The organism is Arthrobacter sp. 05L417 (assembly GCF_056397865.1).
The window spans coordinates 1-57,255 of sequence record NZ_JBFTOG010000011.1; the positions used below are offsets into that span (position 1 = coordinate 1).

Annotated in this window: 50 protein-coding genes and 3 pseudogenes; 26 read left to right on the forward strand and 27 right to left on the reverse strand. The window is 63.4% G+C overall.

Going from position 1 to position 57,255, the window contains the following annotated elements; all coding sequences use genetic code 11:
* Window positions 1-298 precede the first annotated feature (298 nt).
* Complete coding sequence (locus AC1DJW_RS10600) at window positions 299-1,762, forward strand: aromatic amino acid ammonia-lyase (RefSeq protein WP_476901381.1); 1,464 nt, start codon at window positions 299-301, stop codon at window positions 1,760-1,762.
* Window positions 1,763-1,871: 109 nt separating this feature from the next.
* Window positions 1,872-2,750, forward strand: a complete 879-nt coding sequence (locus tag AC1DJW_RS10605) for a hypothetical protein (protein WP_476901382.1) — start codon at window positions 1,872-1,874, stop codon at window positions 2,748-2,750.
* A 277-nt stretch (window positions 2,751-3,027) separates the two neighbouring features.
* Here AC1DJW_RS10605 and AC1DJW_RS10610 read toward each other — a convergent pair whose 3' ends face one another.
* The 3 genes from AC1DJW_RS10610 to AC1DJW_RS10620 form a co-directional block, all read right to left on the reverse strand.
* Window positions 3,028-3,966 (reverse strand): serine hydrolase, encoded by a 939-nt coding sequence (locus tag AC1DJW_RS10610; RefSeq protein WP_390280201.1) that lies wholly within the window; start codon window positions 3,964-3,966, stop codon window positions 3,028-3,030.
* Window positions 3,967-4,139: 173 nt separating this feature from the next.
* Window positions 4,140-4,445 (reverse strand): putative quinol monooxygenase, encoded by a 306-nt coding sequence (locus tag AC1DJW_RS10615; protein WP_476901383.1) that lies wholly within the window; start codon window positions 4,443-4,445, stop codon window positions 4,140-4,142.
* Between the two features lie 28 nt (window positions 4,446-4,473).
* Window positions 4,474-5,211, reverse strand: a complete 738-nt coding sequence (locus tag AC1DJW_RS10620; RefSeq protein WP_476901384.1) for a glutamine amidotransferase — start codon at window positions 5,209-5,211, stop codon at window positions 4,474-4,476.
* Between the two features lie 385 nt (window positions 5,212-5,596).
* On the opposite strand from AC1DJW_RS10620, the gene AC1DJW_RS10625 reads away from it, so the two are divergent.
* From AC1DJW_RS10625 to AC1DJW_RS10640, 4 genes are all read left to right on the forward strand, one after another.
* Entirely contained in the window at window positions 5,597-6,991 is a 1,395-nt protein-coding gene (locus AC1DJW_RS10625) for an ammonium transporter (protein ID WP_284752994.1), read from the forward strand.
* Between the two features lie 47 nt (window positions 6,992-7,038).
* Window positions 7,039-7,362, forward strand: coding sequence for a DUF6221 family protein (locus AC1DJW_RS10630; RefSeq protein ID WP_284752993.1), 324 nt, complete (start codon window positions 7,039-7,041; stop codon window positions 7,360-7,362).
* Window positions 7,363-7,498: 136 nt separating this feature from the next.
* Window positions 7,499-7,750 carry a helix-turn-helix transcriptional regulator gene (locus AC1DJW_RS10635; protein ID WP_476901385.1) on the forward strand — a complete coding sequence of 84 codons (252 nt, stop codon included), beginning with the start codon at window positions 7,499-7,501 and terminating at the stop codon, window positions 7,748-7,750.
* Complete coding sequence (locus AC1DJW_RS10640; RefSeq protein ID WP_476901386.1) at window positions 7,750-8,946, forward strand: type II toxin-antitoxin system HipA family toxin; 1,197 nt, start codon at window positions 7,750-7,752, stop codon at window positions 8,944-8,946. Before AC1DJW_RS10635 ends, AC1DJW_RS10640 begins: the two co-directional genes overlap by 1 nt.
* A gap of 22 nt (window positions 8,947-8,968) precedes the next feature.
* On the opposite strand, the gene AC1DJW_RS10645 is transcribed toward AC1DJW_RS10640, so the two are convergent.
* Entirely contained in the window at window positions 8,969-9,865 is an 897-nt protein-coding gene (locus AC1DJW_RS10645) for a LysR family transcriptional regulator (RefSeq protein WP_284752991.1), read from the reverse strand.
* A gap of 112 nt (window positions 9,866-9,977) precedes the next feature.
* On the opposite strand from AC1DJW_RS10645, the gene AC1DJW_RS10650 reads away from it, so the two are divergent.
* Window positions 9,978-10,799 carry an alpha/beta fold hydrolase gene (locus AC1DJW_RS10650; protein ID WP_476901387.1) on the forward strand — a complete coding sequence of 274 codons (822 nt, stop codon included), beginning with the start codon at window positions 9,978-9,980 and terminating at the stop codon, window positions 10,797-10,799.
* Window positions 10,800-10,843: 44 nt separating this feature from the next.
* Here AC1DJW_RS10650 and AC1DJW_RS10655 read toward each other — a convergent pair whose 3' ends face one another.
* Entirely contained in the window at window positions 10,844-12,334 is a 1,491-nt protein-coding gene (locus AC1DJW_RS10655) for a lysozyme (RefSeq protein ID WP_476901388.1), read from the reverse strand.
* A 347-nt stretch (window positions 12,335-12,681) separates the two neighbouring features.
* On the opposite strand from AC1DJW_RS10655, the gene AC1DJW_RS10660 reads away from it, so the two are divergent.
* The 3 genes and pseudogenes from AC1DJW_RS10660 (at window position 12,682) to AC1DJW_RS10670 (ending at window position 15,637) form a co-directional block, all read left to right on the forward strand.
* Entirely contained in the window at window positions 12,682-12,963 is a 282-nt protein-coding gene (locus tag AC1DJW_RS10660; RefSeq protein ID WP_284752988.1) for a DUF3311 domain-containing protein, read from the forward strand.
* Window positions 12,960-14,657, forward strand: coding sequence for a monocarboxylate uptake permease MctP (gene mctP, locus AC1DJW_RS10665; protein ID WP_476901389.1), 1,698 nt, complete (start codon window positions 12,960-12,962; stop codon window positions 14,655-14,657). The genes AC1DJW_RS10660 and mctP overlap by 4 nt, the downstream gene beginning before the upstream one ends.
* A 64-nt stretch (window positions 14,658-14,721) precedes the next feature.
* Window positions 14,722-15,637, forward strand: a pseudogene (locus tag AC1DJW_RS10670) (IS5 family transposase).
* A gap of 69 nt (window positions 15,638-15,706) precedes the next feature.
* On the opposite strand, the gene AC1DJW_RS10675 reads toward AC1DJW_RS10670, so the two are convergent.
* From AC1DJW_RS10675 to AC1DJW_RS10685, 3 genes are read right to left on the reverse strand one after another with little or no spacing between them, the layout of a single operon-like run.
* The gene (locus AC1DJW_RS10675) at window positions 15,707-16,000 is read right to left on the reverse strand and encodes a hypothetical protein (RefSeq protein WP_476901390.1); all 294 of its coding nucleotides are present in this window, start codon (window positions 15,998-16,000) and stop codon (window positions 15,707-15,709) included.
* Between the two features lie 55 nt (window positions 16,001-16,055).
* Window positions 16,056-17,018 carry a homocysteine S-methyltransferase gene (gene mmuM / locus AC1DJW_RS10680; protein ID WP_476901391.1) on the reverse strand — a complete coding sequence of 321 codons (963 nt, stop codon included), beginning with the start codon at window positions 17,016-17,018 and terminating at the stop codon, window positions 16,056-16,058.
* 37 nt (window positions 17,019-17,055) lie between these two features.
* Window positions 17,056-18,573: an HNH endonuclease gene (locus AC1DJW_RS10685; RefSeq protein WP_476901392.1), complete on the reverse strand. Its 1,518-nt coding sequence runs from the start codon at window positions 18,571-18,573 to the stop codon at window positions 17,056-17,058.
* A gap of 140 nt (window positions 18,574-18,713) precedes the next feature.
* Here AC1DJW_RS10685 and AC1DJW_RS10690 point away from each other — a divergent pair, with 140 nt between their 5' ends.
* The 5 genes from AC1DJW_RS10690 to AC1DJW_RS10710 all read left to right on the forward strand — a co-directional run bounded on the left by AC1DJW_RS10690 (window position 18,714) and on the right by AC1DJW_RS10710 (window position 24,497).
* Window positions 18,714-19,622 carry a LysR family transcriptional regulator gene (locus AC1DJW_RS10690; protein WP_390280181.1) on the forward strand — a complete coding sequence of 303 codons (909 nt, stop codon included), beginning with the start codon at window positions 18,714-18,716 and terminating at the stop codon, window positions 19,620-19,622.
* Window positions 19,623-19,736: 114 nt separating this feature from the next.
* Entirely contained in the window at window positions 19,737-20,834 is a 1,098-nt protein-coding gene (locus tag AC1DJW_RS10695; protein WP_284752983.1) for a tartrate dehydrogenase, read from the forward strand.
* A 104-nt stretch (window positions 20,835-20,938) separates the two neighbouring features.
* Complete coding sequence (dctA, locus tag AC1DJW_RS10700; RefSeq protein WP_476901393.1) at window positions 20,939-22,333, forward strand: C4-dicarboxylate transporter DctA; 1,395 nt, start codon at window positions 20,939-20,941, stop codon at window positions 22,331-22,333.
* A 1-nt stretch (window position 22,334) separates the two neighbouring features.
* Complete coding sequence (locus AC1DJW_RS10705; RefSeq protein ID WP_476901394.1) at window positions 22,335-23,462, forward strand: glycerate kinase; 1,128 nt, start codon at window positions 22,335-22,337, stop codon at window positions 23,460-23,462.
* A 138-nt stretch (window positions 23,463-23,600) separates the two neighbouring features.
* A complete protein-coding gene (locus AC1DJW_RS10710) occupies window positions 23,601-24,497 on the forward strand; it encodes an NmrA family NAD(P)-binding protein (RefSeq protein WP_476901395.1) in 897 nt (298 codons plus the stop codon).
* 6 nt (window positions 24,498-24,503) lie between these two features.
* On the opposite strand, the gene AC1DJW_RS10715 is transcribed toward AC1DJW_RS10710, so the two are convergent.
* The 8 genes and pseudogenes from AC1DJW_RS10715 to AC1DJW_RS10750 all read right to left on the reverse strand — a co-directional run bounded on the left by AC1DJW_RS10715 (window position 24,504) and on the right by AC1DJW_RS10750 (window position 31,109).
* A complete protein-coding gene (locus tag AC1DJW_RS10715) occupies window positions 24,504-25,226 on the reverse strand; it encodes an ABC transporter permease (RefSeq protein ID WP_476901396.1) in 723 nt (240 codons plus the stop codon).
* 5 nt (window positions 25,227-25,231) lie between these two features.
* Window positions 25,232-25,717 (reverse strand): hypothetical protein, encoded by a 486-nt coding sequence (locus AC1DJW_RS10720; RefSeq protein WP_476901397.1) that lies wholly within the window; start codon window positions 25,715-25,717, stop codon window positions 25,232-25,234.
* A 157-nt stretch (window positions 25,718-25,874) separates the two neighbouring features.
* A pseudogene (locus AC1DJW_RS10725) lies at window positions 25,875-26,366 on the reverse strand (ABC transporter ATP-binding protein); the annotation flags it as partial.
* Entirely contained in the window at window positions 26,363-27,184 is an 822-nt protein-coding gene (locus tag AC1DJW_RS10730; protein ID WP_476901398.1) for a hypothetical protein, read from the reverse strand. The pseudogene AC1DJW_RS10725 and the gene AC1DJW_RS10730, both read right to left, overlap by 4 nt.
* A gap of 385 nt (window positions 27,185-27,569) precedes the next feature.
* A complete protein-coding gene (locus AC1DJW_RS10735; RefSeq protein WP_476901399.1) occupies window positions 27,570-28,175 on the reverse strand; it encodes an ABC transporter ATP-binding protein in 606 nt (201 codons plus the stop codon).
* Between the two features lie 41 nt (window positions 28,176-28,216).
* A complete protein-coding gene (locus AC1DJW_RS10740) occupies window positions 28,217-29,734 on the reverse strand; it encodes a hypothetical protein (protein WP_476901400.1) in 1,518 nt (505 codons plus the stop codon).
* A gap of 8 nt (window positions 29,735-29,742) precedes the next feature.
* Entirely contained in the window at window positions 29,743-30,075 is a 333-nt protein-coding gene (locus AC1DJW_RS10745; RefSeq protein ID WP_476901401.1) for a hypothetical protein, read from the reverse strand.
* Window positions 30,076-30,413: 338 nt separating this feature from the next.
* Window positions 30,414-31,109 (reverse strand): hypothetical protein, encoded by a 696-nt coding sequence (locus AC1DJW_RS10750; protein ID WP_476901402.1) that lies wholly within the window; start codon window positions 31,107-31,109, stop codon window positions 30,414-30,416.
* Window positions 31,110-31,847: 738 nt separating this feature from the next.
* On the opposite strand from AC1DJW_RS10750, the gene AC1DJW_RS10755 reads away from it, so the two are divergent.
* From AC1DJW_RS10755 to bcp, 7 genes are all read left to right on the forward strand, one after another.
* On the forward strand, window positions 31,848-32,651 hold the full coding sequence (locus tag AC1DJW_RS10755) for a hydroxypyruvate isomerase family protein (RefSeq protein WP_476901403.1): 804 nt from the start codon (window positions 31,848-31,850) through the stop codon (window positions 32,649-32,651).
* A 120-nt stretch (window positions 32,652-32,771) separates the two neighbouring features.
* On the forward strand, window positions 32,772-33,650 hold the full coding sequence (locus tag AC1DJW_RS10760) for a 2-hydroxy-3-oxopropionate reductase (RefSeq protein WP_284752972.1): 879 nt from the start codon (window positions 32,772-32,774) through the stop codon (window positions 33,648-33,650).
* 146 nt (window positions 33,651-33,796) lie between these two features.
* Window positions 33,797-35,575: a glyoxylate carboligase gene (gene gcl, locus AC1DJW_RS10765; protein ID WP_476901404.1), complete on the forward strand. Its 1,779-nt coding sequence runs from the start codon at window positions 33,797-33,799 to the stop codon at window positions 35,573-35,575.
* Between the two features lie 22 nt (window positions 35,576-35,597).
* Window positions 35,598-36,836 carry a glycerate kinase gene (locus AC1DJW_RS10770; protein ID WP_476901405.1) on the forward strand — a complete coding sequence of 413 codons (1,239 nt, stop codon included), beginning with the start codon at window positions 35,598-35,600 and terminating at the stop codon, window positions 36,834-36,836.
* Window positions 36,829-38,190, forward strand: coding sequence for an allantoinase AllB (gene allB / locus AC1DJW_RS10775; protein ID WP_390280154.1), 1,362 nt, complete (start codon window positions 36,829-36,831; stop codon window positions 38,188-38,190). Before AC1DJW_RS10770 ends, allB begins: the two co-directional genes overlap by 8 nt.
* 9 nt (window positions 38,191-38,199) lie before the next feature.
* Window positions 38,200-38,919: a winged helix-turn-helix domain-containing protein gene (locus tag AC1DJW_RS10780; RefSeq protein WP_284752968.1), complete on the forward strand. Its 720-nt coding sequence runs from the start codon at window positions 38,200-38,202 to the stop codon at window positions 38,917-38,919.
* 67 nt (window positions 38,920-38,986) lie between these two features.
* Window positions 38,987-39,454 carry a thioredoxin-dependent thiol peroxidase gene (bcp, locus tag AC1DJW_RS10785; protein ID WP_078107485.1) on the forward strand — a complete coding sequence of 156 codons (468 nt, stop codon included), beginning with the start codon at window positions 38,987-38,989 and terminating at the stop codon, window positions 39,452-39,454.
* 385 nt (window positions 39,455-39,839) lie between these two features.
* On the opposite strand, the gene AC1DJW_RS10790 is transcribed toward bcp, so the two are convergent.
* The 5 genes from AC1DJW_RS10790 to AC1DJW_RS10810 form a co-directional block, all read right to left on the reverse strand.
* Window positions 39,840-41,459 carry a zinc-binding metallopeptidase family protein gene (locus AC1DJW_RS10790; RefSeq protein WP_476901406.1) on the reverse strand — a complete coding sequence of 540 codons (1,620 nt, stop codon included), beginning with the start codon at window positions 41,457-41,459 and terminating at the stop codon, window positions 39,840-39,842.
* 196 nt (window positions 41,460-41,655) lie between these two features.
* Window positions 41,656-43,254 (reverse strand): thiamine pyrophosphate-binding protein, encoded by a 1,599-nt coding sequence (locus AC1DJW_RS10795; protein ID WP_476901407.1) that lies wholly within the window; start codon window positions 43,252-43,254, stop codon window positions 41,656-41,658.
* A 23-nt stretch (window positions 43,255-43,277) separates the two neighbouring features.
* A complete protein-coding gene (locus AC1DJW_RS10800; protein WP_390280145.1) occupies window positions 43,278-44,036 on the reverse strand; it encodes an amino acid ABC transporter ATP-binding protein in 759 nt (252 codons plus the stop codon).
* A 5-nt stretch (window positions 44,037-44,041) separates the two neighbouring features.
* Window positions 44,042-44,938, reverse strand: a complete 897-nt coding sequence (locus tag AC1DJW_RS10805; RefSeq protein WP_459342100.1) for an amino acid ABC transporter permease — start codon at window positions 44,936-44,938, stop codon at window positions 44,042-44,044.
* Window positions 44,935-45,894 carry an ABC transporter substrate-binding protein gene (locus AC1DJW_RS10810; RefSeq protein ID WP_476901408.1) on the reverse strand — a complete coding sequence of 320 codons (960 nt, stop codon included), beginning with the start codon at window positions 45,892-45,894 and terminating at the stop codon, window positions 44,935-44,937. Before AC1DJW_RS10810 ends, AC1DJW_RS10805 begins: the two co-directional genes overlap by 4 nt.
* Before the next feature lie 171 nt (window positions 45,895-46,065).
* Between AC1DJW_RS10810 and AC1DJW_RS10815 the strand changes: the two genes are divergently transcribed.
* Genes AC1DJW_RS10815 through AC1DJW_RS10825 form a run of 3 tightly spaced genes read left to right on the forward strand, consistent with a single transcriptional unit; the run spans window position 46,066 to window position 49,372 of the window.
* Complete coding sequence (locus tag AC1DJW_RS10815; protein WP_284752962.1) at window positions 46,066-46,746, forward strand: TetR/AcrR family transcriptional regulator; 681 nt, start codon at window positions 46,066-46,068, stop codon at window positions 46,744-46,746.
* Between the two features lie 36 nt (window positions 46,747-46,782).
* Window positions 46,783-48,102: a M20/M25/M40 family metallo-hydrolase gene (locus AC1DJW_RS10820; protein ID WP_476901409.1), complete on the forward strand. Its 1,320-nt coding sequence runs from the start codon at window positions 46,783-46,785 to the stop codon at window positions 48,100-48,102.
* Window positions 48,103-48,160: 58 nt separating this feature from the next.
* Complete coding sequence (locus tag AC1DJW_RS10825) at window positions 48,161-49,372, forward strand: aminotransferase-like domain-containing protein (protein ID WP_476901410.1); 1,212 nt, start codon at window positions 48,161-48,163, stop codon at window positions 49,370-49,372.
* Window positions 49,373-49,538: 166 nt separating this feature from the next.
* Here the strand turns inward: AC1DJW_RS10825 and AC1DJW_RS10830 are convergent, their stop codons facing one another.
* The 5 genes from AC1DJW_RS10830 to AC1DJW_RS10850 form a co-directional block, all read right to left on the reverse strand.
* Complete coding sequence (locus AC1DJW_RS10830) at window positions 49,539-51,212, reverse strand: amidohydrolase (protein ID WP_476901411.1); 1,674 nt, start codon at window positions 51,210-51,212, stop codon at window positions 49,539-49,541.
* 43 nt (window positions 51,213-51,255) lie between these two features.
* Window positions 51,256-52,254, reverse strand: a complete 999-nt coding sequence (locus AC1DJW_RS10835) for a C-terminal binding protein (protein ID WP_476901412.1) — start codon at window positions 52,252-52,254, stop codon at window positions 51,256-51,258.
* Window positions 52,244-53,050: an amino acid ABC transporter ATP-binding protein gene (locus tag AC1DJW_RS10840; RefSeq protein WP_390280133.1), complete on the reverse strand. Its 807-nt coding sequence runs from the start codon at window positions 53,048-53,050 to the stop codon at window positions 52,244-52,246. The genes AC1DJW_RS10835 and AC1DJW_RS10840 overlap by 11 nt, the downstream gene beginning before the upstream one ends.
* On the reverse strand, window positions 53,047-53,781 hold the full coding sequence (locus AC1DJW_RS10845; protein ID WP_390280131.1) for an amino acid ABC transporter permease: 735 nt from the start codon (window positions 53,779-53,781) through the stop codon (window positions 53,047-53,049). The genes AC1DJW_RS10840 and AC1DJW_RS10845 overlap by 4 nt, the downstream gene beginning before the upstream one ends.
* 63 nt (window positions 53,782-53,844) lie before the next feature.
* Window positions 53,845-54,693: a transporter substrate-binding domain-containing protein gene (locus tag AC1DJW_RS10850; protein WP_459342095.1), complete on the reverse strand. Its 849-nt coding sequence runs from the start codon at window positions 54,691-54,693 to the stop codon at window positions 53,845-53,847.
* Window positions 54,694-54,990: 297 nt separating this feature from the next.
* On the opposite strand from AC1DJW_RS10850, the gene AC1DJW_RS10855 reads away from it, so the two are divergent.
* Entirely contained in the window at window positions 54,991-55,917 is a 927-nt protein-coding gene (locus AC1DJW_RS10855) for an Lrp/AsnC family transcriptional regulator (RefSeq protein WP_476901447.1), read from the forward strand.
* A gap of 49 nt (window positions 55,918-55,966) precedes the next feature.
* Here the strand turns inward: AC1DJW_RS10855 and AC1DJW_RS10860 are convergent.
* Window positions 55,967-57,097, reverse strand: a pseudogene (locus AC1DJW_RS10860) (pyridoxal-phosphate-dependent aminotransferase family protein).
* Window positions 57,098-57,255 lie beyond the last annotated feature (158 nt).

Below are 57,255 nucleotides of genomic sequence, written 5' to 3' on the forward strand. Positions count from 1 at the left end.
GGCTACGACCGCGCCATCGAAGTCGCCCACGAACGCGGCGTCCGCATCCCCATGGACCCCCTAGCCTCGCAAGCTCGGCCAGGGAACCCTGTCCACGGGGCCCCAAGCATGACGGAAACCAACTAACCAGACCCCACACCCCCAACTAGTCCCCACCGCCACCCTCGCCTCGCAAGCTCGGCCAGGGAACCCTGGCGGCGTGGGCCCACGCATTTGTTGTCGTTATGGGACCCCAAAACGACAACAACTGCGAGCCAGTTGGGAACGTCAACTGCACATCTGAGGAAGGATCACTTCCATGATCGAAATCGACGGCAAACGGCTGCACCTGAGCGACATCGCGGCCGTGGCGGGTGGCGGGACAAAGGTGACGCTGGCGCCGTCGGCCGTTGAACGGATGGCTGCATCCCAACGGTCCGCTCGTGCGACGGCGCTGTCCCGTCCCGTCTACGGGCGGTCCACCGGCGTCGGGGCCAACCGCTCGGTGGCGCTGGATGCCGGGGACAAGGACCTCAACGTTCACGGCTTGAACCTCCTGCGCAGCCACGCCGTCGACGCCGGACGGGTCCTTGACCGGGAAACCGTCAGGGCGATGCTTGTCATCAGGCTCTCCCAGCTTGCTGCGGGATCGTCCGGCATCAACCCGTCCGTGGCCGACGCAGTTGTGGACATGCTCAACGCCGACGCTTTGCCCGAGGTGCGCGAATTCGGCGGAATCGGCACCGCGGACCTGCCCGCGTTGGCGGGAACGGCGCTCACCCTCCTCGGCGAGCGCCCCACGATGGACGGCAGGCGGGTCCCCGCACCGCTGGAAACGTGGGCCACCGAAGATGCGCTTCCATTCATCAGCTCCAGCGCGCTCACGATCGCCCAGGCAGCACTCGCCCACCAAAGGCTCTCCACACTCGTGGAAAACCTGACCACGGTGAGTGCCCTGTCGTTCGCGGCAATGTCCGGGAATCCCGAGGCATTGAGCCCTGAAGTCGCCCGGGCAGCTGATTCGCCTGCAGTCACCGAGATGGCCGGGGTGCTTCGCGGCCTCGTGGAAGGAAGCGGTGAACCGGCGAGGATCCAGGACCCCTACTGCCTGCGCACCCTGCCGCAGGCCCTCGGCTCAGTGGTGGAGGAGCTGGATGCGCTCGGCACTCTTTTGGAGCGTTTGGTGGTGGCCGGTCATGAAAACCCGCTGGTGTACGGTTCCGCGGAGGATGGCAGCAATGGAGTAGCCCATCACGGCCTGTTCCAGATGACCAGCCTCGCCCGCCGCGTGGATGCCCTGCAATTGGCCATCGGCGCCGCGTGCGCAACGAACCTTCGGAGGATCAGCCTGTTGTGCGATCCTGCGTACACCGGGCTCCACCGATTCCTTGCGGGCGACGACGCTGGCCAGTCCGGCGTCATGATGCTGGAATACGTGGCGGCGGCAGCGGTGGGCCGAATCCGAGCCAATGCACAGCCCGTGAGCCTGCAAACGGTGGTCCTCTCGCTGGGCGCCGAGGAAGATGCCAGTTTCGCGAGCGTGGCCAGCTCCCACATGGATTCCACCGTGCGGGCTCTTTCAACGGTGGTTGGCATCGAACTCCTTTGCGCGTCGCGGGCGCTCAGACTGCAGGGCAGGACATGGGAAGAATTCGCGAGTCCACGGTTCCGAAAGGCCTTCGACGCCGGGCTTTCGTTGCCCGCCGACGTCCAGGACCGGGATCTGCGGCCCGATGTCGACGCCGCGGTCCACCTGACCGTGCTTCCCGAATTCGGGCGCTAAGCTTGCTTAGCTATGGACTGCCGCCCCGGACGGGCGTAGCTTAATATCCAAACACCGCACTGGGGAGGTGGAGTGTTTGGCCGGGTCTCTGGGGCGCCATGGCTTATCCGTGGTACGCCCTGTCCTTCTTGCCGTTTTCGGCGCATTGGCATGGTCGCTTTGGCTCGCAGGTCCTTCGCAAGCCACAAACGTCCTGCCGGCGATCCCGGCCGTGCCCGCAGTTTCCACAGTTACGACCGTTCCGCTGTCGTCGGTTTCGCTGTCCCCGGCCCCCTTGCCCGATCCGATCGGGCCCGTGGCTCATGGCCTGTCGTCCGTCATTCCAAGTCCGACGCAGGTGACTGCCCTTCCCGGAACCGTGTTCAACCAGCTGTCGGGCTCTACGGTGGCTCCTCTTGTCACCGGGCTCACCGATCCCACGAGTTCCTTGGTTGATACGGCGGTCGGCACAATTCCGGCATTGCCCGGGCTGCCTTCGGTACCGCAACTGCCTTCAGTGCCGGCCTTGCCGCCGTTGCCGCCATTGCCTGGTGTCCTGGACCCTCCGGGAAGAGGCCTTCCAATCGGCGCAGTCCCGGCCGTTCCGTTGAGGGCTCTGGCCGAAGCCGGCGAACTCGCGGCGGCTGATCCCACATCCCTCCGTACCGGCACGCTTTCGCCGGCCGCCGGACGCGGAACAGCAACGAGCCCAAGCATCCCCGGATTCCTTCTGGCCGATCTTGTTGTCCTGCCCCCGGCAATGCTCGCGACGACGGAAATGTCGCCGGTTCCGGGAGGCCCTCCGCCCGGCAAACAGGTCCCTCCGGCCGCGCCCCAACAAGAGTCTGGCTCGACGCCGGAATCGCAGGGCGGCTCGGCCGCCTACGGCGCGGCAGACCTCCCGGAACAGCGTGCACTGGCACCGCCCTTCCACACCGCCCCCGTCCCCGATGGCGGGCAAGCCCCCGCAGCCGAACCTGCATTCGACCCGGGGTCAACTCCCGATTGAACAGGTCGCCCCTGCCTCATGGCAGGCACGACCACCTGCGCTAAACAGCGCAAGACCAAGTTTCAGTCAGGAGAAGACCATGCAAGACGCAATCTGTGCCACGAAGACATCAACCGGCCGAATCATCGGCAATTGGCCGGATCCTATGTAGAAGGGAGGTATCTATAGCAAGCATCGCGACAGGCGCTCAGCGCCCAAAGGGAACAACGACGCCGGCCGTACAGTCAGTCTGACTGCACGGCCGGCGTCGTTGTTCTGAAGGTATGGCCAAGTCCTTCTAGAACAGGCCGCCTACCACAGCCTGGGTGAGCTGGTGGAAGATGTCGGTGCGGGCGGGGATATCACTCTCGTCCTGGCCCTTGGTGTAGACCACGAACGCGTAGGAGTTGGTCCCGTTGGTGAGGATGCTGGCGTCGTGGAGTTCGTCGTCGAGCAGTCCGTACTTATGGAAAACAGTGATTCCGGCCGGCACTGCGGCGGGGATGAGTGATTCGTAGTTGGTGTTCTGCATGTAGGACAACAACTGCGCTGTGTCCTGTTGGTCCAAGAGCTTCCCGTTATAGAGGCCAGCCATGATGCTGGCCATTTCGCCTGGAGTCAGGGTGTTGTTCTCCGGGTCATAGCTGATCCCGATCGACGTGGCGTAAGCCTGCAACTCCGGGTGGCCTATGGTGTCCATGATCAAGGACCACGAATCGTTGTCGCTATCCTGGATCATTTCCTTGATTTGGAACCCGGAGGTGTAGTCCCCCAAGGGATCGTCGAGGGACGCTGCGCCTGTTTCGACGAGGTGGTAGTACGCAACAGCCGACAGGACCTTGGCAGTGCTTGCTGCCTCGAACGGCTCCTGAACCCCGTATTGGTGCGTCGATCCATCAGACAGATCAATCAGTGCGACGCCGATCTGGTACCCGTTGTTGGCGTCGATGATCGCATTGATTTGGGCATCAAGCGCGGGGGTCACAGTTCCTGCCGCCGTCGGGGCTGGTGCGGCGGCCACGGGGGTAGCAGGGGCCACCGGGGTAGCAGCGGTAGCCGGGGTGGGAGCGGCAGCCGCCGTCGTCGGGGTTGCCGCCGTCGTTGGCTCGGCCGCCGCCGGGCCATCCGCGGGAGCCGTCGGGGCCGAGACGAAATCGGAAGCGGAGCGGGCGTGCGCAGCTGAATAGACCGTGGCCGTCAGGGTCAGGGCCAGAATGGCCGCGAAGGCTGTCAGCAAGGCCGATCGACGTCGGCGGGGACTCCAGCGGTTCCACCGACTTCTCTTTCGTCCGGACCCTTGGCCGGGACGACGGGGCTCTTGCTCTTCCATAATGAAGCAACCGTAGCTACTGCAGCTATGTAAGAGCTATGAAAATTCTGTCCGTCAGCAACGTGTCGCCTGGGTGAATATCAGGCGACGCGGATCGGTGAGCCCAATACTGTGAAGCGGGTGCCGCCCATCTCTCCGGACAGCATCGGCATTGCCTCAGCTATGGCGGCCCGGACGGTGTCCAGCTGCAGCGATCCTTGGTGCGCTTCAGCCGATTCCCACAGCTCGCAGACAAAGACGGTGTCCGGTGATTCTTCGTTGACGCCCACCTCGTAGAGCAAGCAGCCCGCGCCCCGGAGCTCCGGTTTCGGTCTGAGCAGGATAGCGACGACGGCGTCGCGTTGGCCGGGTTTCGTGCCGAGACTTCCCACGTTTGCAAAGGTCATGCGCCCATTGTGCTTCATCCCTCCGACGTTATTGAGGAATGGAGTATCGGCGGACAAAGTTCTTGAGGATCTTCATCGGTTCGGTCGCCCTGAACTTGCGGGCATCCGCCATCAGCTGTTCCGCGGCATCTGGCGGGAAGTATCCTGCGTAGCGGTAAGTGTCGATCCGGGTGACGAGCCCCTCGGCGTCGAGCTCCGGATGGAACTGTGTGGCGTAAAGGTTCCTCTTGACCCGGAACATCTGTACCGGGCAAGCGGCCGAACCGGCGAGTAGCACCGCGTTCCCAGGCAGGACCGTGCAGGCTTCCTTATGGCCCGTAAAGGCGACAAAGCGCTCGGACATGCCTTGAAGGAGCGGGTCTTGGAGGCCCTCCGCTGTGAGTTTGATGGTTACCCCGCCGAGTCCTTCACCGTAGGTACGGTCGATAACCGCCCCCTGGTGAAGCCCCAGGGTTCCGACCCCATAGCAGGCCCCCAGAAAGGGAAAGTCGGCGGCAACAATCCTGTCCAGCAGCTGCGCGAGTTCCTTCTCCACCCGTTTCTGTACCAGGCTCTTGTGCTCTGGTGGATCGCTCGAAGTGAAGGGGCTGCCACCCACAATCACGCCTGAATAGTCGGAGAGCTCGAACGGCGGGAGAGGCGCCGCCTCCATTCGGATGCGTTGCAGCTGCTCGGGAGCGAGCCCTCCAAAACGAAGATACGCCTGGTACTCTTCCTCGGCGGCGGCGTCTTCGGCACGAGACGCGAGCAGGAGAAACGGCTTCACAGGCTAAGTGTGCGCGCGGTGGCCGTGACGCGCCAGCGTTCGGCTGAAACATCCCTTTTGGGGGCGGTGAGTCGCCGTTCACGTGGAAGAAATGTCCGTCTTTCCGTCCGCGTGGAAGGTTTTCACCTTCTTCCGCCCTGTATTCCGCGGAATCACGGGGATCCTGGGTGCCCGCTCCGGGCGGCCTCGCGACCGTGCGGAGGCGGAGTTAACATTCCCGAAACACTCCCGTCATGCGTTCTTCACGCCAAGCCAAGTTATGTAACGTCCCCGCAATTTTTCCTCGCATTGCTTGAAACACGGGACCGGAAATATTGGGCGGGGGAAGAACGGGGCGACGCTGCGGCGGCCCTGCTACGGCATTCCGATCAGAAGGGAAGCGCACGTGAATATCACTGCGGAAAACGTTTGGGTGATGGTGTCGGCGGCACTTGCACTGCTCATGACCCCGGCACTCGGCCTCTTCTACAGTGGCATGACCCGGGCCAAGGCCTCCCTCAACATGATCATGATGAGCTTCATCTCCGCCGGCATCGTAGGCGCCGTGTGGATCCTGTGGGGCTACTCGATGATCAGCGGGAAGAGTGTCCTGGGGATATTCGGCAATCCGTTCAGCAGCTTCGGCTCGGCGGACCTGGTCGGTTCCACCGATCTCATCAAGCTCGGCTTCAGCGCTACCTTCGCTATCGTCACCGTGGCCCTGATCAGCGGCGCCATTGCCGATCGCGCCAAATTCACTTCCTGGGTCATCTTCGTCCCCATCTGGATCACCCTCGTGTACTGCCCCTTGGCTTTCATGGTCTGGGGCGGCGGACTCTTGAGCCCCGGCGGAGCCATCAGTTCGGTCTTCGGCCAGGTGATCGACTTCGCCGGTGGCACAGTGGTGGAAATCAGCTCCGGCGCCGCCGCGTTTGTCCTGGCATTGATTCTGGGCAAGCGCCACGGCTTTGGAAAAGACCCGAACCACCGCCCGCACAACCTCCCCTTCATCATGCTTGGCGCCGGCCTCCTGTGGTTCGGCTGGTTCGGCTTCAACGCCGGCGCGGCCACGACGTCGGCGCAGGCCGGCTTGATCTGGGTCAACACCCTTGTTGCCCCAGCGGGGGCCATGCTCAGCTGGTTGGTCACCGAGAAGATCCGGCACGGCCACCCCACATCCTTGGGTGCCGCATCCGGCGTCGTTGCCGGCCTCGTGGCTATTACTCCGGCCTGTGCCAACGTGGCTCCCGCCGCAGCCCTTGGCCTGGGACTGGTAGCTGGAGCTGCCTGCGCCGTGTTTGTCGACCTGAAACACAAGTTCGGCTTCGACGACTCCCTCGACGTCGTGGGCGTCCACCTCGGTGGCGGGCTTGTCGGAACGCTCGCCCTCGGATTCATCGCGCTGCCGGTGAACGGCAAGGGTGGAGGATTGTTCTACGGCGGCGGACTCCAGCAGCTCGTGGCGCAGATCGTCGCCATACTTGTCACCCTTGCAGTGTCCGGAATCATGACGGCAATCATTGGCCTTGTCATCCACAAGACCGTTGGTTTCCGGGTCAGCCACGAGGCGGAGCTCGCCGGGGTGGACTTGTCCGAGCACGCCGAGACGGCCTACGAATTCGGTGGCATGTCCCGGAGCCACTTCAACGCCCTCCCGCACGCCGCTGTCCTCCCCCACGTCAACATCCCGGTTGCCGCTGCGCCCGTCCCGGCTTCAGCCCGAGCCGCGGCCGCCGCTTCGGCCCCCGGGGCCACAGCCGCCGTCGAGCGCCAGCGCGAAAAGCAAGCGGACCCCGCTTAGCGGTAGCAGGCATTTCCGCGGCCGCGGGGGGCGCGTACGCTCAATTTGTGGATATCGTCGATTTCCTCTCTGACCGCCTGAATGAGGATGAGGCTGCGGCGCGGAAACTGCTGGGCGACCGTTCCGTCTCCGAAGCGGGCAAATGGTACGAGCGACGCCTTCTCCTGGAATGCGAATCCAAGAGAAGGCTGCTCAGCATCGTGGAATCCGCACGGCAGACGGCCCTGGCCACGATGGTTCGCGGCACGCTTGGGGATACCCCGCAGTGGATCCCGGAATCGATCGAATGGACCACGAAATCGTTGAATGCCCTCGCGCTGCCCTACTCGGACCATCCGGACTTCGAGCCGGAATGGCTCGCGGGGACGTAGCTGGTTGGCGTTTCCGCGATCCAATCTTCATGTAGAAATCGGCAGGATCTTGCCGAAACGGCGCTTTTGCGGTCCCATAGCAGCCTAAATCATCACTTTCGGCAGCATCTTGCCGATTTTGGCATGTTGGTTCAGAATGAATCTAAGAAATAGCCAAATCGGCAACATCGTGCCGGATCATCGGAGACTCTTGGAAGACCTAGCGGCCATTGCGGCCACCATACGGAATGCACGCAAAGAGGCCGGAATCACGCAAGCAGACCTTGCCGACCTTGCCGGGACCTCCGAAAGGACCGTGCGGGCGATTGAGACGGCCACCGGAAATCCTTCGCTAGGGGCCGTCGTGGCAGTAGCGAACGCCGTAGGCCTGCACATGGCGGCGGGCTAATGGTCGAGGACTTTCAGGAGTTGAAGTTCGTCCGTGCAGCGGACGTTCACAAAGGCGGTGTCCTGGCGGGCCGGCTTGCCCGCACTGACCAGGGCGGGGTCAGTTTTTCCTACGTGGCGGAGTACCTGGCTTCCGGCCGGCCCGCCGTTGCCAGTTCCTTGCCCTTGACGGAGATTTCCGTGGAGACTCCCGCCGGTGCTCTTCCGCCGTTCTTCGCCGGCCTGCTCCCCGAGGGGCACCGGCTTAGCGTGCTCAGGGACGCCACCAAAACCAGCCTAGACGACGAACTCACCCTCCTGCTCGCAGTCGGAGCCGATGCCCCCGGGGACGTCCAAGTGGTCCCTGCCGGCGAAATTCCAGTGGAACCGGCACCCCTGGCCGACACGTCCAGGCCCGAGGAACTGGACTTCGCAGCACTTGCCAGCGCAGTGGACCGCCATGCCATCCCCGGCATCCAAGACAAGGCAAGCGCCTCCATGCTGACCACGCCGCTGTCACTCAGAGGTCAACGGTACCTACTCAAACTCGACCCGCCCAACCATGCACACTTGCTAGCGAATGAAGCGGTGCATCTCTCCGCCGCCAAGGACCTCAAGATCCCTGTAGCGAAGAGCCGCATCATCACCGACATGCACGGGTTGCCTGGGTTGCTAGTGGAACGCTTCGACCGTGTCCGGGACAAGGACCACATCTGGGTGCGCTTGCCCATGGAGGACGGAGCCCAGGTCATGGGCCTGCCACCGGCTTCCAAGTATTCGGTGACATCGGAGGACGTCTCTGCTGCGCTGGCCGGGCGGTGCAAAGCCCCACTCGTGGCGAGCCGCAATCTGTACCTGCAGTTTGTCTTTGCTTGGCTGACCGGGAACGGCGACCTCCATGCCAAGAATCTATCGATCCTCGGGGGCCGGCAGGGAGGATTCGTCATGGCTCCGATATACGACATTCCATGCACCTTGCTGTACGGAGACGACTCGCTCGCGTTGCCGGTGTCCGGGAAAACCAAAAACCTCAAGGCGAAGCACTGGGCCGATTTTGCCGCGGCCCTCGGCTTGCCACAACGCGCTGCCACCACGGTCAATGCATTGGCCCTGTCAGCTTCTGGAAAGGTCAAGTTGGAGGACCTACCGTTCACCGGGTCGCCGCTCCGAGGTGCCCTGCGGGAATTACGGTTCCGGCGAGGTGAGCTGGAGGGCTGACTGGCGCCTCGGGAGGCATTGCCTACGCTGGCTTAGCCACGTGCAACCTAGCATGGGCCACCAGCTGAGTGGTCAGGGGCGAGGCGTCGTTCCGAAGCCAGACCAATACCGTGGGCACAGGATAGGACACTCCGGCAAACGGGCGCCACACGACGCCGGGCGGATCACCGGGCACCACCTGATGCGGCGTTTTGAACGACACACCAAGCCCGGCAGCCACCAGGCTCATGCTGGTTGCAATACTTGGCGACCAGCGGTGTGGGCCAGGGATCATGCCGCCGTCCATCATCAAACCCAGTACATGCTCGCGAACGTCGGGGTCGCCGTCGCGCTGCAACCAGATCAATGCCTGGCCGTTTAGATCCGTGGGACTGATCGCCGTCAAGCTTGCCAGCGGGCTACCCGACGGAACAGCCACACCCATTGGTTCCGTCTCCAAGGTCAGCACCCCTAGGCGTTCATCTCGGGGTGGCACTGCATGAATGAAGACCGCATCAAATTCCCCGTCAAGAAGTTTCAAGACCCCTTCCCTCGCCGCCGCGGCTTTGATGTCTACTTCCGGCCCGGCCCCGTCCGTACCAAGACCGCTGAGCAGGGCTGCAAGCAGCGGGTATGCCACCCCTACGGCTACGCCCAGTTTGAGCGCGCCGCGCTGAGGACTGCGGATCTCTTCCATTGCTGTCAACGCGGCATCGTGAGCTTGAATGATGTGCTCCGCTTCCTCTTGAAGGCGGCGGCCGGCATCTGTGAGCGAAACGTGGTTGTGTGTTCGGTCGAGGAGCCTAAGCCCGAGCGATTTTTCCAAAGCCTTGAGTTCCTGGCTCAGCGCGGGCTGGGCGATGTGGAGCCTGACGGCGGCTTTGCCGAAGTGCAGTTCCTCGGCCAACACAAGGAATCGCCGGAGTTGGCGGATCTCCATGTCCCATCATAAAAATTTGTGATCGTCCGAGTCCATAGCCGTCTTGGACGCCGGAGGTCATCCGGTCGTCCAATGAAAGGGAAGGATAACAGCGATCGGAAGGGTGAAGACGATGAGCACCATTGAAGGGACAGCCTTGGTAGAGACCAACGGCACCACAATTCACGTTGAGGTATCAGGCCACGGGTCTCCAGTCCTCTTGGTTCCCGGCGCCGCCGGTGACGCCCGGCAGTACTCCGATCTGGCCCGGCTATTGGCCGAAAACCATAAGGTCATCTCCCATGACCGTCGGAACAATGCTCGCAGCCCCCGGCAAGAGGATTGGGAGAAGACCTCGGTTGAGCAGCACGCCGCCGACGTTGTTGCCCTACTGGAAACGCTCGGGACCGAGCCATGCGTTGTGTTTGGAAACAGCACCGGGGCACTGATAACGCTGGCTGCCGTCCTGAAGGCTCCCAAGCTCTTTTCCGGGGCAGTCCTGCACGAACCAGCCCTCATGGGCGTTCTGGCCAACCCCAATGACGCCATGGCCACAGTGCAACCTGTTATTGCAGCCGGCATGGAAGACGGAGGGCTCGCCGGCGGAGCCGAGGCCTTCATCAGGTTCGCGGCAGGGGATGCCGCTGCCCTCCTGCCGCCAGACTTCTTCGAAGCACTCCGGAACAACGCCAGGGTCCTGCTTGAAGGGGAGTTCGGTGCCTTTGCGTCTTGGCGGCCCGAACCGGCAGCCTTGGCAGAACTGACCGTGCCACTGGCCGTGCTCAGTGCCGAGCAGACAGCACCTTTCTTCGTAGAAGCCGCCGAGTGGATAGCTTCCCATGCCGGCATCAGTCGCCGGACTGTGCCTGGCGGACACATGGGCTTCCTAGACCACACGCCGGAGCTGGCCAAGGCGATCGATGAGATGTTTTCGGCAGCTACTCAAAACGGCTAGGAGGGTGGCCGCCTCCGCTGTTTCGCTCACAGAAAGCCTCGCGCTTAGTGCGTCGTCCCGAACTTTGTGTTGTACCGGTACATGAACGCCGCCATCGCATCCCGATTGACAGCTAGATACGGACGATAGGTCTTGCTTCCATCGGACTCGGTCCAACCCGTGCTGATGCCGCTGTTTGCGAGCCAGGTGATCTGCTTGTAGAACGGGTTGTCAGTAGCGACGTCGGTGAATGGTGAAGTCGCCGGCGCTGTGAAGGCCGGGCTACCCGCGAGGCGGTACATGAAAGCTGCCATGGCGTCACGGTTGACCGCGAGATATGGCCGGTAGGTTTTGCTTCCGTTGGCTTCCGTCCAGCCGGTACTGATGCCGTTGTGTGCGAGCCAGGTGATCTGCTTGTAGAACGGATTGTTCGTGGCAACGTCCGTGAATGGCGATGTCGCCGGAGGGGTGAACGCCGGGCTGCCCATCAGGCGGTACATGAAGGCGGCCATTGCGTCCCGGGCTACCGCCGTCAGGGGGTTGTAGTTCCTGGACCCGTCGGTTTCGGTCCACCCAGTGGAGATGCCACGGGACCCGAGCCAGTTGATTTCAGTCGTGAACGGATCACCGGAAATATCCGAGAAGATGGGGCCCGGGTTGGTAGCGAAGTCGGTCAGCTGGGTGAGTGTGCCGTTGAAGACGTCCTGGTCGCCGGGAAAGATGCCTGAATCGGAGTTCTGCCACAAGGTGTAGTCCGGCCAACTGGCCGGTAGCGGTCCGGGGTCAGTCGCCCAGGACGAGAGATGCAGGGGGTGGTTCCCGAATCCGGCCGCGCCTCCGGTACAGTCAGTCCACCAACTGGTGGAAGTGTAAATGGCCGGCAGGCGCCCGGTCCGGGAGAGGATGGTCGTGGCGAAATCGGAGATCCAATTCACCATCTCACCCTGGCTCAATCCGTAGCATTCGCTTCCATAGGGATTGGGTTCCAAGTCCAGCAAGGCAGGGAGGGTCTTCCCGTCCGGGGTCCAGGCCGCGCCGCTCTGCAGAAAGTAGCTGGCTTGGTCCGCTCCGGACGACGAAGGGTCCGGCAGCGCGAAATGGTATGCGCCGTGCAGGAGTCCGGCGTTTGCGGATCCCGCATATTGGGTTGCGAAGTACGGGTTGGCGTAGCCAGTTCCCTCGCTCGCCTTGACATAGGCGAACTTGGCGCCACTCGTGGCCGCGGTGTGCCAATCCACATCGCCTTGGTGGCTGCTGACATCCATTCCCGGCACGCCGGAAGCTACCGAAGCGGGCGCTACGGCCTGGGCAGACATCCGCATTGGCGCGGTGGGCTCATGACTGCGGATCGTTGAACCCATCGCGTGGTCATTCGAGGTACTTGACGTCGCGGACGGGGATGGAGATGGGGTAGTCGTCGCGGAAGCGGCGCCAGCTCCAGGCGCGCCGAGAACGATGCCCGCCACGAGAAGAGCTACATACCCGGCCATGCCCTTCCGGATACCGCGCCGAACGGGATTCTGCCGCTTGGGAGCGCGCGGGATCGACGCGTTCATTTGGAATTTCCTTCCGTTTTGGCAACGGAAGAGACCCGCGCCTGCCAATAAACGCCCGCAGGAGCGGACGTCACGGATACTATCAGCTCAAATCAAAACGAATGACAAACAGGCGGGATCCGCCGTGCGGGTCCTGCCCCTCTCAGACAACGACGACGGCGGCGCTCCCGACAGTGCCAGCCGGCACCAGGACTACCTGGCGAAAATGCGTGGGCCATTTCCCCTGTCAAAGAATTAATCCAGAATCTATTCTGTTGGTGGACCGGTACATTTGCGGTCCATCAGGCCACCGGCACGTCCCGGGAAGCCCATCCCGCTCCGGGGGCCGTCTCTACGAGGAGGCGTCCATGTCAACTCCCGATGTGCCGACCCGGGGGCCGGCAAGGCCCGGCCCGTACATTGCGGCCGGAATCCTGCTAGCAATCGCCATTCTGGTTCCGCTGTTCGTTCCGGCGTATTCAATTGATCAGCCCCGGCTAGCTGGCATGCCTTTCTTCTATTGGTACCAAATGCTCTGGGTTCCGATCACTGCGGGCATGGTGGGCGTCTCCTACCGGCTGGTGACCAAGGAGGACCGCCGTCGCCGCGAGGCAGCGCGGGGCGCACGCACTGAGGAGCAGGAACAATGAGCGCGCTCACCGTCCCGCTGGCGACCACAGCGGATCGGCCCGTCAACGGCGTCGCGCTCACCGTCGTCGTCGTCCTCTTTATCCTGGTGGCGGTGCTGGGCTTCTTCGCGGCGCGTTGGCGCGCTGGCAAGGAGACGGGCCTGCACAGTCTCGATGAGTGGGGCCTCGGGGGCCGCGGTTTTGGAACCTGGGTCACGTGGTTCCTCCTGGGCGGGGACCTCTACACGGCTTACACCTTCGTGGCCGTGCCGGCGGCAATGTGGGCAACCGGTGCCGTGAGCGGATTCTTCGCGGTGCCGTACACGATCGTGCTCTACCCGATCGTGTTCCTGTTGATGAGCCGTCTGTGGTCGGTCTCGCACCGTCATGGGTTCGTCACGCCGGCTGACTTCGTGGGCGGGCGCTACGGCAGCAGGGCACTGACGGTTGCGGTGGCCCTCACAGGCATTGTCGCGACCATGCCCTACATTGCGCTGCAACTGGTTGGCATCAAGGCGGTGCTCACCGTGCTGGGCCTCGGCAGCGCGGAGAATGTGCTGCTGACTGACTTGCCGCTGATCATCGCCTTCGTGGTCTTGGCCGCTTACACCTACACCTCGGGCCTTCGGGCGCCGGCGCTTATCGCCGTCGTGAAGGATCTGTTGATCTACCTCGCCGTCATCGTTGCTGTGATCTACCTGCCGATCAAGTTCGGCGGCTGGGACAACATCTTTGGTGCAGCCCAGACGAAACTCGACGCCATCAGTCCGGCCACAGGCAAGCCGGCCGGCGTCTTCATTCCGGGTGCCGCCAGCTATTCGGCGTACTGGACGCTGGCTCTTGGCTCGGCGATGGCGCTGTTCATGTACCCGCACTCGGTCACCGGAGTCCTGGCGACCAAGAGCAGGAACACCATCCGCAAGAACGCCGCGGTCCTTCCGCTGTACTCGCTCATGCTGGGATTCCTTGCCCTCCTGGGTTACGCGGCAATCTCTGCGGGCACCAAGCCCATTGACTTGAACGGTGCCGTCAATCCGCAATTGGTGGTTCCGCAGTTGTTCCTGGATAACTTCCCCGCATGGTTTGCGGGGATCGCTCTGGCGGCTATCGCCATCGGCGCCTTGGTCCCGGCGGCAATCATGTCGATCGCTGCCGCCAACCTGTTCACCCGCAATGTCTACCGCGACCTGATCCGGCCCGACGCCGACCCGCGGCAGGAAGCGAAGGTCTCCAAAATCGCCTCGCTCGTAGTGAAGTTCGGGGCGCTGATCTTCGTGATCGCGATGGACCAGTCGGCCGCCATCAATATGCAGCTCCTCGGTGGTATCTGGATCCTGCAGACATTCCCGGCGATCGTGGCAGGGCTCTACACCCGATGGTTCCACCGCTGGGCGCTCTTCGCAGGTTGGGTAGCCGGCATCATCTACGGAACCGTCGCGGCATACAACGTGGTCAACCCAGTGACGAAGGCGAACTTCGGTGGTTCCATCGCCGCCATCCCAGGCACCAACGTGCAGGTCTACATCGCGGTCGTAGCGTTTGCCATCAACCTCATTGTTGCTGCCGTCCTGTCGCTGGTGTTCCGCGCAATGAAACTCCCCGACGGGAAGGACATCACCCGGAACTCGGACTACGGAGCTGACGAGGACGACCCCAAAGTTGCCCAACTCCAGCGCGAGTACCCGCTGGGCGAAACAGGAGGCGGCACGTTCTGACTGGATCTGTGCACAAGCTGGATCTGTGCACTAGGGCTTGTTGCTAAACCAAGTTTTCCGTTCGATGGGGTTGACTTGGGCGGTGGGCAAGCGCGATCTGATCACAGACGATGTCTGGGCGGTATTGGGCCCTTTCTTCCCTGCGTGGAAGGGCAACGGGCGTCCCGTGGCCGACCGCCGTCTGGTGGTGGAGGGCACCGCGTGGAAGTTCCGTACCGGCTCTCCGTGGCGTGACATGCCCGAGCGGTTCGGGAACTGGAACACCGTGTTCAAGAACTTCAATCGCTGGGCCAAGGACGGCACGTGAGCGAGCGTTTACGAGCACGTGCTGTCGCGGGCCGATGTCGCTGGCGAGTTGGACTGGGTCGCGTCGATCGACTCCACCATTGTGCGTGTCCACCAGCATGGTGCTACGCTTCCGCGCCACACAGGGGGCACCGTCGAATTACAGGTTTCTGGGACCTGAACCACCGGACCATGCGATCGGCCGCTCACGTGGGGGCCTGACCAGCAAGCTCCATCTGGTCTCGGACGGCAAAGACAGGATGCTCGGGGCGGTGCTCACAGGCGGCAACGTCAACGACACGACGATGATGGCCGAGACGATGGACACGATCCGGGTTCCGCGCGCAGAGCGGGGACGGCCTCGGACCCGCCCCGACCGGGTCCTCGCAGACAAGGGCTACCCCTCCAGGGCCAATCGGGCCTGGCTGTCCCGGCGCCGCATCAAAGCCACCATCCCTGAGAAACGCGACCAGGTGTCCAACCGTCGAAGTAAAGTCTCCTCCGGGGGCCGCCCACCGACCTTCGACCCAGGAATCTACAAGGGCCGTAACGTCGTCGAACGGTGCTTCAACCGCCTCAAGCAGTGGCGAGGCATTGCCATGCGAAGCGATAAGACCGCCCGCAACTACATGGCCGCCGTCCATCTCGTATCAACACTGATCTGGCTCAAGACCAGCTTCAGCAATACAACTTAGCCGGTGACCTCAGGGACGCTCTGCGCCGCGAAGTGGTGAACCGCCATGTGTCGTCAAGTCGAGAGCCTGCTATCTCCAGACGATCCGGCTCACGACGCGCGCCTCAGCGTCGCGCATCGCTGCATCGATCGTGTCGTAGCCGGCCGAGTCCGGCCACGTTCGCTCAACTGTCTCCCCGGCGTGCCGAAACCGCGCGTAATAGAGCAACCCCTCGTCGCCAAGCGGTTGGGCTGTCTCATCTGGCTCGAGCTGCTCATCAACCCGAGCCAGCTCATACCAAAAGTCGTATGGCAACCCCACAATGTCGACCGGCATCGCAACTTCCCCTGCGTAGACCCAACTCCCGCTTCTGATAATCACCACAGACATAGCATGCCGCCACACTCCATTGGTTGGCCAATGGGTTTAGCAACACGCCCTAGGGCTTCATCGACAACCTTGCCACGGCAGCGATATCCCGCGGCGTCGTCCGGCAGCACCCGCCAATGAGGCGGGCCCCGAGGTCGCGCCAGGCGCCAACCCCATCGGCGAGGCTCGACGGACCCCCGGCCCTTGCCCCGGCGACAGGTCCCCACGTCTTGGTGACGGCGTCGTAACTTTCGCCCGAGTTCGGGTACGCGAGCAGCGGCTTGTCCGTGGCATTGCGCAGGGCCTCAAGCGCCGGGGAGACCAAGTTCAACGGCACGCAATTCACGCCGATCGCCGCCACACGCGGCTGGGTTCCACAAAGCGCCGCCACCCGAGCAAGGGGCGTGCCGTCGCTGATGTGTCCGCCGTCCCGAAGCGTGAAGGAGAACCAGGATTCGACGTCGAACTCTTCCACGAGCGCCAAAAGGGCCTCAGCCTCCGCGAAGGACGGCAGCGTTTCACAGGCGAGCAGGTCCACCGAGGCCTCCACAAGCGCCGCAATGCGGGGCCGGTGGAACTCCTTGAACTCGCGCTGGGTGAGGACGTAGTCGCCCCGATATTCTGAACCGTCGGCGAGAAAGGCGCCATAGGGACCGATAGATCCGGCAATCAGCAAGGGCCCAGCCCCCGGGTTTTCCGCCAAGTGCTCGCTCCGAGCCTCGTCCGCCAAGCGAACGCTTAAGGCCACCAGTTCCAAGGCTTCCGCCTCGGCAATGCCGCGCCGGGCAAATCCCTGGGGCAGGGCTTGATAGCTCGACGTGATGGCGATTTCGGCGCCGGCGTCGAAATAGTCGCGATGTACCTGCTTGATCAGCTGAGGTTGTTCCAAAAGGACCTTGGCCGACCATAGCGGATCGTCCAAATCGCAGCCGCGTGCTTCGAGCTCGGTGGCAAGTGCGCCATCCACTGTCAGGTTTGCACCCGAATCAAGCATGCGGGACAAGCTGATGCTGCGGCTGCTCCTGCTGTCCATAGCTTGAACCTACGATCCTTCTGCCGGGTTTGTTTGCCTAGGCGGGTTGGCGTAGTTCTCGTTGGTGGCGCCCGCGAAACAGGTCCCCGAAATAGTGCGCAGCCATGACTGGCGGGTCTCCGTTCACATAGGTTCCTGGCAGGGGTGGGGCTGTTGATCGGTAGTGGTGTCCGGTGGGGGTGCGGATGTCGAGGACATGCCGTGTGCCGGGGTGGGTTCGTGCTGCTCCGGTTTGTCCTGCTCCGGTTCGTGCTGTCCAGCCGGGGAGTTCCTTGGTGTGGTTGCAAGCTTCGCACAGGCCCGCCCCGTTCGCCAGGCTGGTGGGTCCGCCGTCGTGCCAGGGGATGATGTGGTCGAAGTGCCTGATCGGTGCGTCGCAGTAGGGGGTCCGGCAGGTGTCGTCGCGGGCTTGGATGAAGCGCCGCAAGCCGGCAGGGAAGAGCCGGGCCCGGGAATCGGCGGCGACAAGGTCTCCGGTTCCGGGGGCGGTGAAGAGACGCCGCAGCCAGACCTTGAAGGCCCGGTCCGCGGGCTGGCCGGGACGCGGGCCACCAAGTGCGGGCTGGCCGGGCGCGGCGTGCTCGTTCCCGAGCCGGCCGGGCGCGGCTGTGCCGTGGTTCCCGGTGAGGAGTTCCCTCGCCCAGCCGGCGGGCACGATCCCGTAGCCCGGCAGGCGGGCCGGTTCACTCTCGCCCTGGAAGAGGGTGCGGTCGGTCATGACGAGCTGGATCTCAACCCCGCAAATACCGCCCGGGGTGCCGGTGGTGCGTTCGACGAGGGCGTCAGCCATGATCTGTCCCCGGGTCCGGGTGTCCCCGCCGGAGCGCAGCGAGTCTGCGTGCCGGGTCAGGGCCGCGTGCACGGCGACGCCCTGCGCGACCGGAAGAAGCGCGGTCAGATAGGTCATCGTGTCCGGTGCCGGGCGCAGGCTCACGTGCCGTTCGGTGGCGGCGTGGCTGGCGCGCTGGGTCACGGAACGGGGGTCCCGCCGGTAGGCCGCGGTCCTGGCCGCCGCGATGATGCTCCGGTCTCCCGCGCCGTCGAAGGTTCCGGTGTCGGCGGCCAGTTCCTCGTCCACCGCGCAGCGGTCTTCGGCGGACAGGCAGGCTGTTTCCTTCACCAAAAGGGTCGCGCGCCATTCGTTGAGCTGTCCGGTGTTCAGGGCGGCGAGGGTGTGCGGCATTTCGGTGACGAGCGCTTTGGCGAGTCCGTGGAGCCGGGATCCGCGGGCGGGGGATTCCCGCCGGGCCAAGGCAATTTGAGCTCCGACGCCGCGTCCGCGTTCCTCGGCCGGCACACCTGCCGCCGCGTCGGCGCTGCGTTGGGCGGCATCGAACGCGACAGCGATCCTCGCCTGCGCAGCGGCGGCCGCGGACTTCAGGTCCTCAAGGGCACGCAACTGGTTGATAAATTCGGCGCTTTCAATACCGGGCCGAAGGGAGCTCACCACATCGATCAGGTCCCGCAGCCGGACATCCGGCACGGCAGCATCCGGAACTGTGCCGCCGCTTGGCGCGCCCGTCCAGATCAGCTGCGTTCCCTGATTGCCGTCCATAAGAAAAGCCTCGCAGGGACCACTGACATTATTAGGCTGGAGAACCGCGCCCAGGCGAAAATCTTGAGAAGCAGCCGGACTTTTTGGGGCGGGCCAGCCCCCGATAGCCCAGACCGCCGCCCAGCCAGAGGAGCCGCACTGTGGACACTCGAAAACTGAAGTACTTTCTAGCCGTCGTCGATCACGACGGGTTCAACCGCGCCGCCGAACACCTGCTGATCGCGCAACCTTCGCTTTCCCAGACCATAGCGAGCCTGGAGAAGGAACTCGGCGTTCCGCTGTTCCACCGCATCGGCCGCCGGGCAGTCCTCAGCGAAGCCGGCAAGGAGCTGATCGGCCCGGCCAGACTCGTCATGCGGGATCTCGACGCCGCACAATCAGCGGTCCAGTCACTCCAGGGGATCAGGAGCGGTCGACTCGACATCATCACCATGCCGTCCCCCGGCATCGAGCCGCTGACGTCCATGATCGCCGCCTTCACCAAGGTCTACCCCGCAGTCCGGCTCAACATCAGTGCCGCCTTCACTCCCGAAGAAGTGATCGAGTCAGTCCGGAACGGCAGCTCCGAGATTGGACTGGCCGGCTCGCCTACGCCGATCCTGGTCCCCGGCGTCCAGGTCCTCGAACTCGAAAAGCAACCGCTCATCTTGATCGTCAACCCGCGGGCCGACACCTTCGGCGCCGAGCAAACGGCAATCCAACGGGAGGATCTCGGAGGCCAGCGCATCATTGCCAGCCAGCGAGGCTCCCTCATGCGTTGGCTCGTCGATGATGCCCTGGCGCACGGCGTAGAGGTGGAGATCGTTGTCGAAGTCGCCCACCGGACCTCCATATTGCCCCTCGTTCTGGCGGGAGTCGGGCACGCGGTGATGCCGTCGTCGTGGGCTCCTACCGCGCATAAAGCGGGGCTGCGCACCCTGCTCATCGAACCGGTGAGCCATCTGGACGTCGCGGTCCTCAGCCGCAAAGACAACCTCACCCCCGCGGCCAAGGCGTTTTTGAAGGTCGCTGCGGAACACACCGAGCGCACCAACGGCCAAAATCAATAGGCGCTGCCTATCAGTCGTATCGAAACTAAGTCTTGGACGCCGCCTACCCGCCGCCCGTCTACTTGAAGAGGAAAGCAGTGTGACTCTGCTAACAAACTCAACGAGGAGGTAGGCATGAGCGCCACCCAGAAATTCAGCATCGCATCGATCCCCGCAGACGGCGTCGGCAAGGAAGTTGTCTCGGCAGGCCGCCGCGTCTTGGACGCCCTTGCTGCGAACTCGAACGGCAAGTTCGCCTTTGAATGGACCGAGTTCCCGTGGGGCTGCGGCTACTACGAGAAGACCGGCCAAATGATGGACCCCAAGGGTCTGGATGCCCTCAAGGACTTCGACGCCATCTACTTCGGAGCCGTCGGCTGGGAGAACGTCCCGGACCACATCAGCCTCTGGGGTTTGCGCCTGAACATCACCCAGAACTTCGACCAGTGGGCCAACATCCGCCCGGTCAAGTTCCTCCCCGGCATCGAGTCCCCGCTCCGCAAGGCTGACAACACCGAGCTCGACTGGATCGTTGTCCGCGAAAACAGCGAAGGCGAATACGCCGGACTCGGCGGTCGCAACCTGAGCGGCCGCGGCCCGGGCAACGAAGTGGCGCTGCAGACCGCGCTGTTCACCGAGAAGGGCTGCGAGCGCATCATGCGTTTCGCGTTCGAGCTCGCCCGGACCCGCACGGTCAAGAAGGTCTCGTCCGTCACCAAGTCCAACGCCCAGCAGTACGGCATGGTCCTCTGGGACGAAACCTTCAATCGCGTCGCCCTCGATTACCCGGACGTCCAAACTGAAAGCGTCCTGGTTGACGCAATGAGCGCCAAGTTCATCCTGCACCCCGAGGAACTGTCGGTGGTAGTCGCGTCCAACCTGAACGCCGATATCCTCTCGGACCTCGGTTCCGCCCTCGCCGGCAGCCTCGGCCTCGCCGCGAGCGCCAACCTGAACCCGGAGCGCCGCTTCCCCAGCATGTTCGAACCAGTCCACGGTTCCGCGCCGGACATCGCAGGCAAGGGCATCAGCAACCCGATCGGCGCCATCGCCAGCGCCGCCCTGATGCTGGACCACTTCGGCCTGCGCGAAGAAGCTCGCTTGGTCGAGGCCGCCATCGAGCAGACCACCGCCGCCGGGTACCTGACCCGCGACGTCGGCGGCGAAGCCAACACAGACGACGTCACCGAAGCGATCATCAAGGCACTTACGCACACCCTCGCCGCTGTCTAACGCGGAGGTCCCTTCCCAACGCTCGCAAGCTCGCGTCGGGGCCCTCGGGACGCCGCTTACCCTTTCAGCATTCTCCAGAGATTTTCCACAATGAGGTAGGAATCATGGGACACACATCAACCGCCGGTCATCCGACTCCGGCACCCAAAAAACGCTGGTACCGGCAACTGTATTTCTGGGTTCTGACCGCCATTCTCATTGGCGTCCTGCTCGGCTGGCTCGCGCCGACTGCGGGCATTGCCATGGAGCCGATCGGGACCACGTTCGTCAATGCGATGAGGATGCTCATCGGCCCGATCGTCTTCCTGACCATCGTCGGTGGGATCGCGAGCGTCGCGGACCTGAAGAAGGTCGGGATGACGGGCCTGAAGGCCCTCACCTACTTCCAGCTCGGCACCATTTGTGCTTTGGTGTTCGGCCTGGTGGCGATCAATATCTTCCGGCTCGGCGAGGGCGTCAACGCCACTGCCGGCACCATCAAGACCACCGATGCCGCCGCCAAACTCATCGACGCCGGGGCGCACCAGGAATGGTGGCAGTTCCTGACCAACATCATCCCCACGAGCATCGTCCAGCCTTTCATTGCGGGCGATATTCTCCAGATCATCTTCATCGCGGTAGTCTTCGGGATCGCGTTGAACGCGCTGGGCAAGCTCGGCGCGCCGGTGCTCGACGGCGTGCAGCGGCTCACCGGCGTGATGTTCAAGATCCTGGGCTTCATCATGAAGGCCGCGCCGCTGGGTGCCTTCGGTGCCATGGCGTTCGCGGTCGGCAAGTACGGTGTGTCCTCCTTGACCAGCATGGGCGGGCTGATCGCACTCTTCTATGTCACTTCGATCCTCTTTGTGGTGGTGGTCCTCGGCTCGGTCATGGCGTTCCTGAAGCTGAACATCTTCACGATGATCAGGCACTTCAAAGAGGAATACTTGATCATTCTGGGCACCTCGACCGCCGAACCTGCGCTGCCGGGCCTGATGCGCAAACTCGAGCACGCCGGCGTCAAGAAAGAGACTGTAGGGCTCGTTGTCCCCACCGGCTACAGCTTCAACCTCGACGGCGCAGCGATCTACCTTTCCCTGGCCGCCGTATATATCGCCCAAGCGACCAACACGCACCTGAGCATCGGCCAGCAGTTGGGCCTCATCGCCGTCATGCTGCTTACGTCCAAAGGTGCTGCGGGCGTCGCAGGCGGCGGCTTCATCGCCCTCACCGCAACGTTGGCCACCATCGGTACCATCCCGGCCGCCGGCATCATGCTCATCTTCGGCATCGACAAGTTCCTGTCCGAATGCCGTGCCCTCGTCAACTTCACCGGCAACGCTGTCGCCACGCTGTTCATCGCCTGGTGGGACCGCACCCTCGACGCCGACCGCGTCCGCCGCGTCTTCGCGGGCGAAGTTATGGAGCCGATTCAGGTTCCTGAAGTTCCGCCGCACGCTGCCGCCGTCGAGCCTTTTCAGCCCGCTGAACGCCGCCCGGCTTACTCGGATTCCATCTGACATGGCGAACGCATCCGCCCCGAAGACCGTCCTCATCGCGCCCGACAAGTTCAAAGGCAGCCTCACCGCCAGCGAGGTGGCGGACGCCCTGGCAGTCGGGCTGCGTTCCGTCGGAGCGGTTCGGTGTGAGCTGCTACCGCTGGCGGACGGAGGTGACGGCAGCGTCGATGCCGCCGTCGCCTCCGGGTTCGCTCGCCACGCTTTCGTAGTCCCCGGCCCGACCGGACAGCCCGTGCAGGCGATCATCGCGTTCGACGGCGTCACTGCTGTTGTGGAAGTAGCGAACACTTGCGGTTTGGGGCTGTTGCCGGACGGACGTCTTTTGCCGCTCGATGCGTCGAGCCGCGGTTTTGGCGAGGCTGTTCTCTTTGCCCTTTCGTTCAGGCCGGCGCGGATCGTCCTGGCACTCGGAGGCAGCGCCAGCACCGACGGAGGAATGGGCATGCTCACCGCCCTGGGCTACCGCTTCCTAGATGCCTCCGGCTGTTCTTTGGAGGGCAACGGGCGGAATCTTGGCCTTGTTCATTCTGTGGATGCGCCTCCTGGGCTGATTGGTGTGGAGCTGATTGTCGCGAGCGATGTGCATAACCCGCTCTGCGGGCCGGACGGTGCGCCGGCCGTGTTCGGTCCGCAGAAGGGCGCATCGCTTGCGGATGTTGCAGCGCTCGACGCCGGTCTGACGCACTTTGTCTCTGTGCTCACTTCGGGCGGGTTTGAGAGTGCGGCTTCCCTTGCCGAGCATCCCGGCGCCGGAAGCGCCGGCGGGGTCGGCTTTGCGTGCATGTTGCTTGGCGCTTCTCAAGTATCCGGGGCGGACTACTTCCTGGACCTCCTGGACTTCGACGCCCGGAAGGAAGGGTGCGACCTTGTGGTGACCGGCGAGGGCAGCATCGACGAGCAGACGCTCGCCGGAAAGCTGCCGGCCGCCGTCGCGCGCCGCTCGGGCACCCGGCCGATCATCGCCGTCGCGGGCCGCTCGTTGCTGCCGCGGGAGCGGTGGTCCGAGATGTCGCTGACGCACATCTACACGCTGGCGGACTACACGGATCTGGACTCGTCGAAGGATCCTGGGCTTTCGGTGGAACTGCTGCGGCGGATCGGGCGGGATATTGGGGAGGGGTTGGAGTGAGGTACTCCCCCCAACCACCTCTCGCCGTGCAATCCACTGCGCGATATATTCGGAGGGTCTCGAACTGAGTTGTAAGAGCCTTGTCACCGGACTGGCCGAGCGAGGCTTGGTCTTCGTCCCTGCACGAAGGAGCACTCCATGACTGACACCAAATCGGTCCTCGTCGTCGGCGGCACTGGCCATGTCGGCGGCAAAGTGGTCGATGAACTGCTCGCAAGGGGAAAGAGCGTCCGGGCGTTGGTCCGGCCAGGATCGGACGCGAGCAAGCTCGAGGCCAAAGGTGTCGATATTGCCCGCGGCGACATGCTCGACCTTGACTCTCTCGTCGCCGCTATGACAGGGGCCGACGCCGTTATCACCTCTGCGGCCGGGTACACCCGCCGGGACAAACGGGCCTTGGAGATCGACACGACCGGCAACACCAACCTAGCCGTCGCTGCGAGCCGGACGGGTGTCAGGCGATTCATTCTGGTCAGCATTCTCACCTCGGACCAGACACCGGACGTCCCGCATTTCTGGCACAAGAAGCTCACGGAAGACAAGCTGGAGGAACTGGGTGTCCCGTTTGTCGCACTTCGCCCCGGCGCGTTTCTCGACCAGATCACCCAGATGGGAGGAGACCCCTTCGAGAAGAAGCGCCTCACGTGGTTCGGCACCAAGACCGTCCCGCTGACCTTCGTGCTCACCTCTGACCTCGCCGGCTACCTCGCAGCTGCTGTCGACGCGGACATCGCCGACGGCGAGCGGATCGACATCGGATGGGACCGAGCTGTCAGCATGCAGGATATCGCGGACCTCGCGTCGACTTTTGCGGGTGAGCAAGTCCGCGTGCGCTCGATGCCGGCCGGGTTGGTTCACGCGCTCGGCGCGCTAATGGGACCTTTCGTCCCTATGGTCAAGGACATGAGCTCCATGCTCGCATGGTTCGAGACCGGCAAATACGTCGCGGACACTTCGCGCCAAGCCGAAGTATTCGGACCGGTCCCGACGGCGGAAAACGCGGTCGCGCGGTTTGCTCGGAGTCTGGGGCACTAGGGGGAGCTACAAGTCTCTCAGCGAGGAATCCGCGTCGAGCCGAGCGAGTCTTGCGACGTGGCCAATGGCTCCAAGGCACAAGAACAAGGGCACGCAGAAGAGTGCTCCGAGCACGAGCAGCCAGTTGGGCATTGCCCACGCAGCCACCGGCAGAAGGTCGAGTTGCAGGCCGCTGAAGACCGCCGTTCCTACGATGGAGCAAAAGGTTCCCAGGAACGCCCCAACCAGGCCGATGATGAGACCCACTACTGCCAACTCGACCATATAAACCCCTGCTATCGAGGCCCCCGACCAGCCGATGGCCTTGAGAAGACCCACCTCGCGGGCCCTCTGCTTTATCCAGCTGCCACCAACGGACACTCCAACCCCGAGGCAGAAGATGATCAGGAACCCACCGATCACCCAACTGACAAGGGCGAGAAGCGCAAACAGTCCTGACAGGGACCGGATTTGGCCCGCAACGCTGTTCACCGAGTATCCGAGGGCTCGAACTTGGTTTTGCACGTTGATCACTTCGTCTGCTGAGTCAACGCGAACATATGCGCGGGGATAGGTTAACCCTTTGGCATTTGGCCGAGCGTTGGCGAGTGTTGACTTGAGTAACTCGCGAGATACGTACGCGGCCTGGGCGCCATCCGTGCCCGGCGACGAGTTGTCATAGATTCCTGACACGCGGAGAGAAACGGAAACGGGTTCTCCGTTGCCGGGACCGATTTCCTTCGTGTACACGAAGCTCATTTCCTTGCCGAGCAGCTGAGCGTATTTCTGACCCTGTCCCTGTCGGGGAGCAGGATCTGGCCTACCCCAGGGCCGTCTCCGGGCACGTCTCCGAGCAGTACTTTTGGGGCGATGCCACTGATAAATGGCGTCCCCATGAATGCACCGGGGTTGTTCTGAGATGGCCAGTTCGCCGGATCCTCGATGGCGAGGTCAATTTGCGCCCAGCCGGAGGACCCCACCACGTGATCGATTTGGTCGAACCGGGACAACGAGTCGTCGGTGATCTCGCGAGCTGAGTCTGGACCGACCGATGTCACCTCAACGTAATTCAGGGCGGAGTTGGTGGTGATCTTGTTTGAGTATGAACTTATGCCGGCCCCGACGATGCTGTCGGCGAAAATGAATACCGCGATGCCAAGACTCATCAGGACCGCGAGTGGCCTCAATTTCGATAGAGAAAGCCGCACTGACCTCGCAGCAAGGATTCTATTTCTGTTCACGGAGCAACTCCTTCATAGGAAGCTGACGGTGGGCCACCTGCTGGAAGACTTGGTCGTGGGAAGCGACGAGGACACCGCACCTGCTGTTGGCGCCCGTTCGCATGGCCTCGAGGATGGCTTCAGTGTTTGGCGCGTCAAGACCCGAACTTGGTTCGTCCGCTAGTAGCAGCAATGGTTCGTTGATCAGTGCGCGGCAAAACGCGACTCTTTGTTGCTGCCCGCCGGAAAGCCTCTTCGCTTGCCGGTCGGCGACCGCCCCCAGACCGAAGCATTCCAACTGTTCCGTAACCGTTGCGCGTGTCATGGGCTGGCGGCTGGCAAGGAGGACATTTTCCAACGCCGTAAGTTCGGGCAGTAGGTTGCTGCTCTGAAAAACCATTCCAATTTCGTTCGCGCGAATGAGACTCGCCGTCCGCGACGACGCATTGGTTCTGTCGTCACCGTTAATCCACACTTTGCCGGCATCGGGGGTCGACAGAAGTCCGGAGATATTCAAGATCGTTGACTTCCCCGAACCTGACTCACCTCGCAGCCAGACGATTTCACCTGCCTCGACATTCAGGCTGATTCCAGGAAGGACTATTTGTCGATTCCCGCGTTCATCTGCAAAAGACTTGGCGATGTTCTCAAGACGCAGTACCGAGGTCACTTGTTCTCCCCGAAGTCGTAGGCACCCGGGACCGCGATCATGGCCGCCGAAATCGAGAGGCTACAAGGTGACGACTTGCCTGCTTCCATCCGATACAAGGACGGGAATTCTTTGCAGCCTTTCAGAGTCCGGAGTTTCTCGGCCGCTTTGTCGAAGTCGTTTGATCCAAGTCCGGAGCGACTTGCGTTCGTCATCGCGGTCAACGCCCGAAAATAGTTCAGGCCGTTTCCTTTGGGTGAATCGATGAGCTGCGGGAGGGCGGACTGGGCGGCCGGAAACATTGATCTCACTTCTTCACTGTTTGAGAAGTACATGGAGTTGGAGAGCGCCATCAGAGCGCCGGAGAGTAGGTCTTCAACTCCGGGGTCTGCATCGAACGCCTCCAGTCGCGCCAACCGGGCACTGGGCTCAAGCTGCACCAGCACATCCACCAAGTCGATGTACCCGCTGAGATTTGCCAATGTCACGACGGCCGGAAGCGCTGCCTTTCCCCGCTCTATGACCGGACCGTAACTTCCCCAGGACGAAGAGCCGGAGCGCTTCAGCGCCACAAGCGCCTTGAGCTGAGGGACCAGGTCGGTTTCGGACGCCTTCAGAACCCGTTCCAGCTCGTCTCTGGTTCTTTCGCTTGCGACCTCCGGAAAGCTCACATCGAGGAGTCTCGCGGCAAGATACGTCCCGTGGACCGAGCCTTTGGCGAGAGATGATGACTCGGGCATCCTTATGAGGCCGTCGGTTCCCTGGAGCTTCGTCAGGTCTTCCGTCAGGGCGGAGGCATCGTTGGCTGGGGCGACAGGAGAGGCACTGCAGGCAGTCAAGCCAAGCAGAATCAGCGCTGAAAGACGTTTTGCGATTCGTAGCCAGTGGCTGCTCCACCTGCGCCCGAGATCATTGGCCACCCAATTCACCTTTTCTGACGAGACCGGAGCCAGCGGCTCGCAAAGTCAGATAGAGCTACGAAGGCAAGCGAAAGGGCAAACGCTAGGGCGACCGTAAGTGCCTCCCGAATTGGATTTCTGCCAGTCCACCAACTGTTGTTGACAAGCATCAATATGATCGTCATGAGCCCAGCCCTTCCGAAGCGCGATACCCACACCTTTTTGCCTGGACCATTCGAGCCCTCCATCCGTTACCTCTTCGGACCTAGTTGAACGATCACCCATAAAACTGCACCGGCAAGCTCATTTTGGTCAACGACGATTCTCATTTCGCTCCCACGCTCTCATCGCCCTGCCCGTTAATGGCTTGGGACTTGAGGTCCTCCAGCCGGACCGTGGTCGATTCCGGGCGCAAGTCCTGAAGTGAGTGAGTCACGATGACAACTAGCTTGGATTCGGCCCAACGTCTGATCTCCTCAACCATGTAGGCGACGCCCTCGGTGTCAGTCCCGTTGAACGGTTCATCAAGGACCACGCAATCGAACTGGCCGACGGTGTTCATGACGTACCAAAGTTTGCGCACATTTCCTGTGGACAGGTTGCCCGCGTTCTCGCCTAGCCACGGCTCCATGCCCAGCGAGGTCGCCCGCAGTATTTCGGGACCAGGATCGAGATCTCGGGCAATGCAGGCAAACACAAGGTGATCTCGGGCGGTCATCTGAGCGAAGAGCGCTGCCTCGGACCGGCACACCCTCCGCCTGCTTCTACTTTCGGGGTCATCGGCCCTCGCTCCGTTGACAAGGACCGTTCCGGCCCATGGAGACAGATAGCCACTAGCCAGTTCGACGAAGGTCGATTTTCCGGATCCATTCTTTCCCTGCAAGTGGATCAGGGCGGGTCCGGTGAACGCGAAGGACAGGTTTTCGTACACGGGATGTTCGGAGGAGTATCCGGCAAATACGCGGTCAAAGACTATTTCTGGGAGAGAATTCTGCGTTGCAGGCAAATCTTTGCACCTCCAGTGAGAAGAGCCGTGTAAGTCACGGCGGCAATGGTTGCGGGGACGTTGCCAAGGAGGAGAAGCCCGAGCACCGGAACGGCAAGCAGCAAGCCAATGAATGCTGCCGCCAGGGACATTTCCATCGAGCCGTCGGCCTGCCTGACTTTGACCTTGCTGTAGGCGTTTCCGATGATGTTGCTGCTCGCAATCGACCACGGAATCAGGAGAATTTCCACGGGCAGGACGCCGGTTGCAGCCCAGACAATGACTCCCATCGCTGGTCCCGCAAGCAGCGCCAGGAGCACAGATTGGGTCAGAGTCACGCCCCATACAAGAGAATTGAGGCCGAACCCGGATTCCCAGCTGTACCTCAGCTCGGGAAGAAGTCCGATCGGATTGTTCGCCTTGCATATGAGTTCATTCCCGACGACTCCCACCATGAAAACGATGCAGGCGGCCGCGTTCTGAATTCCCGGGATCTCCCGAAGGAATTCCGGCCCGATCCCGCCCCCGCGAAAGCCGATCGCAGTAGCAGCAGCCAGAAGCAGGCAGATTCCGATTCCACGGAACAGGGCAAACCACTTGTCCCTGACGAGATTCACTATCAGGACCCGCCAGAGCATGACGACCGGCGTCGTCGTCTTCCATGCGGATTCCCTGACGCGCCGCGGCACTCGAGCGGTCACGGGAAACGATTGCCTCCTGATCGCTCGAACGTTCCGGATTGTGAGGAAGGAAAATACGACGACGGCGATCGCCACCGCCGTCGCGATCCAGCCGCCTTCCGCGCCGCTTGCGTTGACTTGCAGCTCAAGCCCAGGCGCTGCCGAGGTTAGTGCCAGCAGTCCTCGGGCGAGGATGGCCCCGAGCAACGCGGCCAGTAGGCAACCCCCAGCGAAGACGGTCAATCCCACGGCCAGACTCGGAATACGAGGGTCACTTGCGGCCAGCTTGGAACTCCACGCAACCCAGGACGCAGCCAAGGCGAATGGAGCAGCCAAAAGGGTCAGTGCGAATGGCCCGCCACTTCCACCGCCCTCTTGCACGACAACCGAGGCCGCGGTGCAGACGGCGCCCGACAGACCAAACAAGATGCCGGCCCGCGGAACGGCCTCCGCCAGGAACACATGGTGCATCGAAACATCGGTCGCCCGGTAGAGCTCCCTGTTCGGGCTGAAGCGAACCGCAAATCTCCGGCTGCTGAGTGCTTCACGTGCGAGCGCACCGACGGAGATGTAGAGGCAGACGGCGAGCGCCAACAGGATGATTGCCATCGTTGCGTTGCCGCCCGCATAGGCGCGTGCGCCGTCGAAGGACAACGCCTCATGCAGCAGCCGCATCACAAATAGCGATCCGGCCAGAACAGCACAGACCAAAGCAACCCCACTGCCTACGCCGAGGACCACGAGTGTGCGAATGGAAATCGGCCATCCCGAGACCGCCAGTATGCGCACTCCCGAGAATTTGTAAGCCGCTCTCAGACTTCCCATTGCCGCGCCTAGAGACGATTGAGAGGTTTGCTTTGGGCCGACTCCGCGTCGACGATGAGGGCCGCGGTTCCGATACAGATGGAGCCTATCGTCCAGAGCCATAACGGAAGCGTGCCGGGGAAGCCCACTGTCGCAGCTGCTATGGACACGCCGCCACCCATCCCACTGATGATGGACAGAACCGCATCGCGCTTGGGATTTCGTTTTGTTGCGAGCACGACCACCAGTGGGATCGCTCCAACGGTCAAGGATGTCCACGCAAGCAGTGGAGTCCTCGGTTCGTGAAGGAGCCCCACGACGATACTGCCGCCAATACACGCGAGTACAAGAACAGTGGTCATGGTTCGGACCGTTGATGAGTAAATCAATGTCGGACCTTCCGGTTTCAGAGGAATTCGTCAAAAGGCAGACGCTAAGGTTCGCTTTCTCTTTGCCGGTAGGCTGCCAAAGCGTCTTTGCGGGCCCACCTGACAACAAGAGCGATGTCGAGGACGAGATCAGCGCAAAAGATGACAACAAAGACGGGGAACGGCGCGCCAGCGACAAAGGGAGCGCCCGCGACCACGATGAGGAGGACTCCGCTGATCAAGTTGTATCGACGCCGGCCGGGAGTCGCACGTCGAGCGGCGTGAAGTTCAGATAGATAGTAGAGCATGTCCCTCATCGCTAATGGTCGCCGTCACCGGCAATATCCGCCGGTATAACGGAAGGCCATCGCACCAATCGGGGCCGGTGCCAGCCTGATGCACTCGCCCCTGGAGTGAGCGATTGTCGCCTGCACCGCTATCTGCACTGCAGAGATCGCGCAAGCAGCTAGCCCGACCGGACTTCCCCCGGAAAGTCTTGAACACACCGTGAGAACCCCTTCAGCGGTTTTTGAAAAGGCCGTCTCTGCCTTATTGAATTCCACGACGGGGAAGATCCCAACCCAGCTGAATTGAGGATCGGCCACCACGGGAAATGCCGTCCCTTTTCCGATCTCAATGTGCTGGATGAGCCGGTTCCCCGAGGAGGAGTATTTAGTCGGCACTTGCTTTCCGTCTGCGTCGCGTGCCCAAGGGGCGGCGATGTAGTTGACGACGTGCCCGCCGGGGTCCATGACCACCGCCGAGCCATCACTTGCAACAACAACGTCAGCGGGTCGGCCCTCAAACGTGAAATCAAAGGCGAACGAGCGCGGAGCGGCTTCGTTGTTGGCGACGACGAAACCGGCTCCAGATTCATCACCGCGCTGAGCAAAAACGTAAGAGTGCCCCTTATCCACGTTAAGCGTCGAAGCCTTTACATTGCCTTTCGACTGCTTGACAGATTTGCGCTGTGAAGTCGCCGCTGCTTGTACTGTCAGTCGCTGGCCGCCGGCTACGACAATGCTCATCGAACCCCGTCCCCGAATTCGATCCTTTGCGTTTCAGCACCAGGCGGAGCCTGAGGCGATGATTGGCTCTGCGCACCTTCGAAGGGCCTGGACGCTAGAACCTGATCTAGCGCGCTCTGGTCCTGCGTGGTCGATGCGCTCGCGACCGGTGACGAGACCGTCATTCCGATGGTCGCAATAGCGAGGGCCGAGGTTGCAGCTAAGACTTTCCGAGCAATCGGTACACGCTTTTCCATGAATCCCCCAATGTCTTCTATGGTTCGTATCCGAGTTCGGAACCTATGCGGGAAGACTAAGGGCGAAAATCGCGACTCAGTGCCGAAATCGACGAATTAAGTGGTGCCGTCGTCGAATCTCAGTGGTCAAACGTGGCAACACGTAGACGGAAACGTGGCAACACGTAGATGGACACGCGAGATTTCCTTATGCTCAGGCCAACCTAAATTCAACCTCAAGTCCCCCGAACCATCACCTGCGTAGCCTCTCGCTTGTACTTGAGCGCGTGAATCCGAGGGCCGTAGCCAGCCCGTCCCCTCCCAGCGCACCCAACCCCGCCACTTGGTATCCCAAACCGCTCCCGCCGGAAGACCCCCTTGACTCCCACCCCCTCGTTCCCTAAACTTTTCATAAAGCAGAATCTAAATTCCACAAAGCGGAAATCAACGAAGGCGAACTAGCCCAAGAGAACAAGCCAAGCGGAAGATGGATCCCAAGCCCTCCCCCGGAAGGACACCTACGATGACGTACACAGTGAACTGCTCCATCCTCCTGACGGAGCTGCCCCTGCTCGAGCGCCCCGCGGCCGCGAAGGCTGCCGGCTTTGACGCCGTCGAATTCTGGTGGCCTTTTGAGACTTCCGTCCCGTCGGACGCCCAGGTCACCGAGTTCGAGAACGCCATCAAGGACGCTGGCGTTCAGCTCACAGGCCTGAACTTCAACGCCGGCAACATGCCGGGCGGCGACCGCGGCCTTGTTTCCTGGCCCGCCCGTTCCTCCGAATTCCTGGACAACATCGACGTCGTCGCGGGCATCGGCGAGCGGCTCGGCTGCAAGGCCTTCAACGCCCTCTACGGCAACCGCGTGGACGGCGAATCGGCCGAGAAGCAGGACGCCATCGGGGCCGAGAACCTGGCCAGTGCCGCGGAAGGCGTCGCACGCATCGGCGGCACCGTCCTCCTTGAACCGGTCAGCGGCGCCCCCAAGTACCCGCTCCTCAAGGCCGCCGACGCCCTCAAGGTGATCGCCCGCGTCAAGGAAGAATCCGGCGCCACGAACGTCAAGCTCCTCGCCGACTTCTACCACCTGGCAGTCAACGGGGACGACGTCGCAGCCGTCATCGAAAACCACGCCAAGGACTTCGGCCACATCCAGATCGCCGACAACCCCGGCCGCGGGGCTCCCGGAACCCGCGAGCTTCCCCTCGGCGAATGGATCGCCCGCAGCCGCGAACTCGGCTACGAAGGCTACATCGGCCTCGAATACAAGGAACCGCAGGAAACGGCGTTCAGCTGGGCCATCCGCCAGCGCGCCACCTCCCACTAGTCCCCGCCCGCCCAACTGGGTAGCAATTGATGTCGTTTAGAGCCCTCAAAACGACATCAACTGCGAGCTAGTTGGGTCCAGCACACCTGAGCTAAAACAAAGACTTCAGTAAGGAAAATCATGAGCAACGTTGCAGTTATCGGACTCGGAATCATGGGCCTCCCCATGGCCATCAACCTGGTCAAGGCCGGCCACACCGTCACCGGTTTCAACCGCAGCCAGGACAAGATCGACAAGCTCGTCTCCGAAGGCGGCAAGGGTGCCACGAGCATCGCAGACGCCGTCAAGGACGCCGACGTCGTCATCACCATGGTGCCGGACTCCCCCGACGTCGAAGGCGTCGTGAGCGGCCCGGACGGTGTCTTCGCCAACGCGAAGCAGGGCACCCTCTGGATCGACGCGAGCAGCATCCGCCCGGACGTCGCCGCCCGCCTCTCGGCAGACGCCGTCGCAGCCGGCATCCGCCCGCTCGACGCACCGGTTTCCGGTGGCGAACAGGGCGCCATCGACGCCGTCCTGTCCATCATGGTCGGCGGCGACGCAGCCGACTTCGAAGCAGCACAGGATGTCCTCAACGCCGTCGGCAAGACCATCGTCCACGTCGGCCCCTCCGGCTCCGGCCAGACCGTCAAGGCAGCGAACCAGCTGATCGTGGCCGTCAACATCGAGGTCCTCGGCGAGGCTATCGCCTTCCTTGAGGCCTATGGCGTGGACACCGACGCAGCCCTCAAGGTCCTCGGCGGCGGCCTGGCCGGCTCCAAGGTCCTCGACCAGAAGGGCCAGAAGATGCTCGACCGCAACTTCGACCCCGGCTTCCGCCTTGCCCTCCACCACAAGGACCTCGGCATCGTCACCTCAGCAGCCCGCGAAGCCAACGTCGCAATCCCGCTCGGCGCCGTCGTCGCACAGCTCGTCGCCGCCACTGTCAACCAGGGCGACGGCGGACTCGACCACTCCGGCCTCTTCAAGCAGGTCCTTCAGCTCAGCGGTCGCAAGTAAAGCCAAGCGCTAAGTAGGCCACCCGCCCCAAAGGGCGGAAACAAGCGAAAACCAGCAGCCGGCGTCGGGCACTTCCGACGCCGGCTCCCCCAGACACACCCAAAAATCCGCCCGTAGCGGGCACCAAAGCTTTCAAGGAGCACACCATGACGAAGATGCGCACTGTAGACGCAGCCGTCGCCATCTTGGCAAAGGAAGGCGCCATCGAGGCGTTCGGACTGCCAGGCGCGGCAATCAACCCCTTCTATTCCGCGATGCGGGCACACGGCGGCATCCGCCACACCCTGGCCCGCCACGTTGAAGGCGCCAGCCACATGGCTGACGGCTACTCCCGTGCAGCGGACGGAAACATCGGCATCTGCATCGGCACCTCGGGCCCCGCAGGAACGGACATGATCACCGGCCTGTACGCAGCCTGGGCAGATTCCATCCCCATGCTCTGCATCACCGGCCAGGCCCCGGTTGCCAAGCTGCACAAGGAAGACTTCCAGGCCGTGGACATCGAGTCCATTGCCAAGCCGGTCACCAAGATGGCCATGACCATCCTGGAACCGGGCCAGGTTCCAGGCGCCTTCCAGAAGGCTTTCCAGCTGATGCGTTCCGGACGTCCCGGCCCGGTCCTGCTGGACCTGCCGTTCGACGTGCAGATGGCCGAGATCGAGTTCGACATCGACGCTTACGAGCCCATCGCCGTCGAGAAGCCGAAGGCCAGCCGCAAGCAGCTGGAAAAGGCACTGGACATGCTCACCGCAGCCGAGCGCCCGCTGATCGTCGCCGGTGGCGGCATCATCAACGCCGGTGCCTCCGCGCAGCTGGTTGAGCTGGCGGAGCTGCTGAACGTTCCGGTCATCCCCACCCTGATGGGCTGGGGAACCATCCCGGACGACCACGTGCTGATGGCAGGCATGGTGGGCCTGCAGACCTCGCACCGCTACGGCAACGAGACCATGCTGGCCTCGGACTTCGTCATCGGCATCGGCAACCGCTGGGCCAACCGTCACACGGGCGGCCTGGACACCTACACGGCCGGCCGCAAGTTCGTGCACATCGACATCGAGCCGACGCAGATCGGCCGCGTGTTCTCGCCGGACTTCGGTATCGCGTCCGACGCCGGTGCGGCGCTGGACGGGCTGATCGAGCTGGCACGCGAGCGCCAGGCCGCCAAGTCCCTGCCGGACTACTCCGCTTGGGTCGCCGAGTGCACCGCCCGCAAGGGTTCCCTGCAGCGCAAGACCCACTTCGAGAACGTCCCGATCAAGCCGCAGCGCGTGTACGAAGAGATGAACAAGGCCTTCGGCAAGGACACCACCTACGTGTCCACCATCGGGCTCTCGCAGATCGCCGGCGCACAGTTGCTGCACGTCTTCGGCCCGCGCAAGTGGATCAACGCCGGCCAGGCCGGCCCGCTGGGCTGGACCGCCCCGGCAGCCCTCGGCGTCGTTCGCGGCAAGCCGGACGAGACCGTTGTTGCCCTGTCCGGTGACTACGACTTCCAGTTCATGATCGAAGAGCTGGCCGTGGGCGCACAGTTCAACCTGCCGTACATCCACGTGGTGGTGAACAACTCGTACCTGGGCCTGATCCGCCAGTCGCAGCGCGGCTTCAACATGGAACAGAACGTGTCCCTGGCGTTCGAGAACATCAACTCCCCGGAAACCAACGGCTACGGCGTGGACCACGTCAAGGTGACCGAGGGCCTCGGCTGCAAGGCGATCCGCGTGGAGAACCCGTCCGACCTGCCTGCCGCGTTCGACAAGGCCAAGGCACTCATGGACGAGTTCAAGGTTCCCGTGGTGGTCGAAGTGATCCTGGAAAAGGTCACCAACATCTCCATGGGCGTTGAAATCAACGGCGTGAACGAGTTCGAAGAGCTGGCCGAGCGCGGCGAAGACGCCCCCACTGCGATCATCGCCCTGCTGGACTAGTAAGTACTGAAGGAGGTACGGAATGCGTGTGGTCATAGCCCCGGACAAGTTCAAGGGATCGCTGTCAGCTCCCGAGGTCGCCAGCCGCTTGAGCGCCGGACTCCGGACAGGTTTTGCCGCTGGCCGCGCAGCGGCGAGTTTGCCAGCCGAGGGCTTTGAAACCACGCTCATTCCAGTGGCCGACGGCGGCGAGGGGACTCTCGACGCCGCCGTCGGCTCCGGCTTCACCCGCCGCAGCGCCACGGTCACCGGCCCCACGGGCCAGCCGATCACGGCCGAATTCGCGGTCCGCGGCGAGGAAGCCGTCATTGAGATGGCGGCGGCCTCGGGACTCGCGGTACTGCCAGGCTTCGGCGACGGCAGCGCCCCGAACACCGAAACGGCCAAGAGCTCCACCAGCCTGGGCACCGGCGAACTCATCCGCGCCGCCCTGGACCTCGGCTGCCGGCACATCATCCTCGGCGTCGGCGGCAGTGCCAATACCGACGGCGGCGCCGGCGTGCTGCAGGGCCTCGGTGCGGTCCTCCTCGACGCCGACGGCAACGAACTCCCCGGCGGCGGCGCAGCACTGGCCCGCCTGGACCGGATCGACTTCTCGAACCTCGATGTCCGTTTGGAAGCCACCGAGTTCGTCCTGGCGTCCGACGTCGACAATCCCCTTTTGGGCCGCACCGGCGCGGCCGCGATCTTCGGACCGCAGAAAGGTGCGACGCCGGACGACGTCGCCTCGCTCGACGCCGCTCTGGCCCACTTCGTCCAAGTCCTCGCCAACGAGATCGGCCCCGAAGCCAAGGACGCCGCACAGGCACCGGGCGCGGGCGCGGCAGGCGGCGTCGGCTACATTGCCATCGCGGCGCTGGGCGCAGCACGCAGGCCGGGCATCGACGTCGTACTCGAATTCACTGAACTCGAGCAGCGGCTGGCAGGCGCCGACCTGGTAATCACTGGCGAAGGCAGCCTCGACGAACAAAGCCTGCTCGGCAAAACGCCCATGGGCGTGGCGCGGGCGGCGGCGCGTTGCGGGATCCCTGTGATTGCCGTCTGCGGCCGCAGTACGCTGAGCCCGGAACAACTTTCGGAGTCCGGTTTCGAGTCGGTCCACGCATTGACCGAACTCGAATCCAATGTAGAGAAATGTATAGCTGAAGCAGGGCCGCTGCTTGAAGAATTGGGTAAGCACATCGGCGTGCGCCTCTCTGAAAAAGCGGTACCCACCCATGACGCAGCGCGAACCGAGACCAAGGAGCAACTCCATGTCTGAAGAAACCACCACGGCACACGGCCCGTTTGACCTGGTCATCCGCGGCCAGCGCATCCTCACCACCGCCGGCATCACCGCCCGCGAAGTCGGCGTCCGGGGCGGCAAGATCGTCGCGATTGAACCGCTGGGCAACGGGCTCTCCGGCACCGAGGTGATCGAGCTCGGCGACGACGAAACCCTCATCCCCGGCCTCGTGGACACCCACGTGCACGTCAACGAGCCCGGCCGCACCGAGTGGGAAGGCTTCGCCTCCGCCACCCGCGCCGCAGCAGCCGGCGGCGTCACCACCATCATCGACATGCCGCTGAACTCCATCCCGCCCACCACCAACGTGGAAGGCCTCAAGCTCAAGCGCGAAGTTGCCGAGGACCAGGCCTTCGTGGATGTCGGATTCTGGGGCGGCGCCATTCCGGGCAACAAGAAGGACCTCCGCCCGTTGCACGACGAGGGCGTCTTCGGCTTCAAGTGCTTCCTCCTCCACTCGGGCGTGGACGAGTTCCCGCATCTCGACGCGGACGAGATGGAAGAGGACATGGCCGAGCTCAAGTCCTTCGACTCCCTCATGATCGTCCACGCCGAGGACTCCCACGCGATCGACCACGCACCCCACCCCGGCGGCGCACACTACTCCACGTTCCTTGCTTCCCGCCCCCGCGGCGCCGAGAACAAGGCGATCGCGGAGGTCATCGAAAGGGCCCGCTGGACCGGCGCGCGCGCCCACATCCTGCACCTCTCGTCGTCGGACGCGCTGCCCATGATCGCTTCGGCAAAGCGCGACGGCGTGCACCTCACCGTGGAGACCTGCCCGCACTACCTCACGCTCATGGCCGAGGAAATCCCCGACGGCGCCACCGCCTACAAGTGCTGCCCTCCCATCCGCGAGGCCTCCAACCGCGAGCTCCTCTGGCAAGGCCTGCAGGACGGTACGATCGACTGCATTGTCTCGGACCACTCGCCGTCGACGCTTGACCTGAAGGACCTGGAAAATGGCGACTTCGCAGTGGCCTGGGGCGGCGTCTCCTCGTTGCAGCTCGGGCTCTCGCTGATCTGGACCGAGGCACGGCACCGCGGCATCTCCCTCGAGCAGGTGGTGTCCTGGATGTCCGAGAAGCCCGCAGCCTTGGCCCGCCTGCACAACAAAGGCCAGCTCGCACTCGGCTACGACGCCGATTTCTCCATCTTCGCGCCCGACGACGCGTTCGTCGTCGACGTCAAGAAGCTCAAGCACAAGAACCCGATCACGCCGTACGACGGCAAGGCGCTCTCCGGCGTCGTACGCAAAACGTACCTGCGTGGCAGCGAGATCGACGGCCGGACGCCCAGCGGCAAGCTGATTCGCCGCGGCGGCGTGTAAGGCCAAGCCATGGCCGTCAACGTCCATGCCCCGTACGGGCAACTGCCCGCACGGCTCAACGCCTCGCGGCATCAGCCCGCCCCCCGGCCTTCCGGGCTTCGGCCCGGACTGGTTCGGCCCGGGATGCTTCCGCGCGGACTCGCCGTGTGGGTACAGCCCGGCGAAGGCCACGAGATCGATCCCGAGGTTTGGGCCCGGGCCGCGGAAGCGGTCCTGGCCCGGGCCCGCAAACTTGCTCCGGGGGCGGAAGTCCTCCTTTGGCCCGCCGCCGGAGCTGCAACGTCCGATGATTCTTCCGGCGTGTCCGACGGTGCGGAGACGTCCGACGCCGGTTCGGCGTCGGAAGCGCCCGACGCCGGAAACCGCCCCGCCGCTGCCAACCCGCCTGTGTCCCTCGCCGGCCGACGCAGCACCGTGGCAGTGGACCTGGCCGCGAACACCGTCCTCCTCGATGGGGTCCCTGTCAGCTTCACGGCAATGGAACACAGCCTCCTCCGCTACCTCGTGGAAAACCTGTCCCGACCCATCCCACGTGAAGAATTGCAACGTTTTCTGGAGTCACTTGACTGTCCCGGCGCGGCATTTCGGTCCATCGACGTGTATGTTGGACGCGTCCGGCGCAAGCTGGGCTCAGCCCGCCATGTCATCGCCACAGTGCGTGGAGGCGGCTACCAGTTCGTGCCCGGACCAGGCTCTACAGTCCGCGGACCCGCGGAATACTGCATCTAGGCAGCCCGTTACACCTATAGATTGATCGCCGGCCACGGCGGTTGCCCGACAAGTCAAGGATCGCAACATGACCCAGAAACTCCTCGCCGGAACCCAGGCCCCCGATTTCGCGCTGCTTAACTCCGAAGGCCAGAAGGTCTCGCTGTCCGATTACCGCGGACGCAACGTCATCGTGTACTTCTACCCGGAAGCCGCCACCCCCGGCTGCACCACCGAGGCCTGCGACTTCCGCGACAGCCTGTCCAGCCTGCAGTCCTCCGGATACGAAGTCCTGGGCATCTCGCCCGATGCCCCGGAAAAGATCGCACACTTCGCCGGCGACTATTCCCTGACCTTCCCGCTCCTCTCCGACGAAGACCACGCCGTGGCCCTCGCCTACGGTGCCTGGGGCGAGAAGCTCGTGAACGGCGAAGTGGTAGACGGACTGGTCCGCTCCACCGTAGTGCTCGACGGCGAGGGCAAGGTCAAGCTGACCCAGTACCAAGTCAAGGCCCAAGGCCACGTAGCAGCCCTGAAGGCCGAACTCGGCCTGTAACGCTCGCTCACATATCGGGCCGTCCGGCGTGACGCCCGCTCACATATAACGGCTCCCCGGCGGACGCGCGCCCACATATGACGACTCCCGGGCGGACGCTCGCTCACAAGTAACGGCTCCCGGCCCGACGCCCGCTCACAAGTAACGGCTCCCGGGCGGACGCTCGCTCACAAGTAACGGCTCCCGGCCCGACGCCCGCTCACAAATAACGGCTCCCGGCCCGACGCCCGCTCACAAATAACGGCTCCCGGCCCGACGCCCGCTCACAAAAGTGGTCAAATAGTGAATCCTCCAGCAGCTCATCTGCTGGAGGATTCCGCTATTTTCCGGCCATATGTGAGCGAGCGTTTGGGATTTGGCCGTCATACGTGAGCGAGCGTCAGAGTTAGTTGCTGCTGGCAGTATTCCACGCCTCATCGGACACGGGGATCCACCACTCGCGGGCCTTGCCTGTCCCGATGTATTCAGGCCAGCGGAAATCCGTCGGCGCGCTGAAATCGGCAGGAAGCAGCGGCGCCACGGCACCGCGGCGGCGCTTCTCGGCGTCGAACTCTGCCTTTGCCTTCGCCAGCACGTCCGGAGAAGTCAGCAGGTCCAGCACCATGCCGGCAATCATCTTGCCCGTCGCCGTGATGGTGGGGTCGATCGTCTCCGGCATTCCGCCCATCGCGGTCATGGCCCAGCCCGGGTATGGAGTACCTTTCTCATCCGGCGCCAAGGTGGGCCGCGCCGTATAGAAGCGGATGGTGGGTGCGTACCAGGTCATTTCAACGTAATCATCGCTGGTCCAGTTCTGCTGGGTTGCCGGGATGTGCCGGCGCAGCTCTGCTTCGGCGCCCTGCGGGGTGATGAGCTCGACCGTTGCCGGATGGAACGGATTTTCCATGGGTTCCACTCCACACGAGGCTTGGATCTCTCGTCCGATCTTCCGGGCCCGCTCATCCAAAACCGGCGCGCCAACAGCGGCGATGTTCTCCCAGGCCACCTGCGCGACGGTGTGGTTCGCGATGCCCGGACGGTTGCGCGCCACCCAGCGCGAACTAACGCTGCAATGCGATGCAGCCGCGGCGAGTTCCGCGTTGCGATCCAGCACGGCGAGCACGGAGTCGGCCTCGGCGAGGCCCGGGCAGCGCCAGGAGTACTGGATCTGGGCGAGTCCCGCAGGCTGGTTGTCCGCCGTCGCCTGCCCGGCGGTGAGGATCGCTTCCGACAACGACCAGCCACCCGCCTGCGGCAGCATCGAATCCTGCGTCGTCTTGGTCAGCGAGAACATCGTGAACAGCGCGGCGTCCGCTCCGGGAGCCCGGGCGGCGGAGTGCGACGACGGGATTGGACTGTCGCCGTAGGTGTTGTTCCAGCCCTCCGGGCTGTCGCACGTGAAAGTGTAGATCTTGCTGTAGTACGAGCCGCAGTGAGTGTCCCAACGCGCGGTGTTGCACAGGGGCATCATGTAGAACGGGTGGTACGAGATGATGGCGTCCAGATTGTCGTAGTAGCCGCGGAGGCCGTGAACAACCTTGGATCCCTGGACCTTTTCGGCCGGCTCGCCCGTGTAGACCAAGGTGCCCGGAATGTCATGCCGCTCCATTGCATCTTTCGCCGCGAGGAAGCCCGCGAGCGTCGAGATGCCCAAGGCGGAATGCGGATCCGTATGGCCCGGGGCGAAGCGCGACATGCCCGTTCGTGGTTCCCTCTTAGTGGACGCCGCCTGGCAATTGCCCGGGATGGCATCGTATTCGGCATAGCCAAGGATCCGAGCGCCGGGACCGGCGGGGCTTGTCCACTCGGCGGCGAATGCGGTGGGCATGCCCCCGCTGCCTTCCTCCACGGTAAAGCCATGTTCTCGCAGCGTCCTGACGTACCAGGCGCAGGACTCGTACTCGCGCCAGGCTGGTTCGGCCAGTTCCCAAATATTCGTGTGCCAGGCGGAAAGCTGCTCTTTCTGCTGTTCCACCCACTCCCATGCAGTGCCCTTCAACTCAGCATTCTTGACCGTCTCGCTCATCGTGTTCCTTCCTAAAGTCATGCAGATCCAAAACCGTTCCGCCCCACGCGCTCGCCCCCGGGCGACCCTCGCTCACATATATAGGGGCTCGCTACCGGACGCTCGCTCACTTGCTTAAAGAAAGTGAGCGAGCATCCGTCCAAAGGGCGTCGTAAGTGAGCGAGCGTCGCAAGGGGGGGTGGGGGCGTTGCGGGGGCTAATCGATGCTCACGTGGATGAGGCTGGGCCCCTTGACGGCGAGCGCCTGGGTCACAATCCCAGCGAGCTCGTCGAGGGATTCCACGTTGAACGCCGTCAGTCCGAAGCCTTCAGCCAGCCGCACCCAGTCCGGCTGCGTCAGGTTCACGCCGACCGGAGCCAGGTCCCGGTCCTCCATGTTCTGCCGGATTTCGCCGTAGCCGCCGTTATTGACGCAAATGATGGGCAGGTCCACGCCCTGTTCCACAGCGGTGATGAACTCCTGTACGGCGAACATGAGCGCGCCGTCGCCGATCAACCCCACCACCGGACGATCCGGATCGGCCACCTTCGCGCCAATCGCGGCCGGCAGTCCATATCCCAACGTGGCGTACGCAGGCGTGTACAAGAGCTGATGCGGCTTCTGAACGGGGAAGAAGGACGTGGTTCCGAAATAGGTGACCTGCGAGGAATCGCCCGCAATAACTGTGTCGGCCGGCAGCGTGGCCGCGAGGATCTCGTTGATCCGTGCCAGCACGGGCGCCATGGAACGGGCTTCCGTCCGCAGTTCGGCGCGCAAAGGGTCCAGTTCCGGGGCGGAGGCGGGCTCATGTCCGGCGAGCGCTTCGAGCAGTTGGGGTACGACGGCGGACGCGTTGCCGAGGAGCTCAACGTCCGGCGCAACGTTGCACTGCAGTTGGGCGGGGTCGATGTCGATCCGGATGCACGAACCCTGCGGCACGATCTTGCCGCCCCACAGCTCCGATTCGCCCACCTTGGAGCCGATCACCAGCAGCGCGTCGGAAGCGTTGCACAGGTCTTGCGCCGCTGCCAGCCGGATTTCCGAACCGAGGGACAAAGGGTGGGCTTCGGGAATAGCGCCCTTGCCATTGATCGTGGTCACCACGGGGGCTTGCAAGAGTTCTGCAAGTTCGAGCAGCGCGCCGCCGGTTCCGAGCGAACCGCCCCCGGCCAGGATCACCGGGCTGGAAGCGCGCCGGAGGATGTCCGCGGCGGTGGCGACGGCGTCGTCGGCTGCTGCTTTCGGCGCACCCAAAGGGCGGGCCTCCAGGGCGGAAGGCTCGACGTCGAACGCCCCCTCGAGCACGTCCAACGGGATCTCGATGTGGACGGGACGCGACCGCCCGTGCGCGAAGAAGGCAAAGGCTTCGTGGATCAGCTCCACGGCTTCGCTGCCGCTGGACACACGCGTGCTGCGCCCGATCAGGGCGCGGACGGCGCCGGTGGGGTCCTTGGTTTCGTGCAGCAGCCCGATGTCCGAAAACTCGCTGCCGCGCGGCGCGCCCGGGGACAGAATGATCATGGGCCGGGACTCGCAATACGAGGTGGCCGCAGCGGACATCGCGTTCAGCAGTCCGGGTCCGGAGGTAGTGATCACGACGCCGGGAAGCCCCTTGAGCTGGCTCCATCCGTCGGAGCCGTACCCGGCTCCTTGCTCGTGGCGGGTGGTGACGGGGCGGATGCCGAGCGGCTCAAGGTGCCGATAGAACTCGAGGTTGTGGGTGCCGGGGATCCCGAAGATCGCGTCGATCCCGTAGTTCCGCAGCGTGGTCATGACGGCGAGGCCGACGTTGTTGGTGGGGATGGAACTGGTCAAGGTTGGAGTCCTTAAATCGTGGCCTAGAGAACTTTGGAGAGGAACGCCTTTGTTCGCTCGTGCTGGGGGCGGGAAATGATCTCGTTGGGATCGCCGGCTTCGACAATGACACCGCCGTCCATGAACGCCACGACGTCCGCCACCTCGCGGGCAAAGCCCATCTCGTGGGTCACGACGATCATGGTCATGCCGTCGCGAGCCAGGGCTTTCATGACGTCCAGGACTTCGCCCACGAGTTCGGGGTCGAGTGCGGAGGTGGGCTCGTCGAAGAGCATGAGGTCGGGCTTCATGGACAGCGCCCGGGCAATCGCGACGCGCTGCTGCTGGCCGCCGGAGAGCTGGGCCGGATAGTGGCCCGTGCGGTCGGCGAGGCCCACTTTGGCCAGGAGTTCATGGGCTTCGGCCTCGGCTTGGGCCTTGGGTACCTTGAGGAGTTTGACGGGACCCATCATCACGTTTTCGAGGGCTGTCATGTGGCCGAAGAGGTTGAAGGACTGGAACACCATGCCAATACGGGATCGGCGCCTATTGATGTCCTTCTGGTGGGCCTCGATGAGCCTGTCGCCGTGGACTTCGTAGCCGATCATGCGGCCACCCACCAGGATGGTTCCTGAGCTGGTGGTTTCGAGGTGGTTGACGCAGCGGAGGAGGGTGGATTTGCCCGATCCGGAGGGGCCGATCAGGCACGCCACTTGTCCGGATTCGACCGTGAAGTTGATGCCTTTGAGGACCTCCATGCCGGAGAAATCCTTGTGCACGTTGAGGAACTGGACTTCAGACATTGCCGCTACGCCTTTCGTGCCTGGATGGTGTTGCCGCGGGAGTACCGCTTCTCAATGCGGGCCTGGACGAGCGAGAGAATGGTCGTGAGCAGGATGTACCAGAGGCTCGCCACGATCAGCAGGGGGATCTGCTGGAGGTTGCGGGCATAGATCTGCTGGGTGTTGTAGAGCAAGTCCCCGACGCCGATCACGATCACCAGCGACGTGGTCTTGAGCATGGAGATCGTCTCGTTGCCTACCGGCGGAAGGATGATCTTCATGGCCTGCGGGATGACCACGTGGCGCAGGGTTTCCATCCGGCTGAAGCCCATGGCGTGGGAGGCCTCGGACTGTCCCGCGGGAACACCCATCAGTCCTGCACGAACGATTTCGGCCATGTAGGCGCCTTCGTTCAAGCCCAAACCCAGGATGCCGGCCACGAACAGCGGCAGGACGTCGTTGGTGTTCCATTCCACCAGCATGGGACCGCCCGGGATCCCGATGCCGATGGTCGGAAAAAGCACCGCGGCGAAGCCCCAGAAGAGCATCTGCACCAGGAGCGGAGTGCCGCGGAAGAACCAGATGTAGGCGCCGGCCACGCCGCGGAGGAGCACGTTGTCGGACATCCGCATGACCGCGATCACCAGGCCGATCACGAGTCCCAGGACCATGGCAATGACCGTGAGTTCGATCGTGATCAGGAGGCCGTCGAGGATGCGGACATCGAACAGGTACTTGGCCACGGTGGGCCAACCGAAGCCGGGGTTGGTCACAACGACGTACGCGCCCATGAGTGCGAACAGTCCCACCACCACCATGGCGATCAGTTGCCCGGGCCGTTTGCGCTTAAGGACAGGCCGCGACGCCAGCTCCGCGAAGTCATGCCGTGCTTCGGCGGTGCTCGGCAGCTCAGACACGGTCATGACCCCACCGTCGGGTTGACCTCGGACTTGGTGATGATGCCGGACTTGAGGTTCCAGGCATCCATGATCTTGGCGTAGGTGCCGTCGTCCATGAGCGACTGGACCGCGGCCTGGAATGCCTTGGACAGGCCGCCGTCGTCCTTGGGGCTCACGACGCCGGACAGGGACGGTTCCACGAGGATGGAGTCCACGGAGGTGAAGGCGTCCGGCTGCAACTGGGCGTAGTACCCGGTCAGCGCATTGTCCGCCACGAGTGCCTGGGCGCGGCCTGATGCCACGGCTTGGTTGACGTTGTCTTGCTGGGGCAGCAGGAGGGAAACAGGCTTGTCCTTGCCGGCGTCGGCACACTTCTTGTCAAAGGAGGGGAGCACGTTCAGGGCCTGGGTTGTCCCGGTCTGGGCAGCAACGGTCTTGCCGCAGAGGTCCAGCTCGGACTTGATGCCCAGCGGATTGCCCTTTTTGACCATGACGGACGTTCCTCCGCGCATGTAGCTGACCATGTTGACCTTGTCCTTGCGCTCTTCCGTGATGGAGAAGGCTGCCCAGGAGGCGTCGTAGCGCCGGGCTTCGATACCGGCCAGGATGCCGTTGAAGTCGGCCTTTTCGATGTTGATGGTGACGCCCATCTTCTTCGCGACAGCCAAAGCCATGTCCGGTTCAAGTCCAACGATTTTGCCCTGGTCATCGGTGAAGTCGATCGGGGCGTAGGTGGGGTCCGTGACGAGGGTCAACGAGCCCTTGCTCTTGATCGCGGCCGGAAGGAGCGCCTGAACCTTGGAATCCGTTTGCACGGCCTGCGCGAGTTCCTGGCCGCTCCGGCTGCTTTGGCCGCTCGCCGATGCGTTGCCGGATACAGTAGCGGCCGCACCTTCGGTGTTGGAGCAAGCCGTTGTCAACGCCAGGAAACTGATGGCTGCCGCTGCAACGAGCGAGCTTTTCACGCCTTTGCGCATCATTTGTGAATCTCCGGTTCGAGTCGGGTTGAAATAACAATATGTTCAACTTATTGTGAGATGAGTAACAACGCGTGTCAAGGGACCATGGCAACATCGTGGAGAGATGACTACGGGCACCCACAAGGCGCCCCAACTGGACCAGCGCGACCAGACAAACGAAGGAGCAACGGCATGAGCGAGACAAACCCGGGCCGCCGCACGCGAAGCGTCACGGCGGAGGCCATGGCAGAACGCCGGCAGAGCATTCTGCAGCACGCCTCGCAGGTAATCTCCCGCGAGGGTGTGGAGGGCTGCTCCTTCGCCGAACTGTCGGAAGCTTCGGGTTTCAGCATCGGCATGATCCAGCACTATTTCCGGCACCGGGAACGGCTCATTGGCGCCGCGGTTGAGTACCGGATCGACGAATCCCTCGCCGAATGGCAGCGCATCTACGATCACGGCAGAAACGCCGTGGAACGCCTGCACGACCTCTTGACGTTCTCCATCCAGAGCGACACCCCGTTCGAAGAAGCCTGGGGCTTCTGGCTGCAGATATACGCCGCTGCCCACAAGAACTCAGAGATCAGGGAAAGCGTCGCAGCAGTCTGGACTTCATGGCGGGGCTTGTTCGTCCGGGCGCTCGAGGAGGCGGTGGACGAGAAACTGCTCCAACCGGCCCTCGATATCGACGAAGTGGCTACCTTGCTTCTGGCCACAATCGATGGCCTCGCGATCCAGTCCTTGAACGGGGTCCACAGCTTCTCACCTGCGGAGATGATCGAGACCCTGCACCGCTTTGCCGCCCGGGAGTTCGGCATCGACGCCGACGAATTCATCCATAAGAAGCGCTCCAAACTCGTGGACGCGCACTAAGACGCGCGCCAACCCGCGCGCTGGAAAGGACCATCTGTGGGGGAACATCACGACGCCATGGCCGCCGAGGCCGTGGAGTTTTGCAGCACCTTGATCCGCATCGATTCCACCAACACCGGCGATCCCGCCACCACCGGCGACGGCGAATCGCGCTGCGCCGAATACGTCCAGTCGTTGCTCGCGGAATTCGGCCTCGAAGGCCAGGTCCTCGAAAAAGCTCCTGGCCGGGGCAACCTCGTAGTAAGGATGAAGGGCAGCGACCCGGAGGCTCCGGCCCTTCTGGTGCACGGCCATACCGACGTCGTCCCCGCCAACATTGCGGACTGGACCGTGGACCCGTTCTCCGGCGAGGTCAAGGACGGTTTCGTGTGGGGTCGCGGTGCCGTGGACATGAAGGACATGGTTGCCATGACCGTGGCCGCCGTCCGCCAATTGCGCCGCGAAAACTTCGTGCCCCAGCGGGACATCGTCTTTGCGTTCGTGGCCGATGAGGAAATAGCCGGCGAGTTCGGTGCCCAGTTCCTGGTGGATGAGCACCCTGAACTGTTCCACGGCGTCACCGAGGCTATCGGCGAAATCGGCGGCTTCTCCCTTCAGCTTCGCGACGACCTGAGGCTCTACCTGCTCGGAGTCGCGGAAAAGGGGGTCGCTTGGGCGACGCTGACCGCGCACGGAAGCACAGGCCACGGTTCCATCGTGCCCAACGAAAGCAACGCCGTCGCGCGCCTTTCTTCTGCCCTGTCACGAATCTCGGAACACAAATGGCCGGTGGTCCGGAGCGCCTCGCTCTCCGCCTTGGTGGAGCAGTTGGGCGAGGCCCTCGGCCGGCCTTTGGATGGCGAAAGGCTCGACGACGAACTCGCCTCTCTCGGTTTGCTCGCCGCCATGCTCCTCCCGGGCTTGCGTACCAGCGCCGTCCCGACCCAGTTCCATGCCGGCTACAAGACCAACGTGGTTCCCGGGACTGCCACCGCCACGGTTGATTGCCGGATCGCCCCGGGCACCGATGACGAGTTCAAAGCGCAATTCATGGAGCTGTTGGGGCCCGGCATCGAGGTCAGCTGGGAAGAGGGGCGTTCGCTGGAATCACCCGCCCATGGCGCCCTTCTGGACGCGATGCGAGCGGCGATCTCCGCCGTCGACCCCGCCGGGAAGGCCCTCCCGTTCGTCATGTCCGGAGCCACCGACGCCAAAGCTTTCTCCCAGCTGGGCATCAATTGCTATGGTTTCTCGCCATTGCGGCTTCCCGAAGGCTTTGATTTCGCGGGCATGTTCCACGGCATCGACGAACGCGTCCCCGTCACGGCCATCCACGCAGGCACCCGTATCCTGCACCAGTTCCTCAGCGCACAGTAACCACCACGCAGTCCGGGGCCGCATCGAAGCGGCCACCCACCAACACCGAAGGACCACCATGACCCTCACCAAAGAGCTGTCCCATACCGGCCGGATGGCCAAGCGTGCGGCCGGCTTCCAACCCTCCCCCGTCCGCGCAGTCTTCGATGTTTCCATGCAGCCGGGCATGATCTCCCTCGCGGGCGGCAACCCCTACCTGCCCGTCCTGCCGATGGAGCGCATCGCCGCCATGGCGTCCGACGTCGTCGCTCGCCGCGGACTGGAGGCCCTCCAGTACGGCTCGGGTGCGGGAACAGAGGAACTGCAGGCCCTGATCTGCCAAGTCATGGAACTCGAAGGCATCAACACGTCGCCGGAAAACGTGCAGGTCACCGCGGGCTCGCAAATGGCACTGGAACTCGTGACCAAGCTCTTCTGCGATCCCGGGGACGTGGTGATCGCGGAAGGACCGACATATGTGGGCGCGCTCGGCGTGTTCGAAGGCTTCCAGGCCGAAGTGGCCCACGTGGCGATGGACAACGACGGCGTCGATCCCGACCGCCTCCAGGACGTCATTTCCGGGCTCAAAGCCGCCGGCAAAACCATCAAGTTCTTCTACACGGTCCCCAATTTCAACAACCCGAGCGGCATCAGCCTTTCCCTCGGGCGGCGGCAGCGCGTGGTGGACATTTGCCGGGCCGAAGGCGTGCTGATCGTCGAGGACAACCCCTACGGACTGCTGAGCTTCGACGGCACGCTCAAACCCGCCATGCACTCCCTCGACCCGGACAACGTGTTCTACCTCGGCTCGTTCTCCAAGATCTTCGCCCCCGGCCTGCGCGTCGGCTGGGTGGTGGCACCCCAGGAAGTGCGCGGCCGCCTCCAGATCGCCTCCGAAGCCACCACCATCTGCCCCTCGGTCCTGAGCCAACTGGTAGTGGAGCAGTACATCAGCAGCTTCGACTGGCGGGACCAGATAGCCGCTTACAGTGCCGTCTACGCCTCCCGCTGCAAAGCCACCCTGGACGCCTTGGCCGCCTACATGCCCGAGGGTACCCAGTGGACCAGCCCGAGCGGCGGATTCTTCACCTGGGTAACCCTGCCCGAGGGCATCGACACCGATCAAGTGCTCGCCGCGGCCATCGAGGCGGGAGTCGTGTTCGTGCCCGGTAGCGCCTTCTACGCCGACGGCGGTGGCAGCAACCAGCTCCGCATCGCCTTCTCCTACGCCCCGGAAGATCAGCTCACCGAGGGTGTCAAGCGCCTGGCTGAGGCTATCCGCCGGGTCTAAGCCCTGCCCACCCATTGTGAGGCACCCAACTGACTCGCAGTAAGTGTCGTTTTCAGCCCTGAAAACGACATTAAGTGCGAGCTAGTTGGGCCAGCCGTCAAGCAACACGAAACCCCGACGTCGGCACTCACCGTGAGTGCCGACGTCGGGGTTTATCTGTATCTACTTAGCCCGCGTACACCCGTACGCCATTGACCCAGGTCTCCACAACCTCGATGCCGCTGATGTCACCTTCGGGGGCCTCAAGCGGGTCCGCCGCGAGGATCACGAAGTCGGCCAGCTTGTCCGGCTCGAGGGAACCGAGGTCCTTCTCGCGACCCATGGCCCGTGCACCGTTGATGGTGTGGGCGCGGAGGGCCTCGACGACGTCGATCTTAAGATCATCCGAGCCCAACTGGACGCCGGAGCGGGTCCTGCGGGTCACGGACGTCTGGATGGCTTCGAGCGGACGGGGATCGGCCACGGGAGCGTCAGAGCTCATCGTCACGGGGACCGCTGCGGCCACGAATTCGCCGAGGGGGTTGAAGCGCTCGCCCGGGGATCCGATGGCATCCGTGACGCCGGGACCCCAGTTGTAGTAGTGCTGCGGCTGGTTGACGGGCATGATCCCGAGCTCCGCCATTTGGCCGATCTGCTCCAAGGTGGGCAGTCCGCAGTGCTCGATCCTGTGCCGGTGGTCGTCCCGCGGCGACACCGAAAGAGCCTCGCTGACGGCGTCGAGCACCAACTGAATGGCTGTAGGCGATTGCGCGTGGGTCGCCGTCTGCAGACCGGCGCTGTGCGCCTTGGCGACGAGGGCGCGGTACTCGGCCGGCTCGTGGTAGAGCGAACCGGTGCGGCAAGGATCGTCGCGGTAGCCCTCCGGGAAGTACGCAGTCCAGCCGCCCAAGGTGCCATCGGCGTAGAGCTTGATCCCGGCGAAGGAAAGGAGGGAATCCCCGAACTTGTCCACGAGACCCAGTTCCAGGACCTCGTCGAGGAGGCTCGACAGGAAATACGCGTTGATGCGCGTCACGAGTTCGCCCCGTTCCACGAGATCCAGGTAGGCGCCAAATTCGCGCTTGGTCACCTGCGCGTCGCCGATGGTGGTCACGCCGTGGCTGAGGAACTCGCGTTGGGCGTGCAGCAGCTGGGCGCGGTGATGTTCTTTGCTGTCCCCGAGGTGGAAGTTCGGTCCGTGGTGCCCCAGCTTGACGCCTTCCACCCCTGTGAGGATGTCGCAGGCGGCATCGGAGAGTTCGCCCGTCAGCTCGCCGTCGGGGTCCCGGAAGAAAGTTCCGCCCGGCGGGTTGGGCGTGTCGCGGTCCACTCCCGCCTTCGCGAGCACGTACGAGTTCACCACTCCGCCGTGGCCGCTCGCGTTCATGACGTACACCTCGCGCGTGGTGGAAACGGTGTCGAATTCCTGCCGTGTGGGGTGGCGCTGCTCGGCAAGGTTGCGGTGCTCGTAGCCATAGCCCCTGATCGGGGTGTCCCCCGGATTGTCGTCCGCCGCCTTCGCCAGCAGTTCAAGCATGGTGGGGATGTCCGGCGCCGCCTCGGGACCGCAATCCACCCAGGACAGCAGTTGTCCGTACATCAGGGGATGCGCGTGCGGATCGATGAAGCCGGGCACCAACGTACGGCCACGGAGGTCGACGACGTCGGGCACCGCCGTCGTGAGCTTGAGCGCCGCGTCGCGGCACTCCTGTGGCGTTCCGACGGCGGCAACACGGTTGCCGATGACCAGCATCGCCTCCGCGATGGAGTTCAGGGAGTCAACGGTCCGGACGCGACCGCCGAAGAACAACGTTGCGGCGGGGGCTACGGGGGAAGTTTCATGGGATGCCAGGAATGACATGGGAATGACCTTTGCGTGTTGAAGTTTGCGGTACGGCAGGAACTCAGCGGGCGGATGCCAGCTCAAACAAGGGGGTGTCCGGGGATCCGCTGCGGGCTTGGGAAATGACGTTCTGCGCCTGGATCCTTACGTATTCGGCCAGCGTGTAGTCCGAGAGGAAGCCGACGTGGGGCGTCACGAGGATCCGCGGGTGGCCCATGAGCGGGTGGTCGGCAGGTGCCGGTTCGACGTCGAGCACGTCCAGCGCCGCTCCACGGATGTGGCCGGAGTCGACGGCGGCACGCAGGGCTTCGTCGTCGATCAGCTGCCCGCGGCTCACGTTCACCAAGTAACTGCCCGGCCGCATCGCGGCGAGGCTTCCGGTGTTGATGATGTGCCGGGTTTCCTCCGTGAGCGGCATGTGCAAGGACACGACGGCGGATTCCGCCAGGACTTCTTCCAGCCCGGTCCGGCGGATGCCTGCCTTCGCGAGCATCTCCCTGGTAGCCGGAGTGTCCGGGAGGTAGGGATCGTAGCCGACCACCTCGCCGAAGACTCCGGAGGCGAGCTCTCCGAGGCGGCTGCCGATCCGCCCGAGTCCGATCAGCCCCAGCCGCTCCTGGCTGAGCCGGAACACTGTGCTGTCCGGGCGGGCGTTCCAGTCCCCCTCGGCCACGCGTCCCTGGAAAAACGGAATTTCGCGCGTGACGGCGAGGGCAAGCGCCAGCGCGTGCGAAGCGACTTCCTCGGTGGCCACACCGGGAAGGTTGCTGACCCAAATGCCCCGCTCTTTGGCGGCATCCAGGTCAACGTTGTCTGAGCCCATTGAGACCAAGGCGATGATCTTCAAGCCCGGAATGGCGTCCATGACCTCCGCGGTGACCGTCGCGTAGCCCACCAGGAGGGCTTCCGCGTCCTTCGCCTGCTCCGCGATGACCGCGGGATCCTGGGTGCCGAGGTACCGGACGTCGTAACCGTTTTCTTCCAGGAGCGCGACGCCGGCGGAGTAATCGAGGTCTTCCATGTCCGTGTAGACGGCGAGGGGGCGATGCTTAGTGGACATGGCTCAAGAACTTCCTGGTGCGTTGGTGCTGGGGGTTGTCGAAGAACTCGTCCGGGGTGGCTTGTTCCACGATCACGCCGCTGTCGAACAGGGTCACTTCATCGGCCACGCGGCGCGCGAAACGGACTTCGTGGGTGACTACGATCATGGTCATGCCGTCGTTGGCCAGGCTCTCCATGACGTCCAGGACTTCGCCCACCAACTCGGGGTCCAGGGCGGACGTCGGTTCGTCGAAGAGGAGCACGTCCGGGTTCATCACCAAGGCGCGGGCGATGGCCACGCGTTGCTGCTGGCCGCCGGAGAGCTCCGAAGGGAAATGCCCGGCGCGATGCGAGAGCCCCACGCGCTGGAGCATGGCCATGGCCTGTTCCTCGGCTTCCTTGTGATGGATGCCCTTGACGGAGGTCAGCCCGAGCATCACATTGCGGCAAGCCGTCAGATGCGGGAACAGGTTGAACTTCTGGAAGACCATGCCAATGTTGCGGCGTTCCTTGGCGAGTTCGCGTTCGGGGAGGGCCACGGCTCCGCTTGCTTTCTCACGGACACCGATGCGCCGCCCGCGGAGCCGGATCTCGCCGTCGTCGGCTGGCTCGAGGAGCGCCATCAGGCGCAACATCGTGGACTTGCCGGAACCGGAGGGACCCAGCACTGCCTTGACTTGTCCCTGGCGGATATCGAACTCGACGCCGCGCAGGACGTTCTGGTCCTGGTAGCTCTTGTGGAGGTTCCGCACGCTCAGTACGGGGTCGTTGGTGGACCAGGTTTCCGGCATGGGTTCCGGGCCGCTGTGGGTCATGACTGCACTCCTTGGCCGACTGGTTCCAGGATGGAAGGCTTCTTGGATTTGGACCGTGACGTCCAGACGAATTTCTTTTCCACATAGCTTTGGAGAAGCGTCAAAAGGCTCACGATGATGAGGTAGTAGACGATTGCCGCGGCGTAGTACTCGGCGTAGCGGAACGTGATGTTCACTCCCACCTGCGCCGTGGTGAGGAGTTCCTGCAGGGAAATCACGGAGGCCAACGAGGAGAACTTCACGAGGCCGATGAACTCATTGCCCGTGGGAGGCAGGGCCGTGCGGATGGCCTGCGGGAGGACAACTTTGAGCATGACCTTAACCGGCGACATCCCAAGCGCCCTGCCGGCGAGGGCCTGCCCTTCGTCGATACTGAGCAACGCCGAACGGATGATTTCCGCCATGAAGGCCGCTTCCACGATGCCCAGGCCGATGAACGCGGCAATGAACGGGGAGAACCAATCCTGGCGCAGGACTGGGAAGAGCTGCGGCAAGGCGTTCCAGATGATGAGCAGCACCAGCAGCGCCGGGATGGCACGGAAGAACCAGGTGTAGATTCCTGCGACGCCCTGCGCGATCCGGCTGCGGGAGGTGCGTCCCAGGGCGACAGCGAAGCCGATGGCCGTAGCCAGGATAAGTGAAAGCACCGCGACGGCGACGGACAGGAAAGCCCCGGACAGGTAGCTCGGATTCACGAGTTGTTGGACGAAGATGTTGACGTCGAATTCCATCACCAACTCCTTTCGTGTGGGGCGGAGGCCGCAGGGCTGTTGCGGCCTCCGCGGGGAGGATGGCTAGGGGACGTCGACGATCGTGGGGTCGAGCTTGTTGTCCTTCGCGATCTTGCCGAGGGTGCCGTCCTGGTGGAGTTCCTTCAGCGCCTGCGCGATGGCTGGAGACAACGGATCGTTCTTGCGGGTGAACACGCCGAAGGTGGTGTCGGCCGGAAAGACTCCGGGGGCCACCGTGAGCTTGCCTTCGTTCTGGCTGGCCATGTAGGCGGCCGCCACATTGGTCTCGATCAGGGCCTCGGACTTGCCGTTGAGGACCGCCAGGACTGTTTCAGCGGTCTTGGGGTATTCGGTGAGCTTGGGCTCGTCCTTGCCGGCTTTCTTGCACTCATCCTTGAGCGCACTGATGCGGGCGGCGTTGGACGAAGCACTCTGCGCTGCCACCGAGTGGCCGCACAAGTCCAGTGCTGTCTTGTAATTCCCGGCGCTGCCCGGGGCCGAGAGGATCGCGGGACCGGCGTTCATCACGGCTGAAGCGTCGGCGACATCCAGGCGGGCCTTGCTCATGTACAGGCCACCGAAAATGGCATCGCAGCGGCGGGTCTGGAGCCCCGGCATAAGTCCGTCGAATGTGGTCACCTCGAACTTGGCATCGACGCCCCAGTGCTTGGCGAGCGCGCGGGCGGCATCGGCGTCGAACCCTACGATGTCGCCGCTGGAACCGTTGGCGTAGTACTCCAGTGGCGCATATTCGGGGTCGATACACAGGGTGAGCTTGCCGCTCGTGGTGAGTCCCTTCGGCGCGGTGGCGGATGCTTGCCCCGTGGAACTGGGGGAAGCTGCGGCGGAGCAGCCGCTCAACAGCAGGGCCAACGCAGCGGCCGCCAAGGCGGGCTTCGTGAACTTGAGCATGTGCAGATCTCCAATTGAACTGTTGGGGTCGCGTGGGAACGCGAGTCGGAGTACGCCGATGTGGCGCTGATCACGATGCTAGCGAAAAAATCGATCAATTCAAGCGAATCAGTTGTTTAATACTGATATGACACAGTTTTTGTACTCACTTTGTGATTTTCCGATCCAAATCACTTGCCTATTGCTCGACTCGTGAAAGTATTGAGTACGACGGCGGCGCTCGGCTCGCCGGGGCGCCGCACCTTCGCTAAGCACCCGCTGCCGCGGCCCAGAGACAAGGCGGTTATTGTGAAGACCATGCATGATCTGGACGACAGGCTGATCCGCCTGCTGCAGGCCGATGGCCGCGCCTCGTTCAGCGAGCTATCCAAGCAACTGGGCGTGACGCGCTCCGCCGTGACGGCCAAGGTCAATGAGCTCACGTCCTCGGGAGAATTACGGATTGTCGCGGCAGTCCATCCGCGCCTCCTGGGCCTGACCGCCGTCGCGCACATCTCCATCCAGCTCAACGGTTCCGCACGCGCTGCGCTGGAGAAGCTGAGCCAGCTGGACGGCGCCGTGTTCGCCTCGCTGACCACGGGCAAATACGGCATCATCGCCGAACTCCGCCTGCCCACGGTGGAAAGGCTCTACGAAGACGTCGAGGCCATCCGCCTGTGCGAAGGCGTGGCTGCCGTCGACGTCCTGATGTACAAAGAGGTGGTCCGCAGCCTCTTCCTCGGCAAGGAGCCGCCGGACCCCCGGCTCGAACTCGACCAGGCGGATCTGCTGCTCATGAGCGAACTTCAAGTGGACGGCCGACTCGGTTTCGAGGCTCTCGGCGAACGGATCGGCCTTTCGGCGAGCGCTGCCAGGATCCGGGTCCTTCGCCTGCTGGAAGCCCGAGTCATGCAGATCGGGCCTATCCGGAGCCGCTCCGGTTCTTCACGGTCCATGGCCTTTGGCTTCGGAATCTCAACGGCAGCCGGAACCGAGGACGCAGTCGACTTCTTCTCGGCGACGCCAGGAGTGGAGTTCATCGCCAGCTGTCTCGGCAGGCACGACCTCGTGGCCACCGTGGGCGTCAGCTCGCTGGACGAAATGTACGAGATCCTGGACAAAGTGCGCGCGATGGACTCGGTGGCAAGCGTGGAGTGCTGGCTGCACCTGAAAATCGTCCAGGAACGATACGCCAAACCCCTCGACAAAATGCTCGCAACCAAGGCCCAATCCAACGGCCACTAGCCTCTCCCGACGCTCGCTCACAAACAAGACCGTTTGGCGTGACCCTCGCTCACGTATAGCGTCTCCCGGGCCGACGCTCGCTCACATAGGCTTTCGCTATCGCTTCTTCCAGCGCGCCAAGGACGAGCTTGACCGATGCCCTGTTAGCGTTCGGACCCATCATGCCGATCCGCCAAACGGTCGACGTAAACGCTCCCGCCCCGGAGCCGATTTCCATACTGAAGTTCTCCAGAAGGTAAACGCGGACGGCAGCTGAGTCCACGCCGTCGGGCACTTTGACCGTGGTGAGGCTCGGCAATCTCGAACCCTCCGCGGCAAACAGCTCGAGACCCATTGCTTAGAGGCCGTCGCGCAACTCGGCCCCGGCCGCGCGGTGCCGCGCTTGAACAGCCGCGAGCCCCTCGGCCAAGATGCGGTCAAGTCCCGCCTCTAGCCCCGCGATCATGGTCACTGGCGCCGTATGGTGATACGTCCGGCTGCCACTCGCCGCGCCAACATACCCACCCAGAAGGCCGATATCCAGGTACCACGAACGCGGCTCCTTGATGCGCCGCTCGAAAGCGCGCTCGGAAACCGTGAACGGGGACAAGCCAGGGGGCGCTCCCAAACACTTCTGCGTCCCGGCATACCCGACGTCGATCCCCCAGTCGTCAGCCAGGAGTTCCAGCCCACCGATGGACGTCACCGCGTCCACGATCAATAGCGCGTCGCCCTTGCCAGCGCCAAGCGGCGCGACGTCGGACAGGACACCTGTGGAGGTTTCGGCATGGACGGCGGCAATCACCTTGGGATGCGGGTGCGCGGCGAGAACCCGCTCCGCATCCACGGGCTGGCCCCATTCATGGTCGACGCGAACTACCGTGGCCCCGCAGCGCCGGGCAACCTCACACATTCGCTCCCCGAAAAGCCCGTTGACCGCAATTACTGCCACGTCGCCGTCGGACACTGTATTAACAAAGGCAGCCTCCATGCCGCCGGAACCAGTAGCACTCAATGGCAGGGTGCGGGCGTTCCGGGTCCCCCACACCGACCGAAGCCCGGCGCACGTCCGGTCCAGTCGCTCTATGAACACCGGGTCCAGATGCCCGATCACCGGATACGCCAACGCCGCGGTCACTTCCGGATAGCAATTACTGGGACCCGGCCCGAACAGATACCGGGAAGTCAGGACCTCTGGCATGGCGGAACTCCTTTGGCTCGTTGCTGACATTGTCCACCAGACGGCAAACGTGAGCGAGCGTTTCGGTAGAAGCCACCAAACGTGAGCGAGCGTCGCAGGGGGCAGGGCGGGTGGGGAGGACCGGGGTGCGGTATTCTCTTGACACCACGGCTGTCTTT

Excerpts from the sequence above, each read along its gene's own strand:
- AC1DJW_RS10855 (WP_476901447.1), top strand. The coding sequence starts at position 54,991 with ATGCATGATCTGGACGACAGGCTGATCCGCCTGCTGCAGGCCGATGGC.
- AC1DJW_RS10750 (WP_476901402.1), bottom strand. The coding sequence starts at position 31,109 with ATGAGCATTGTCGTAGCCGGCGGCCAGCGACTGACAGTACAAGCAGCG.
- AC1DJW_RS10745 (WP_476901401.1), bottom strand. The coding sequence starts at position 30,075 with ATGACCACTGTTCTTGTACTCGCGTGTATTGGCGGCAGTATCGTCGTG.
- AC1DJW_RS10780 (WP_284752968.1), top strand. The coding sequence starts at position 38,200 with ATGGCCGTCAACGTCCATGCCCCGTACGGGCAACTGCCCGCACGGCTC.
- dctA (WP_476901393.1), top strand. The coding sequence starts at position 20,939 with ATGGGACACACATCAACCGCCGGTCATCCGACTCCGGCACCCAAAAAA.
- AC1DJW_RS10770 (WP_476901405.1), top strand. The coding sequence starts at position 35,598 with ATGCGTGTGGTCATAGCCCCGGACAAGTTCAAGGGATCGCTGTCAGCT.
- AC1DJW_RS10710 (WP_476901395.1), top strand. The coding sequence starts at position 23,601 with ATGACTGACACCAAATCGGTCCTCGTCGTCGGCGGCACTGGCCATGTC.
- AC1DJW_RS10615 (WP_476901383.1), bottom strand. The coding sequence starts at position 4,445 with ATGACCTTTGCAAACGTGGGAAGTCTCGGCACGAAACCCGGCCAACGC.
- AC1DJW_RS10760 (WP_284752972.1), top strand. The coding sequence starts at position 32,772 with ATGAGCAACGTTGCAGTTATCGGACTCGGAATCATGGGCCTCCCCATG.
- AC1DJW_RS10645 (WP_284752991.1), bottom strand. The coding sequence starts at position 9,865 with ATGGAGATCCGCCAACTCCGGCGATTCCTTGTGTTGGCCGAGGAACTG.
- AC1DJW_RS10740 (WP_476901400.1), bottom strand. The coding sequence starts at position 29,734 with ATGGGAAGTCTGAGAGCGGCTTACAAATTCTCGGGAGTGCGCATACTG.
- AC1DJW_RS10850 (WP_459342095.1), bottom strand. The coding sequence starts at position 54,693 with ATGCTCAAGTTCACGAAGCCCGCCTTGGCGGCCGCTGCGTTGGCCCTG.
- bcp (WP_078107485.1), top strand. The coding sequence starts at position 38,987 with ATGACCCAGAAACTCCTCGCCGGAACCCAGGCCCCCGATTTCGCGCTG.
- AC1DJW_RS10825 (WP_476901410.1), top strand. The coding sequence starts at position 48,161 with ATGACCCTCACCAAAGAGCTGTCCCATACCGGCCGGATGGCCAAGCGT.
- AC1DJW_RS10790 (WP_476901406.1), bottom strand. The coding sequence starts at position 41,459 with ATGAGCGAGACGGTCAAGAATGCTGAGTTGAAGGGCACTGCATGGGAG.
- AC1DJW_RS10800 (WP_390280145.1), bottom strand. The coding sequence starts at position 44,036 with ATGTCTGAAGTCCAGTTCCTCAACGTGCACAAGGATTTCTCCGGCATG.
- AC1DJW_RS10640 (WP_476901386.1), top strand. The coding sequence starts at position 7,750 with ATGGTCGAGGACTTTCAGGAGTTGAAGTTCGTCCGTGCAGCGGACGTT.
- AC1DJW_RS10840 (WP_390280133.1), bottom strand. The coding sequence starts at position 53,050 with ATGACCCACAGCGGCCCGGAACCCATGCCGGAAACCTGGTCCACCAAC.
- AC1DJW_RS10755 (WP_476901403.1), top strand. The coding sequence starts at position 31,848 with ATGACGTACACAGTGAACTGCTCCATCCTCCTGACGGAGCTGCCCCTG.
- AC1DJW_RS10810 (WP_476901408.1), bottom strand. The coding sequence starts at position 45,894 with ATGATGCGCAAAGGCGTGAAAAGCTCGCTCGTTGCAGCGGCAGCCATC.
- AC1DJW_RS10650 (WP_476901387.1), top strand. The coding sequence starts at position 9,978 with ATGAGCACCATTGAAGGGACAGCCTTGGTAGAGACCAACGGCACCACA.
- AC1DJW_RS10635 (WP_476901385.1), top strand. The coding sequence starts at position 7,499 with ATGAATCTAAGAAATAGCCAAATCGGCAACATCGTGCCGGATCATCGG.
- AC1DJW_RS10705 (WP_476901394.1), top strand. The coding sequence starts at position 22,335 with ATGGCGAACGCATCCGCCCCGAAGACCGTCCTCATCGCGCCCGACAAG.
- AC1DJW_RS10805 (WP_459342100.1), bottom strand. The coding sequence starts at position 44,938 with ATGACCGTGTCTGAGCTGCCGAGCACCGCCGAAGCACGGCATGACTTC.
- AC1DJW_RS10835 (WP_476901412.1), bottom strand. The coding sequence starts at position 52,254 with ATGTCCACTAAGCATCGCCCCCTCGCCGTCTACACGGACATGGAAGAC.
- AC1DJW_RS10695 (WP_284752983.1), top strand. The coding sequence starts at position 19,737 with ATGAGCGCCACCCAGAAATTCAGCATCGCATCGATCCCCGCAGACGGC.
- allB (WP_390280154.1), top strand. The coding sequence starts at position 36,829 with ATGTCTGAAGAAACCACCACGGCACACGGCCCGTTTGACCTGGTCATC.
- AC1DJW_RS10685 (WP_476901392.1), bottom strand. The coding sequence starts at position 18,573 with ATGGACGGCAATCAGGGAACGCAGCTGATCTGGACGGGCGCGCCAAGC.
- mctP (WP_476901389.1), top strand. The coding sequence starts at position 12,960 with ATGAGCGCGCTCACCGTCCCGCTGGCGACCACAGCGGATCGGCCCGTC.
- AC1DJW_RS10600 (WP_476901381.1), top strand. The coding sequence starts at position 299 with ATGATCGAAATCGACGGCAAACGGCTGCACCTGAGCGACATCGCGGCC.
- AC1DJW_RS10845 (WP_390280131.1), bottom strand. The coding sequence starts at position 53,781 with ATGGAATTCGACGTCAACATCTTCGTCCAACAACTCGTGAATCCGAGC.
- AC1DJW_RS10830 (WP_476901411.1), bottom strand. The coding sequence starts at position 51,212 with ATGTCATTCCTGGCATCCCATGAAACTTCCCCCGTAGCCCCCGCCGCA.
- AC1DJW_RS10660 (WP_284752988.1), top strand. The coding sequence starts at position 12,682 with ATGTCAACTCCCGATGTGCCGACCCGGGGGCCGGCAAGGCCCGGCCCG.
- gcl (WP_476901404.1), top strand. The coding sequence starts at position 33,797 with ATGACGAAGATGCGCACTGTAGACGCAGCCGTCGCCATCTTGGCAAAG.
- mmuM (WP_476901391.1), bottom strand. The coding sequence starts at position 17,018 with ATGGACAGCAGGAGCAGCCGCAGCATCAGCTTGTCCCGCATGCTTGAT.
- AC1DJW_RS10655 (WP_476901388.1), bottom strand. The coding sequence starts at position 12,334 with ATGAACGCGTCGATCCCGCGCGCTCCCAAGCGGCAGAATCCCGTTCGG.
- AC1DJW_RS10815 (WP_284752962.1), top strand. The coding sequence starts at position 46,066 with ATGAGCGAGACAAACCCGGGCCGCCGCACGCGAAGCGTCACGGCGGAG.